Below are 45,622 nucleotides of genomic sequence, written 5' to 3'. Positions count from 1 at the left end.
TCTGTGCGGCCCGCCACCAAGGACCAAGATCCTCCGGAATGGCCCGCCATTTCGCCCCGTTCTGATGCCGCCAGAGAATGGCCGAGAGTGTGCGTTGCAGGTCCTGCGGTGGCGTCTTGGCCTTCGGACGGCACGCCTCGACCAGCGGCTCCAGCTCAGACCATTGCGCGTCGCTCAGCATCATCCCTCCTGCCTTGGAGAGAGGAAAACGCAAGCCCCGCCAGTCCGTTCAGGCGACGACAGGCCCTAATTGTCTGGAGACGAGACCATCGTTGGCGCCGAGCACCGCGGTGCGCAGCCAGCCGATGCGGTCGATCCCGTCCAAACGTTGCGCCAAGTCAGCGTAATTACCCACGCCCGTGACGGCGGCGTTTAGACGCCGACGGTTTTGAGGATTGCGCCGAAGGGACTGCTGCCTGTGAGGCGGGCGGTGTCGACGACGGTGCGGATGGCGGCCTCGCCTTCAGCGGCCCACATGGCGCGGTAGCCGTTGGTCACCTTCCGCTGCACGACGGCCGGACGCAGCAGCCGCTTGGAGCCGTTGTTGGTGGGCTCGACCTTTCCGGGATAGGCGAGGAACACCAGGAGCTGATCGCGCGCGACTGATCTTGCCCTGGAGATCGCGGGTCAGATCACAGCGGCTCGACGTGGCCAGGATGGCGCCGAGTTGCCGATCCAGGCTGCGGCGCTTGGCCGAGAGCGTCGAGGCGGCGAGATCTGTGACGCGCTCGGCCAGGGAAAACACGCTCTGCAGCCAGAGCTGCAGGCGCCAGGGAACTGGATCGTCGCTGGCCTCGACGACGTAGGCGACGTCGCGGGCTAGATGCGCCAGGCAGGTCTGGTGCTCGGCGGCATGGCCCTGTTGGGCGGTGTAGCGGTCCGAGATCCACACCTCGGGCCGGTGACCATCCATCATCTCCCGCACCACGACAGAGCCGCGCGTCGGCGAGGCCGCGTGCACCACGGCTTGCGCCGAGTGGAACAGCCAGTGGTAAGCGTTCGAGCCCTCAATGCGCACGCCGGTCTCGTCGCAGGCGACGACCTCAGCCCGGCGCAGGGTCGCGATGGCAGCGTCACGACCCGGGCGGAAGCAGCCCTGCGCGCGGCGGAGCAGGTTCATCAGCCCGCCCTGGCTGAGCGTCAGGCCAAACAACTCGGAGAGCGCCGCCTGCAGCCGTTCGTAGGAGAGCGCCTGAAAGGTCTTGAGGTACGTCGCCACCGCATGCAGCCGCGGACCGAACGGGGGTGCCGCGCGCCGCCTCGGGCACCGGTGCGACGACCCGCTCCCCACAGCTCGGGCAACGGACCGCGAGCCGCCGGTGCTGCGTCACGATTGGCGCCACCACGGGCAGCTCGATCTGCTCGCAGACGCTGACGACCTCCGCCGGAAGAGCGGCGTGCAGGCGGCCACCGCAGCACGCGCACGCCGCGGGAAGATGCTCGACGATCGTACCGGGATCATCGCTCAGCACCCGGCTGTGACCCTCGTGACCCGGCTTGGCGCCGCCGGGCTTGGAGTGCTCCCGCTGCTCTTTGCGATCCGTCGCGGGCGGCTTGGACGAGGTGCGCGAGGTCTTCTCTGGCCGCTGCAGCCGCAGCACCAGCTCGATCAGCTCCTCACGGCTCAGCCGCTCAAGATCGCTTCGGCCCATCCCGCGAGGGAATCAGCGAAGTTCGACCTGCGCAAGGGCCTGGGTAATTACCTGAACGCTGAGATCGGTCGGAATCGGCCCCTAGCCACGGGAGCGCGTCATTCGGCAGAGACGGAGTTCCGAGTGAACCAAAAGCTGCAATTCATGCGAGTCTGCTGCTCAGACGACTTCTATTACAATTAGACGAGCTAACGAATAAGTTTCCGAACTTAAGTTTTTTTGGAGGTTAAACATGACCGCCCTCGCAATTTTGGCTATCGTCTGTGGCGTCTTGGACCTGACCCTTGAGCGGTTTTTTCAGTGGGTAAGCAACCGACTCGAAGCGGGCAAATGGCCCGAGGGCATAGAGCCCCTCGCCGGATTGACCTATTTGAATGGTTACCTTCAAATACTGACGCCGGCGGCTGCAATCCTCGTAGGACTAGCGGTCCTCGTGAACGAGAGGTGTTGGTAAAGGGCAGCCACTTCAGGCTGCTGCGACTGGCGCAGGTTTGACCTTCTCTGTGGATCCTCGCAGAACTGCCGCTGGTCGAGCTGATCCTCCGCGACCCCATCCTGACGCACGATGTACGTTGTTGCCGATCGCCGGGCGGTGCCTACGAAGACTCGTTTGAGGCCGGCCACACGTAGACCGGAAAATTCAAAGGGCAGTCTCATGATAGTGCATAGGCGCTGAGACACCGGGTTTTTGAGGGCGCTCTTTGAACCTGCCCGAGCGGGTGTGCTAAAATCCTTGTTTATCCACGAAGGCAGTGCTGCCATGCTCAAGCGAGTGACAAGTGCGCAGCTACGGGCGGCGCGGGCGCTCCTGGCGTGGAACACGAGCGATCTCGCTCGGGCGTCTCATGTGCCCGAAGAGAGGTTGGCGACCATCGAACGCCAGGAAGACACGGGTGACCCGCACCTGCTCGACCGGGTCGTCTGCTCCTTGGAAGCCGCCGGCGTGATCTTCCTCGCCAACTGCGTGACGGTTGAGGGCGGCCCTGGGGTGCGGCTCAGGCGGCAAGATCCTTGTGACGAGGGCCTGCACCTCGGCGAACTCACCAGCGAGAACGACGGGTAGACGAGCGAGATCGCCGCCCGTTCGTTGGCCGCGATCAGCGGCGGAGGCGCTGCGGTAACGCAAAGCTGGACGTGGACACCGCCATTCGGAGACAGCGCTGTGGCCATCCTCTCGGTTCTCCGACCGCGCCGCGCGGTCACCTCGCCAAAGCGCTCGCTCGTGAAGACCCTGACGTGGCGCATCATTGCCGAGGTGGACACGTTTGTGGTCAGCTATCTGGTAACCGGGAGTATGACGTGGTCCTTCGCCATCGTTGGTATCGAGAGCACGACGAAAACCGTGCTGTACTACCTGCATGAGCGCGCCTGGGGCAGAGTGCTTTGGGGTACCAGCTTTCTGCCGCTCGCGCCTGAGAAAGGCTCGTCGGCGCCAGCAGGCATTCTCGGCTCTAATCAACGCCGCCCGCCGACCTCATCGAGATGCTCGAGCAAGTCTGCTGGGTCTTCGTAGACGCGCACTGCGCCGGATCGCTCCAGCTCTTCCGTGCCGTAACCACCCGAGAGCAGCCCGACCCCAAGCCCACGACAGCGGCGCGCCGCCAGCATGTCCCAGATCGAGTCGCCTACGATGATCGCCGTTTCGATCGGCTTGCCGAGCCGATCAGCTGCGGCCAGGAACAGGTCAGGGTCGGGCTTGGCGTACTTGACCATGTCGCGCGTCACCACCGGCACCTGCTCGGGGTCGACGCCGAGAGCGTCGAGGTTGACCCGGGCCGTTTCCATCCGGCCGCTCGTGGCGATCGCCCACGGGATCCCGGCCTCGGTGAGGGTGCCGAGCAGGGCTTGTGCCCCCGGAAGGGGACAGATCTGCGAGGAGAGACGCCCGTACGCCTCGGCATGAAGATGGCCCAAGCGTGCGATGCGCTCCTCGCTGATCTCCTGTCCCGTCTCCCGCAGGAGCTGGTTCGTGAACAGGCCGCCGCTCATGCCGATCTTCCGGTGGATGCGCCAGACAGACAGAGCGATCTCCTCCGCGTCGAGCGCCTGCTTCCAGGCGAGCACATGCTGGTAGACGCTGTCGACGAGCGTGCCGTCCAAGTCGAACAGGAAGCAGGTTTCGATGCGCATCTGACGACCTCTTATGCCGCCGCGCGAACCGGCTCCGACGCGCGTTCCACGGCGGCGATAACCTGCTCGGGCGCGAGGTGCTGGATCATATGGCCCATGGCGGGGACAACGATCAGTTCACTGTCCGGCAACTCGCTGTGCAGCCGCTTCGACTGCCGGTCGACGTCGGCGATCTGGTCGTCCCCGCCGACGATGATCACGACCGGCAGCTTCAAGTCGCGGTAGTGCTTCTCAAGCTCGACGGTCACCGGCGTCATCAGCACGGCGTCCTCCGCGGAGGCACGCAGCTGCAACGGGCGCAGCATCATGGCTTTCGGGAACTCGCGATCGAAGCGTTCTGTGACAGGGGCCGGAGCAAACATGGCCTTGATCATGGCGGGCTGCAGCGCCCGTCCGATCACGGGTGACACCGTGTGGCGCATCAGGTCGCCGAGGCCGGGGATCGCCGCCGGGGAGGATAGCATCACGTCGGCGCGCAGCGTCGGATAGTAGTACCCGGATGCCAGGACGAGGCTGCGGACGAGCTGCGGGGCCTGAAGCGCGAGAGCGACCGCGACGAGCGCGCCCCACGAATGCCCGAGCACGACGGTCTGCGTGACGCCGAGCTGCTGCAGCGCTTTCTGGAACAGCGTCGCGTGGGCGCGCGGTGTCCACAGGCCGCGCGGCCGATCGCTGTAGCCGTAGCCGGGTCGGTCGATGATGATGACGCGGTAGCGCTTAGCGAGGTCGTCGACGATGCCGCTGACCAGGAAGTCCTGGATCTTCATGCCGTTGCCATGGATCAGCACCAGGGCCGGGCCATGTCCGCGCTCGACGTAGTGCAGGCGCACCCCGTCTACGGTGATGAACTCACCGATGGGCGGCGTTTGCCGCTCGGCTTCCCGCGTCTTAGCGACCGCGTAGAGCGCCGATGCGCCGAGCGCTGCAGCTGACCCGAGTAGGGTCGGAACCAGCCAGCGGCCGGTACTGGAACGTTGTGTCATGGTATGATCCTGCGTGTGATGGGGCATGATCCTCGATCGGCGGGATCAATCTGAAAGCGATGCGATCTGTTCGGACTACGACCTCAACCCGGCGCTAGGCGGCGGTGAGGCGCTTGGTGTTGAAGGCCACGTGCTCGCAGTATCGCGACACGACGACTTCGAAGGAGCCACCATTCACCAGCGTTCCGGCAGCCTCGATGGCAGCACCGATCTTTTCGGAGACCATCGACTGCATCTCGGCCTGTGCCTCAGGCGATCCTGACAAGCCGAAGCTCAATAACGCGCTGCGCTTCGATGGCGAGCATCATGGTGCTGAAGAAAGGGGTGAACATGGTCTACTCCGCACCGCGGGATGCGGCATTCCTCGGGTCGTTCTTGGCTTGGTGATGTGTCGGGTCGTGCTTGCGGCAGTCGGCAGCCTCTATGGGAGCGCGCCGATCAGGCCCTTGGCTTCCGTCATCGTGTTCTCACACGCCCGCTGATGTCCGTGGCCATCCTCCTCGACCGCACGATGGAGCAGCCGGCGCGCGTCGGCGATGTGTGCGCTCGTCGAGACCATGCTGACATCGCTCGGCTCGCCCGAAGGAGCGCTGGGCAGCGCCTTGGGTGAATTGCTGCTGCGGATCGTATGTCCGTCCTGGAGGCCAGCCACGTGGACCGCGCCGGCGCTGTCGAGGCGACGCGCGATCGTACCGATCTGCTCGGCGCAGGAGCTCGCTCGGACCGGAAGCGGCGTGAGGCCGAGCAGGAGGGCGGAAGCCCCCAGAGAGAGCGCGAGGCGCATGTGAGATCCTTTGTGCTGAGAACGATCAGCCGGCTTGCCATGGCAGGGTCGGCTGATCGCACAAGCGGAGGGGGCAGCAGATAACCGCAGCAGACGGGTGGTCGCGGAGGATGTTGCACTGCAATATGGAAACACCGCGCAGAGCCGAACGATCCATCCTGGACGAAGAAAGATCTGGGGCAGGGTCCCGTATCGAGCGGTTGAAGCCAACGGGATCATTCGGATCCATGAGAACGACGGCGGGGCCGGGATCCGGTTCCGGGAGCGAAAGATTTCATCACAACGGCGAAGATTGGACGCTTCGCCTGGCACTCGATGCCGTGACCAGCTCATCATGGTTACGCTTCGACCGCTTGGACCCCGGCTGCCTTGAGTGGAGGCACGCCGGTTGCCTGCGACCTGGGTGCGGCCCAAAGATTTTCTACAACCGCATCGAATCTGCACGGCATCGGATGTTTGGTATATAATTAATTTTATTACCATCCAGGGGTGCTGCTATGAATTATGATATGGAAAGACTGTGCAGAGCAGTCGAAGATGTGGCTATGCGCGAGGACGTCAAACTAGCGGACGCGGGCAACTCTGAGGCCATCGTTCGCGCTGTGCTCACTGAGCTTAAGAAGCCGAGCGAAATGATGCTCGCCGCAGGCGATCCTGAGTATCATTTTCCGAGCATTGAAGGAGTTACCGAGCAATTTGCAGAGATGATAGAGTGCATCCTGACCGCAGATTGAACGACGGAAGCGCGGCGAAAGCACTATTGGAGCTACATCTTGGTCGGACTGGATCCGCCTCTGAGCCCTGCTGCTCGCTCTTGCCCTCTCACTGCGGTATGATAGTTGCTAAGCGAGGGACTGTCATGAAAACCAGCACCGACTTCATCGCATCACTCAAGCATGAGCATGCCCGTCTGGGCCGCCTGCTCGGCGTGATCGACAACGGCATTTGGTGGACGAAGGAAAAACCTGGCCTCGTAAAAGTCGAGGACCTGCAGGAGCAGTCCGAAACGATCAAGACCGCCATAGACAAAATCGAACGCGTCGTAGGCCAGATCGGGAGCTGATACCCTGAACCAGAATGGCCTGTTGTGTCAGCTGCCGGTCGGTCCAGGCGTCGTTGGACTCCTCGATAGCGCGGCTATCAGCGTCAACTTGAAGAAGGGGCGCCATCCAGATTTTGGCTCATCCCACCGTTCGCTTGGTTCTTAGGCTGAACCGAGAGATCGATGCTGTCCGCTATCTCCGGCAGCGCTTGGAGGAGGTTGGCGGACACCGCGTCTCTTGTAAGACCTCGGCCATAGACATTCGCGATGATGGTCCAAAATTGCGGCCTCTTGCTCTCCGGGATCTCAGCAAGGCGCTTGTCGATCATATCTCGTACAAGCTTCGAAAATTCCTCAACTTCTTCAGGTAAAATCCCGAGCGCGCCGGCCATTGCAGTGTCCTCGCTGTGACCGAATATGCGGAACGCAGTCCAGGGTTCGTCCCCGAGTCAATCAGGCCTAAGGTGGTCGTGGGAGCCACCGACAAGGGCTTCCTGGCCAGGGCGGTTTGGGTAGGCGGCGCTGTGCCATTTCCGTCCGGCATCTCCATCGGTCTTCAGGGATGCCTCACGCTCCAAAGGATCGATATCAAGCCGACGAAGCACGCGACAAGGCCGAGCATGCCGATGAGAACAACCATGTCCGGCACGCCTTCGAGCCCTTGGATCCCTACGGTGATCGGCATCGCGCCCTCCTATGATCTCCGTGATGCAGCGAGCATCTCCTCTACGCTGTGATGCCCATCTCAGTCCTGGGCACCATTCACCGTCGCCGTTGCGACGTAACGGGCGCGGAACCCGCCAAAGCCAGAGGCCGGCCAGCTGTCCCGTGCTAGTCTGCTCTATGACCGGACGGACTCTCGTCCATCGGCCAAAATGGCAGACCTGTTCGGGATCGCCCCGTTGAGCGGCATCGGCGCTTCTTCTTTGGGAGCTGCAAGACCAGCGAGAACCAGCGCGGAGGCCGGGTTCATAGCCTCGACCATGGTCGTTGGGATCAAGATCGTCGATCCTCGCTCCTTGGTCGTCTCGTAGATGATGTTCATGGCCCGCAACTGCAGGGCGATTGGGTACTGCGCGTAGGTCTTGGCCGCCGCGACAAACCGACTGGCGACCTCGTCTTCGGCGGATCCGAGGATGATGCGGGCCTGCTTCTCCCGTTCGGCCTGCGCTTGGCGGGACATGGCATCCTGAAGCGCAACGGGGATCGCTACGTCCCGAACTTCGACCGAGGTAATCGCGATGCCCCACGCCGCCGTTTTGAGGGCGATCTCCGAGCGCAATTCCTCATCGGCCGCCTTGCGATCCGAGAGTAGGTCCGCAAGCATCGATGAGCCGATCATCTCGCGCAGCGATGTCTGCGCGACCCGGTCGATCGCTTGGCGATAGTTTGTGATCTTCAAGGCCGCTGCTTCGGCATCGTGTACGTGCCAGAAGATGATCGCGTCCACGTTCACCGGCACGGTGTCGCGGGTGAGTGCCTGCTCCGCGTTGAAGGCCGTCGTCTGGATGCGTTCGTCGATCACGGCGGTCACCCGGTCGAAGACGGGAAGGATCAGGAACAAGCCGGGACCGCGGACACCCTGCAGCTTGCCTGCGCGCAGGATCACGAACTTCTCCCAGGCGTTGGCTACTTTGAGGGAGAGCGCGACGAGCATAGCCGCCCCGAGGAACAGGCCGGCGAAGAGTTCGGCCAACCAGCCGGGCCTCAATGTGTCGAATGCGCCTATCGCCAGCCCGCAGAACAAGAGGGCCGCGACCAGCATGGCGGTAATCGGGTTCATGGTCGCGACTCCCGGCAGCTCATAACGCAACGGGCGAGCTATCTGTTGGAAAACGCGTGGTCTTAAATAAAGATCTGGTACGATTCTGCGTTTTGTCTATCCGTTTTTGCACGTCAGAAATCATTTCCATTTAAATCAAGTCCTTCCGCTTATGTGCGCATTTAAACGGAAGGCGTCATTCTCGAAGCTTGAGCGGCCGCCTCTTCGACAAAGGACAACCAATTTATAGGCGCGACCAGGCGTCATGAGGTAGATCGCAGCGCCGAGGCGTTACGGCGTATTTGGAAAAAATCAGTCATCATCGCGACTGTCATGGAGGATTGGAAGCGATCGTCAGTTCGTTACTCGGAAATTCAGGCCTCGCAACCAGCGGGGTCACCTGCGGCTTGATAATGCGGGTGGCCGCTGAAGCGATGATCTCAAGCTTAGAAATTGAGAAGCAAATGACCGATCAGGGCAGAGCTACATCTAACAGTGTTGATCCTCAAGATGATTCTGCCTGAAATTTAAGCTGTTACTGCGGGCGATCCAGGCTCGAACGGGCGCTCGCGATGCACAATATCCTGACCACTTTCGCGGCGGAATGAGGACCGGATCGCTTGTAGGATATTCGGGCGCGTCGCCGATGCACTCGGCTTCCTTCCGAGTGACTTCTATGGTGATCCCACAGCTACCCGCGAACTCAAAGTCGCACTTGAAACGCTTCGCATCTGCGGTGCCCTTAAGGATGGCAGCGGCCGGGAGCGTGTGCTTGCTTTAGCTCAGGCCAATCTGGCCGGTCACACGGACATCCGGCCCGCGGATTTCTGACCCCATTTCCTCTGCAGTACAGATCTGGCCCTGTACTCAGACCCCGAGACCGAGAACGCGTATGAGTGGAGGCCCGTAGCCGTTGAGCAAGGTACCGATAGCAATCATCACGACGGATGTTTCCCGCTCGGCGATGACGCTGCTGCGGACCTGTGCCCGCTCGGCCTCGCGCCCTCGATGATAGGTCACACTGTGCTCGTGTGACATGGCCGTCTGCTGCAGCAGCGGCTTCATCGCTCTGATCGTCGCGGCCTCACGGCCCCCCAGAACGTAGGGGCGCGCTGCGACGAGAAGCCCGAGCACGATCATGCAAGAGCCAAAGCCACTTACGATCTCGCCACGGTGCTGCGACTCCCACAAGACGCCCCATGCCAAATGAAGGGCCGCGAGGAAGAGCCCAAGATAGAGCGGCGGACGATATGAGAGAGCGAAGCGGCGCATCAGGCCCACCTTTATCTCAAAAACCTTGTGCCGCCGATAGGGCCCAGAGCGCCTTTGATCCAGGACAAAACCGCCCCTTGCGATGAAGCGCATAGAAGTTCAGCGATGGAAACGTGCCGACTGCGCGTCATTGGACGAAGGAAAACTCTGATGCGCCTTTCCGTTCTGGTCCTCTCGGCCGTGTTCGCATTGGCGAAGACCGGTTCCGGTTTTGCTCAGGCCACACTGCCGGACGATGCCGTGAACAGCGCGAACAATCCCGGCACGGTGAGGAACGAGGCGCCGATTCGCGAGCAAGCTCTGGACTGCACTTGCCACATCACGGCGCCGGGTGCGGACGCCGCTGGCTCGGTCCTGTCTGGCAACTCGAACCGTCAGGCCGGTCCGGATCGCGTTGCCGGGGCGGGCGAGGAGAACTTCGATTGTACCTGCGGCAAGGCGATCCCGGACACGACCGGGGCTCTGACCGCCCCGAAATCCGACCGCGGACCCGACGCCGCAGTGTCTGGATCAGCCGGCATCAGTTTAGCTCCTTCGCACTGACGGCGGGCGCGGCGTTCATTCGCGGCCCCGCAAGGTCCAGGGAGGATCGGACATGAAATTCAAAATCGAGCGCGTGACGGCCATCGGGGGATTCCAACGCGCGACCTGGGAGGACGATGGTGGGGCTGGGTTGTCGGGACCTCGCACGGTGAGCCGGGTTCCGCATCCGTCTCCGGGCTCCCCGAAAGCCGCGACCGATGTTGGACGCGCCCCGCTGGATCGGAAGTCTCGACGGCCCCGCTCAAGCCTTCCTCCGGCAGTCCTTTGAACCTGATCATTCGAGACCCCCGACGCCTGTGCCGAAGCTAACCGACAGCCGCATCCCTCACCCAGCCGACATCCATGCGGTCGTCGCGTCGACCGGGTCGGGATCGGCGGGCATGTGCGACGAAGGCAGCCGGTCTGCTAGCGTCGCTAACGCTAACGAGGCGGACACGCGAGGTCCGTGATCGACCGCAAAGATCGAGTGGGATGATGGATCGCGCCTGTCAAACAACCGGCGCTCTTCGATATGCTCAACGACAAGCGTCGGCGCGCGCCTACTGCGTTCCCGAGCGGCCCGATCTGCCTCCGCGGGATGCTGAAAAGGGAGATCGATGCGATACCAAAGGCATTCGCTCCGCCTTTTGAGTAGAGACGAGGCCGCCTCCCGGAGGCCGCCCGCCTGTCCGCACAACCCACGCCCTGTATGGGCGACGATTACAGGACGAAAAAGCCGACACTTGCGACGACCATGATCGCAGTAGCCATCCAGCCGCCGACGCGCATCGGGATCGACAAGCAGAGGCGCCCCATGATGCGGCCGTTGCTGGCGACGAACATCAGCGCGGCCATGACCGGTGCCGCGAGGATGCCGTTGACGACGGCGGCCCAGTACAGCGCCTTGACCGGATCGAGCGCGGTGAAGTTGAGGCCCACACCGGCCAGGGTCGCCACCGAGAGCGTCGCGTAGAAGGCCTTGGCCTGCCTCAGGCGGCGGTCGAGGCCCTCGCTCCACTGGAAGGCTTCCGCCAGTGCATAGGCTGCCGATCCGGCCAGCACCGGCACCGCGAGCAGTCCCGTCCCGAGAATGCCGAGTGCGAACAGCGCGAAGGTGAAGATGCCGGCAATCGGCCGGAGCGCTTCGGCTGCCTGGGCCGAGGTCTGGATATCCGTGATCCCATTCGCATGCAGCGTGGCGGCGGTGGCGTAGATGATGAAGATGGCGATGACGTTTGAGACGCCCATCCCGACCACCGTATCGGTTCGGATCCGGGCGAATTGCGGGCTTGCTTCCCGAGGCGTGCGACAGAGCGGACGGGCGCCGCGCCTGTTCCGATCCTCAACCTCAAGCGCCGACTGCCAGAAGAATAGGTAAGGGCTGATCGTTGTGCCGAGGACCGCCACCAAAGCCGTCGCGTTGACGGCATCGAAGCGCAGGTGCGGGACGAGGGTCGCGAACAAGGCTTCATCCCATGGGACATGTACGGTGAACACTACGGCGACATAGGCGAATAGGGACAGCGTCAGCCATTTGAGAAGGCCCGCATAGGGTGCGTAGGGGATGAAGATCTCAGCGACGACGCATAGGATCCCGAACCCAACGGTGTAGAGCTTTGGATTGCCGCCCAGGAGAAGGGTGAGCGCCGCGCCCATGGCCCCGAGGTCCGCACCGAGATTGATAATGTTGGCCACCAGCAGCAGCGTCACGACGGAGCGCACGAGCCAGGACGGATAGTGCCGGCGCAGGTTCGCCGCGATCCCGCGACCCGTCACGCACCCGATGCGGCCGCTGATCTCCTGGATCACGATCATGAAGGGCAGGCTGAACAGCATGGTCCAGGCGAGAGCGTACCCGAACTGCGCGCCGACCTGGGAGTAGGTCGCGATACCGCTCGGGTCATCGTCGGCGGCCCCGGTGATCAGGCCTGGTCCAAGGCGGCGGACCATGCCGATGGCGGACGGTACGGCAGGAGGCGCTTCGATGCCGTCGCCGGGCCAGGCCGTCATTAGGCAGGTCCGTCGTGCAAGGTGCGACAGGTCCTGACCAGGACGCGGAGACCAAACTCATTCCAGTGGACGGCCGAAGCCCGGCGTTCGAGGCCGAGCGGTCCGTCGACGACCGCCTGGGCCGAGCGGTCGAATATGCCCCCAGTCTCATCCGAAAAGGTTCCATGCCGTAAGATGTCGGTCCCTGCACGAACGGCGGGCGGGCAGCGTGTGTGCATGCTGGGGAAGCGGGACATCGGTTCAGGAACCCCAATCGCCGTAGAGGTCGAGGATGCCTCCGGCTCGACCCGCGTCAGACCTTCGTACGCGGTTGCGAAACAAGGTCCAGTGGGATGAGACGCCTGATCCGGACGGCATTTGCAGTCTCCGTCCTGTTGAGCTTCATCCCCATTGAGGTCCTGGCACAAGGTGCGAACACCGGTGTCGGCGGCGATCCGCGCAACTCGGTCGCCCAGCCGGAAATGTCGGGCAATCCGTCTGCCATCGCCACCACCTCGATTCAGGCTTCTCTGGGAGCAGCCAGCGACCCGAACGGCTTACGCCGGTTCCTCTCGGATCACGGCATCGTCTACAGCTTCAATGCCCTCGCCTACATCCTGGGCGATACGAGCGGCGGCACGCGCCGGACCGCCACCGTCATCGGCCGCATCGACATGCAGCTCGACGCCGATCTCGGACGCCTCGCCGGCTGGAGCGGCGCCGCTTTCCGGGTGGAGGCCTACTAAAAATGGCGTGGGACTGACGCGGGCTGCCGTCAGCGATCTCGCCGTGGTAAGCGGCCTTGAGGTCATCCCTCAACGCGCCTGTACGAACTGTGAATCGAGCAACAGCTTCTCAACGGTCAGTTGACTTTCAAAGTCGGCGATGTCGCGGCCGAGACCGAATTCTTGGTCAGCCAGGCCGAGACGTTGTTCATCAACTCCACTTTCGGGTGGCCGAGGACTGCGGGCACGAGCCTGCCCAGCAGCGGCCCCGCCCATCCGTTCGGAGCGCCTGCGGTCCGGCTGAAATACCTGCCGAACCCAAACCTCTCGTTTCAGGTCGGGCTCTTCGACGGCGACACGTGCCGCCGGCCCGCGGCATCAACGTCCCCCTCGACGCCTCGGGCAACGGCTGACTGCACAAGGCCCTGGACGAACTCGCGCGCTAGATGCTCATCGAAACTTAGCATCCTCCGGACCAGCGCCGCTTGGTAACGGGTACTCCTCACAACGATCCCAGTGACTTGCTGTCAGTCACCAGTGAACATCACCTCCGGCCCGGCGCTCAGCCCCTCCAGATGCAGGCGCCAGTAGGCGTCTGCGATGAGATCAGGCGCGAACGGCGTACCCTCCTGGATCCTGCCGGCGATCGTCACGGTCGCCAATGCGACGCCGTCCGCCTTGAACGCGGCCGAGAGCGAGTAGGCGAGGTTGCGCAGGGCGGCTTTTCCGGCGGAGAGGGAGAACGCGCTGAGCCACGGACGCGGATCGAGGGCGAGGCCGCCCCCGGTCAGGATGATGCTGCCCCGGCCGCGCGGAGCCATCAGGCCGTGCATCGTTCGGGCGGCCGCGTAGGCGCCGACCACGTTCACCTGCAGGTCGGCCGCAAAGTCTTGTGGCTCGGGCGTGGCCGGCCCCCCCGGGCTCACCCGGTAGGCGTTGTAGACCAACACCTCGATGGGGCCGCGCTCGACCTCAATAGAGCGGAGCGCAGCATCCAACTCTGCAGGATCAGCCGCGTCGGCTTGGCGAACCTCGATCTCAGCCTCTGGCGCGACGCGGTCGGGCGTGCGCACAAGTCCAACGACGGAAAACCCTTCACGAGCGAAGCGGCGAGCTATAGCCAGACCAAGCCCGGGCCCAATCCCGACCACGACGGCTACCTTACCCAAGCGCATAACATTGTCTTTCGGTCATCTGGATCTGAGTCGCAGAGTTCTGAGCAGCGAACTTACCCTGTCCGCCGCTCTATGTACTGCATCTGTTCGACGAAAAAATGCCTCAGATCCAGAGCGGCGAATTTATCCGTCTCACACTAGGAATTTTGACTCAGTCTTTACATCCTCTCCGACTGCGGTTCTGATACTGAGCGGCGATTGGTAACCCAGCAAGGCCGCCGACGCCGTGGCGCCGAAAGGGGGGGACGATGCAGAATATCGGTTCGTCCGAACACCCATGGGGCGATGGTCTCCCTCACGATACCGAACGTGCGGCAGAAGCCCGTCGGCTCTATGCGCGCAAGCGTGCCGCGGGGGCCGCACGCGAGCGCTGTCTGGCCCTGGGGCAAGTCATCCAGACCGAGATCATCCCTCAGCTGGTGCTGCGGCATCGCAGTTTCGTGTCTGAGGAGACCAAACCCGCGTTCAAACCCGACGCGGGGCAGATCGCGGCCTTTACCAATCTCACGCTCGCGTCGGACGATGCGGCTATGGTCGCGGCTTTCTCGGTCTTGGTGGCGGACGGCTATCCGATCGATCGCTTGTTCCTCGACCTGCTGGCGCCCTCCGCCGCTCTCTTGGGCCGCATGTGGGATGAGGATCTGTGCGACTTCATAGAGGTGACGACGGGTGTTGCCCGCCTTCAGCATCTCGTGGCTCGCTTCCGAGTCGATGGCGAGGCGGTTCCGCTCGACGAGAAACGTCGCCTGCTCCTGACGAGCGCTCCCGGAGAGCAGCATACATTCGGTGTTCGGATCGTGGAGCAGTTCCTGCGCAAAGCGGGCTGGGCTGTGTCCGTCGGGCTCTCCTCCAGTCCAGAGGAGATCGCCGCTTTGGCGGCGTCCGAATGGTTCGGCGTCGTTGGACTGACGCTCAGCAGCGAGGCCCGTATCGATCAGCTCGCGATATCAATCCGCTCCGTGCGCGATGTGTCGTGCAACCGATCCATCGGCGTGATGGTCGGCGGTCCGGTCTTCTTGGAGCACCCGGAACTCGTCCACCAGGTCGGAGCGGACGCATCCGCGGTAGACGCGGCAACGGCGGTGCTTCTCGCGCAACGGTTGCTCGACCTTGCGGCCGACAGCGCCAAGAAGCCTTGATCGAACAAAGCTGGAAGCTACCGCAGGGTCTGTTCAAACGGCGCCAGACGCCGCAAGCTGAATTAGCCCTCCCCCGTCGCACGTGCCAGTCGGCGACGACCTCGTCGCATGGTCGCACAACTCCCAATTGGCATACTGCGGGAACGCCGGTGAGATCGATGACCTCCGCCGCCAGCCCGCGATCGAAGCGGGTGGCGGGGCCAAGTGCGAGCCGCGGGCCTATCGGTTATGATCGACACCGATTGAAATTAGAGGGCTCATCCCGGCCTCGGGACGTGCCGTCTGTGCCGATGTGCCGACTCCAGTCCCCGGCCAAGTACAATCCTTGATCCACCGCAAAGTCCCGGGCCGAAACTGCGCCCATGATGTCAGCATGCTGGTCTGGACGCCCCAGACCCACACCCCAGACCGGACGACCAAGCGATGGCCAGATCACTGGCGTCCACTTTCGTTCTGCTCGGGGCGCTCCTCGTCGCTGCCTCGGCGCAGGCTGCTTCCCGGGATGAGCCTCAGGCCGGCTCCAGCGGACCAAACATGCCGCCGTTGCGGGACGTCGTTCCGAGCGAGATCCGGCCCCAGGAACCGGCAGTGACGGGGAGCATGCGGGCGCCCAGCGAGCCCAGCCCACGGTCCCGATCGCATGACCTCAAGCGGCCACCGGTTCGCCCCCCGGTTCGGCCGCCGGGCTTATAACGGCATCGCCTTGCGGGCATCCCGGGACGAGACGCGGTTAGCCTCTCTTCCCGACTCCGTCCGTCTCCACCCTGCGGGAGAGGAGGCCAGGAAGAAGATCTGGCGCGATCCCGAAGGTCAGCGTGCCGACAGCCGGCCGAGCCTGGCGTGATCGATGAGGCGCACACCCCCTGGCACAATCCGGATGCAACCTTCCCGGTCGAGACGGGTCAGCGTCCGGCAAACGGTCTCGATGGTCAGGCCGAGATGATCGGCGATGTCGAGGCGGTTCATCGGGAGTTTCAGGGTGACTGCACTTTGTCCAGTCCGGGCGTAGCGTGCCCACATACCGGTCAGGAAGGTCGCGATCTTTTCTTCGGCTGTGCGCCGGCCGAGCAGAACCATCATGTCCTTGGCCCGGGTYAACTCATGCCCCATGATCTCATGAAAGTGCATCATCAGCCCCGGCTGTGAGTAGACCAAGTCCATGAAGGCTCGCCGGTCAAACCAGCAGGCGGTCACCGGTCCCAATGCGTCGGCGGAGACACTGAACCGGTCGAGCAACGAGAGCCCGAGGAAGTCGCCCGGGAAGGCGAAGCCGGTGACCTGACGGCGTCCGTCTGGAAGGATGCAATACAGGCATAAAGCGCCGGAGGTGACGTTGTAGACCGATCCCGCTGGTTCATCCTGACCGAAGAGGTTCTGCTTTAGGTTGAGCGCAATACGCCGGCTCAACGGCTCCAGCGCATCGCGCTCTGCCAACGGCAGGGCCGTATACGGACTGATGAGACGGAGCTTGCAGATGCGTCCGTCCGAATAGCTGGAAGGGACGGGAATGGGAAGCTTCGTAGTCAGTGCAGCCGACGACGAATGGATCGACATGAGCTTGTCCTTCCAGCTGAAACGGCTTCGCCCGCTGGTCGGCGACCGAATGACCCCGTCGAGTATGAGGACCGCCACCGTCACGCCGCTCGCGGGCCGGTCGTTAGGGGGAAACGCTACGCCTCGGACCCCGCCGCGCATCAGGCCGCGGCAGCTGCGGCTGGTGCGAGGGCCACGTCGAGGTGAACCGGATTGTGCAACGTGTTCGCGACAGGCGACCACAACACCGTGTGCTTGATCAGCGCCGCCAAGGCTTTTCGCGATGCGTCCGCCTCGATGCTGACCGAAACTCGAATGGTCTCGAAGCCGATGGTCTTAGGGGTGAGATCCCCGCTCCCCCAGACCGAGGTCATGTTGATGTCGGCCTCGACGCACAGCTCCAGCGATCGGATTGGGATGCCTCGACTCAAGGCGTTGGCGTGGATCCCGATGGATAGGCACGAGCCCAACGCGGCGAGCAGGGCTTCCGAGGCGTTCGGCGCGGTGCTGTCACCGAGCAAGCCCTCAGGCTCGTCCTCCATGACAGGCCGTGGCGGCAAGTTCCGGATGTAATTCAGTTGGCTCAGTCGTCCCTGTGCAACCGTCCGGCACCGAAGGGTCCGGACAGCGGTCGGGTCCGCCTTACCTTCGGCGATCACCGCCTGGAGTTCGCGTTTGTCGATGGGCACGGGAACCACGGCGGCAGGGTTTCTCGGTGATCGTGACATGAAGTTACCTTCCCGCGGATAGCCGGTTCTAAAATTCGCAGCCCTCGAAGAAATCTATGCCGTAAATCTATGCCGTGGTTATATCCGAGATTGAGTATAAGCTTCCCGGCGGAGAAGTCGGTCACCAAAGTCGACGACGAGGGATGCGAAAACGGATGGCAGGCAGCGCATGCTTGACTGGGACGACCTGAGATTTTTCCTGGCGCTCTCCCGGCACGGCTCGCTCTCGGCCGCCGCCAAGGTGCTGCATGTCTCGCAATCGACCGTCGGGCGGCGCCTGAACTCGTTGGAGGCGACCCTCGGGGTGCGCCTGCTCAACCGCACGCCGGACGGCTACGTGCCAACCTTGGCTGGTGTCGACGTTCGCGAAAAAGCCGAACGCCTGGAGGCGGAGGCGATCGCCCTCGAACGCGACGTCACCGGCCGCGACACCCGCCTGCGCGGCCTGGTTCGGGTGACCTGTGCCGAGACGCTGGCCGCCCACATCCTCGCGCCGAGCTTCGCCAAGCTTCACGAGCAGCATCCCGATATCATGATCGAGCTCATTCCTAATCCGCGGGAGCTGAGCTTGGCGATGCGGGAGGCCGACATCTCCCTGCGCATGCGCCAGCCCGAGCAGCACGATCTCGTCGTGCGGCGTGTCGGGGGCATCGCCTTCGGCATCTACGCGACACCGGATTACGTCCGGAATCATGGCGGTCTGGATGTCGAGGACGGTTGCACCGGGCATCGTCTGATCACGCAGCTCGAAGACACGCAGGAGATGACCCAGTCCGCGTGGCTGACCGACCTGGCATCACGTGCCATCGTGGTTCTTCAGACCAGCAGCCACGAAGCCGCCGTGCTCGCGGCCGCCAGCGGAGGAGGCTTGGCATGCTTGGCACGCTTCCGCGGCGACGGGGAGGCTCGGTTGACGCGCCTTCCGGTACCGACCGAGCCACCCAGCGCCGACATCCTGCTGCTGGTTCACAAGGACAACCGCGACACGCCGCGGATCCGGGTGGTACTGACCCACATCACGGAATGCATCCACGCGCTCACCGCGGTCCTCCAACCCGTTGAGGCGAGCGGGCAACCAGGCCGGGCCGTGACCGGGTGACAGGGCGGGCACGGCCGCCCTCGCCGATCAGTTTTCGCACCGAAAGACCTCTTTCCCACTTCGCGTCGTCTAAGCCTCGCTCAAGGTCGATTTCCCGTCCGGCCGCGACGTATCCATCTCTGCATAGCCAAATGTCGAAAATGCTTGGCCCGTGTATTGAGCCGAGACGCTAGTATGCCGTCCAGAAGATCCGGCGACCGGGTTCCCAATAGGATCTTAGCGACGAAAGCATGCCGTGCGGACGACGTCCTTCCGCTCGGACGACTTGCTCGGGAGCGAGGTGCGCACACCGGACAACGTGCCGCTCGGCAGCGGCGACGCCATCGTCATGGGACCTGAGGGCAGCAATAGCGCCTACCTCCTCGTCGCTCGCGGCGGCGTCTTCGGCCGCGGACAACGCCACGTCGCGGTTCCTTGGGGCCAGTTCAAGGTCACGCCGAACCTGAACCCCTCGTCCTCGACACGAGCAAGGACGGCATGAAACAGGCCCCGCGGATCATCGAGGGCCGCTTCACGAAGGCGGAGCCGTCTGCCCAGCCGACCGCGAAGCCGGACGCTTATTCGAACGCCGACGCAAAGACCCGGCGGACGGACTGAGCCTCGCGTCGACCGACCGAAGGCCGCTGCCTTCCACGCTTAGTAACACGATTGGAATTTGCCATGCGAACGATGCCAGTACTGACGACGAGTTTCCTCGCCCTATTGACGATGACCGCGGCCCAGGCGCAGCAGCCGGTCACTGCCCCCGTGAATGCCGCGTCAACGATGCGAGAGGCAGGGCGCGAGGCGAGCCAAGCTGCCGATGCGGCACGGGAGGCGGCCCGGCTCGCGATGCAGGCATCGAAGGCGGCGGTGAAGGATGCCCCGAAGCAATCCGCCGACATGATTGGCAAGCTCGCCACCGACGCCGCGGAGGCGGCGACACGCGCCGAGACCAAGATTGCCGAAGCCAACAGGGCGGCGGGCATGGCGGCGAACGCCTCGATGCGGAAGGCTGCGGATGCCGCGCGGAAATCCGTGGAAGCGACCCAGCTGGCGGTGGAGACCTCCAGGGATGCCGCCGAGGTCTCGGTCCGTTCGAACGTGACCGCGATACGTCGGGCGGCATCGGCCGCGCGGGCATCCATCGTCAAGGCCGCCACAGCCACCGCGAACGCCGCCCGCGCCGCCCGCGAGGCGGCCAGGACGACCTGGGATCGCGAAATGGCGCCGACGCAGGCCGGCAGCTGAGCGCCGTCGGACGGCGCTCGTCCAAATCAAGACCGCGAGGAAGACCGGTGATTTCGAAGATTGAGATGGCACGGACCTGCGAGGAGGCCGCGCATCAGCATGACCGTGCGGCCGCCCACTACCGGCATTCCGCCAGGCATCCCGCAAACGGTGAGCACGCAGCCGCCGCGAGGGAGCGTGATCTGGCCCTGAGCCATTCCGAAATGGCCCGGATCGAGGAAGCTGCCCTACGACCGGATGGCATCGTTCACGACCGGCGATCCGCCGCCGAGGCAGCTTGGCACTTCTTGGATTGAGGTCCGTGCTTCCGGTCCTCCCTTAACGAGGAACCCCTGATGGCAAACCCGATGTCTCCCGAGCGGCCCGACCCGACCTTTCCCGATCCGTCGCCGGCGCACCCCCCGAACCCTGACCGGACACCGCTACCGGAACCTTCGAGCAGGCCCGATCATGAGCCAGACGAGGTCCCGCCTTTCAACGAACCTCTCGGCATCCCCTCCGGTGCACCGCCGGAGATCGGATGACCTCGGGCGTGCCGATCCAGCTGCCGATCGGATCTTCGTCTGGGAAAGGGGCAATCACCTCTTCCTCAGAGGAAGAGCCCGGCGTCCTGGTATCGAGACGTCGCGCGGTACCGCACTCGTCGGCGCGTGTCGCGAGATCATAAAAAATAGATATGTCGTTCATTGTTACTTCGCGCGCTTCAAATGATTGTTGTATAAATGAGGCATGTTTCGGGAATACCTCGAGGATTGTGGAGGTCTGTCATGCCGATCGTCGGATACCCGGGTTGGCCACCGGTCATCGATGCGAACACGCGAGAACACGTTCGCTTTGCCATGTCGGATGGACGCAGAATTATCCCATGCCGAATCTCGATCAATACACTGCGTGACTGCTTCGGGGATAAAGATTCCGAGCCGGTCGCACTCTTCGAAACTTTTCAATCCGAAATTGAGAATTTCGCCAGCGATAAGTTCGAGAACGGCGGTATCACAATTGGTATCATCGAGATCAAAGAGTCCGATTTAACGTGAGTTTTATAACTCGTTAAGAAAGCTTCCATGACAAGCCCCAGACTTACAGGAATTGAGTTCAGCTGGTTCACCAAGTGCCAGATGCTGGCCTCGACCTACGAGCAGCATTGGGGCATGCAGCTGGAGCCCGAGGCTGGAACGCTGGTGGATATTCTGGCCGCCGATGCGCAAACGATCTTCACGGGGCCGCAATCTCTGCAACGTGTGGCAGCACGGCTCGTTCTCGCCGCAGACGCGATCTCATCGACAAAGGATGGTGCAGATCTCGTTGCCAACAGGAGGCACGAGATAGATCGCTGTGCCGAAGCTCTACGGTATATTTCAGAAAAGCTGGTCAATATCGCGTCGGCATCAGCTTTGGAACGCGAGACGTTGCACCTCGCACCTTGACCACGCGAGGCGACGGTCTTCCGCTGCATGATTGTACCACTCACGGTGATTTAAGTTGGCTTATGGCCACCTCAACGGTTGGCGACGTGTTCAACGTTATTACTCACCCCCACCCTGGAGCGGGATTTGCCTTTTAGGAACAACAAGTTAGGTCGGATTTTCGCGCCTCCTACGGTTATAGTAATTGCAGCGACGTTATCAGTACTTACTGTGGCCGGACCGAGTTTGCCGTAGAAAACTTCGCGTCGTTACTGTTTTGTTCCGAAATTCCGCTTTCAAAGGCCCCGGACCCTCACGAGCGGGAAATTTGAGTCGCACGCCAACCCGTTGATGCAATTGGCCTTTCGAAATTTATGAGGGGGTGGGTAATTACTGTTCAACTGCAATCCACATCAGCGCCGCAATAGTCATCCGCTTCAAAATGAGATCTGCGATGCGCGATATTCTGACCCCATTCGCTTAAGTGAACGACGAGCGGATCGCTCTCAGGACTTGCGAGCGCGTTGCCGATGCCCTCGGCTTCCTCCCGAGTGACTTCTGTGACGATCCGAAGGCCATCCGCGAACTCGACGATGCGCTGGAAATGCTCCGCCTCTGGGCTGCTCTCGGAGACGGTAGCGGCCGAGAACGTGTGCTCGCCTGTGCTCAGGCAATCCTGACGTCCCAGGCCGGCATCCCGCCAATGGGAATCTGAGCTCCGTTCGCGCTGCAGGACCGATCTTAACCCCACCCCTCGACTTCGAGGTGGGGTACGAGGGTGAGGTGGTGTCGCCTATCGGAAAGCGACGATCATCCTCTTGGCATCGGTCACCGTGTTTGCGCAGTTACGCTTGGCGCCGTGACGGTCCTCGTTGACCGCGCGACGAATGAGGCTGCGTGCTTCGACGATATGATCCGACGTCGGAATTACTCCGGCATCGCTGGATATTTCGGCCGGAGCCGTCGCCAGCCCCCCGCGGTGAGCCAAGCCGTACAATATGGCCAGGCTGGAGAAAGGCGATCTGGAACGCATCGGCGCAGGCGATGCGTCGTTCGATCGTGACGATCTGCTCGGCGTCGTCTCCTCGCGCCCTACATGCTCACGATGATTGATTTTCAAACGATCGGGACGTTGTGCGAACGGGGCCTTATCTCGGAAGGCGAGGTGGACACGGCAGTCGAAGCCTTCCTGTCAGGTTCGGCGGCGAGCGTCTTCCTCTTCCGGGCAGGCTATCGACTGAACCTCGTCAAAGCGGTGCGCAGCCACCCGGGCGCCCAGGAATTTGTCGGTCGTCCCAACGTCGGAACCGGACTGAAGCGGCCCTTCGTGCGAGCCGCCATTCTTCAGGCGAGGCCGATGCCAGGATGAGCGGGCTGATCCGGATGGATCGGTTGTCCACGACGGCTGGCGCAGACGCCAGATCTGCCGCGTGCTCGTCCTCAGGAAGTGGCTATCTCCCCCTCAGATATTCCGAGCGCTACCCCGGCAAGCAACGTTGTCGAGGCGAAGGGCGGATGGCGGATGGCGGGGGATGCCGCAACGGACCTCGTCCAAGAAATGCCGGTAGCATCATTTTTGCGGATCCGATCGTCAAAATTAACGCACGCAGCGAAAACGCCCCGCTGCTAACTGTGGCCGTCGGATCGCCGGTTGGCATCCCGGCCAGTGCGCGGGCAACTCGCCCGACCTGCACGCGCACCGGCACTTCGTACCGTCGCCCCAGACGTCACATCCATGAAGCCGGCAATCTGGAGGCGGTAAACCCTTACCGATGTCCGGAGATGCATATGCCCGCGCACTACTGCCTCGATCCGACCGATCAATACGGCGAGGCTCAGGTCCTAGTGACATTCAAGAGGGAAGGTGGCGATGTGAAGCTGATCTCGGTGATCGATGCCGCGCACCACAACATCCTCTCCGACCTTGAAGAGATACAGCGACAGGATCTTCAGCATGAGATTTCCGAGGCGGCGCATCAGCCCGGCTGCTTGCTTCAACCGAGCCGACAGAGCGTGCGAAGTGCTCAAGGATAGGAGTGCCACGAACGCATGTATGGGAGTCGTCGGGGTCAAGACCCGGAGCTACGTCGAACTCGTCACAGACATCGTCTCGGCGTACGTCTCGAACAACCTGGTCCCCCCTGCCGAGGTGCCAAGCATGCTTACTGCCGTCCACGCAGCTCTCGCTGGCCTGGACCGGAGCGGCACTGCCAGGAAGCTTACCCCTGCCTCGATTCGCAAGTCCGTCACCCGCGAGGCGCTGATCAGTTTTGAGAACGGCAAGCCGTACAAGACTCTGAAGCGTCATCTCACGGCCTTTGGGCTCACCCCGCAATCCTACCGCCAGAAGTGGGGTCTACCGTGGGATTACCCGATGGCCGCTGCCAGCCACACAGCTCGGTGCTCGGCCTCCGCCAGGGGCCCGGTCCTGGGCCCAAAGCGGGGAACGGCACCGCCGAAGCTCTTTCTCGTAACCCCTACCATTCCGGACACGCCAAGACGCTACGGCACGACGAGGATCTTCGCAGTGAGAACCTAGCCCGCACACGGGCTCGTCGGCGCGATGGGTTGGCGCGGCAATCCCTACGATAACGCCAAGGCTGAGAGCTTCATGAAAACGCTGAAGGTCGAAGGCGTGTACCCAATGCCTTTCGAGACCTTCGCAGATGTTGCGGCCGAGCTGCCACGCTTCATCAAAGAGGTCTACAATGCCCGCCGCCTACACTCCGCGCTCGGGTACCTGAGCCCCATGCAGTTCGAGGAGCAACACGCCCAGCGGACGGTCAAAACCGCGGCCTGAGCGTGCCCATCCATAAGGGCCAACTCAACCTGAGCCGCGCTGAACGTCCGTGTGTGGACGCCCCATCGGATTCAAGGGGTGTTGGAGAGATTTGTGCGCGCAGGTTCAGGTGCTGCCGTGTGTCCGGCCTTTCGATGCAGCCATCCTCACGGCTGCGGGCCTGTATGGAGATCGCGGATCGGGTCCAAATCGCTTTGGCGCGCTCGAGGCGCTTGGACGTTCACTGGTTTTCCCGACCCCGTCTTCTGACCGTTGCGCCATACCTCTCGACTGACCTTCCCTGCCTCCCTGACGCCTCAGGCCGTGGCGGTCACGCCGTGGCCGGAGCTCTGTAGGAGCCGCCGTGGGCCATCAACGCCCAGACGATCCGCGCCATTTTGTTCGCCAGGGCGACGGTGATCAGCATGCGCGGCTTGCGCGACAGCATGCCGGCCAACCACGCCCCGGCTTTGTCGGGAGCACGCGCCGCGACCTTGGTCGCAGAGCTCGCGCCTAGGATCAGCAATCGTCGCAAGCTGCGCTCGCCCATCTTGGTTGTTCGCCCCAGCCGCTCCTTGCCGCCGCTGGAGTGCTGCCGCGGGACGAGGCCGAGCCAAGCCGCGAAGTCGCGCCCGCGGCGGAAGGTGCTGGCGGCCGGTGCCAGCGCCACGAGTGCGGTCGCGATCACCGGGCCGACACCCGGTCCCGTCATCAGCCGCTTAGCCACGGCATCGTCCTTCGCACGCTGGGCGATCTCGCGGTCCAGAAGCGCGATCTGCGCCTGGAGCGCCTGCAGGCTGTCCGCGATGATGGTCAGGACCGGCCGTGCCTCGGCTGGCACGTCGGATGTYGGGTCGCGGACGATCGCCACGAGCTTGCCGACGTGCCCGACACCTTGGCGAACGACGTACCCGAACTCCGTGAGGTGCCCGCGCAGTGCATTGATCAATTGGGTCCGCTGACGCACGAGCAGGTCGCGCGTACGGAACACCACTGCGGAGGCCTGGGCCTGCGCGCTCTTTCCCTGAACGAACCGCATCGTCGGCCGCTGCGCCGCCTCGCGAGACGCGCCTCAGCGTCGGCCATGTCGTTCTTCTGCCGCTTCACGAACGGCTTCACGTAGGCTGGTGGGATGAGCCGCGTTTCGTGGCCTGCCAAGGCTATCTCACGGGCCCAGTAATGAGCGCTGGCGCATGCTTCCATAGCGACCACGCAACGCGGAAGTGTCGAGAAGAACGTCAGCACCTGATCACGCCGCAGCTTCTTGCGGAACACGACTGCGCCGCTTGGATCCGAGCCGTGACCCTGGAAAACCGATTTGGCCAGATCGATCCCGACTGTGCTAACCTCACCCATAGACGCCTCCTGCAGTGGTGTCGCAACACCTCCACTCTGGCACATCGATGCCGTCAGGGGGCGTCCACCCCAACGCTTACCCGCTGCCCGAGCCTCGAAGCGGCCGGGCCGCAATCGGCCAAACCCAGTCATTTCTTATTGCCGCTGAGATGCTGATCGCTATGCGGACATTTTGTCCGGATCACCCTCGCGAGCGCGATTTTGTTGACGTGTCAGGCGCGCGCTGAAGGAACTGCTGCGGGGGTATACCGGGAGGGGCATGCCCGCGGATAGAGCCACCCTCAAAGGTGCAACGCTTACCTAAGCACCATTGAAAGGCATTTTTCCTGTATCACTCTCTGCAACGTCCGATGCACAGAATGATACGGATCTATCGTGGTGTCTGGCCGCTTCATCTCCTACCTACGTGTCAGCACCGATCGGCAAGGTCGATCTGGGCTCGGTCTCGAAGCGCAACGTGCGGCCGTCACTGACTACCTCAATGGTGGCGCCTGGAAGCTGGCTGCTGAGGTGGTCGAGATCGAGAGCGGCGCGAATACCGAGCGGCCGGAATTGAACCGTGCCCTGGCGCTTTGTCGCGCTCACCGCGCCACTCTAGTGGTCGCCAAGCTCGATCGGCTTGCCCGGGATGCACACTTCCTTCTCGGTCTGCACAAAGCCGGTGTCGACTTCATCGCATGCGACATGCCTTCGGCGAACCGGATGACCGTCGGCATCATGGCCGTGGTTGCTGAGGAAGAGCGCAGGATGATCTCCGCCCGCACCAAAGCCGCGCTGGCGGCCGCTAAGGCGCGTGGGCAGAGGCTCGGTGGATTTAGGGGCCGCACGGGCACGGCTGAGGACACGGCCAAGGCTCGCCTCGCCCGCGCTTGCAAAGCTAGAGAGCAGGCCCAGGCACTTGCACCGATTCTGGCACGCCTCGATCCAGAAGGTGTCGCGTCACTACGTGCTGTAGCCGCCGCATTCGAGTTAGAAGGTGTTCCGACGCCGAGCGGCACCGGCAGCTGGACGCCTACGGCCGTGAGGAGACTGCGGAGCCGTCTTGTATCCGCAAGCGGCACATCGCAGAAGATTGGCTGAGTTAGCCGGCGCTTCTCCGATCTACTCAGAAGGCAATGAGCATCGAGCTTTAGGCCCAGGTTTGGAAGGCCGACCATCTGCTAACTCCAATAGGTGGCGCGCGTTACGAGATCAGGATACCGCGTGTCCGAAATGTCTGATCTGTCTGATGGTGCCTTGCGACTTAAGACAATTTGTCTTAAGTGTATATTTTCTGTGATGGTCTATTGATTTGACTGAATGCCCGCCACATATTGCTTTTTGCTAGAGCGAGGCAGCGATGATCCCCACCGTGAAGCAGCATTCCAACGGTTATTATTATGTCCATTGGATGGAAGGCCGGCGCACTAAGCGCTTGACGACAAAACACAAAGATGAGTTGCGTGCGGCGGTATTTCTGGGAAATTTTATTCTGGATGAATGGGCGGTTCAGGTCTTCGGGTGTACAATGTACTCATCGGAACCAGTCAAGCATTCTGTTCTTGTACCAAATATTGATCGATGTACCCCGGAGGCTGCATACAATGTTGTTTCGCTATCAGGGACGGCGCGTCGTGCTGCGCGCGATTAGAAGAAATTCTGCACCAATTGCCCGTCTATCTGGCTATGGAACATCAGCGTGATCAATCGAACAGGCCGCCCGTAGGCGGATTGGCTATCACCTCGCCCTCGATTTCAGGCGCCTCGAGTTCAGCGAGGTAAGCGACCGCGCGCTCGCGCGCCTCAGCCAGCTCGGCGCGCGTCATCTCGGAAAATGACCTCTCCTCAGCGTCGCGCTCGCCTGCTGCAGTGCCCGACATTTTGACCAGATGGGCGGCCGCCATAACGCGTGCGTTCTTCGGCGCCTTCTCGTCACATGCGATCTCGATCAGCACGCCGACACCAACACTGGCGCCTTCTGTGCGCAACCGCTGCGAGACAGCCGCCTGTACCTCCGCGACAATGGCCTGCCGTCGCATCAGCGTGCCGCCGTGCGAGGAAGGCTGTGCGTAACCAGCATAAGTGGCCGCTGCGGTCGCGTCATTGACGCGGACCATGTGGCCCACGAACGTCCGTTCCTGCGGAGTGAGTGCTCCGGACTTCAATGGCATAGCATAACCCGGATTTAGCTTGTCTCTGCACACTTTATCCGATGTTATAACATAACGCTATCCTGCTTCCGAGCGGCAGTTAGGCGGCGCGATGCTGCGGCGAGCACTGCTTCTCGGCCAAAACGTCCGATCAGCCTCATCACCAGCGCCTGCTCCCTACCATGATCCCGCTGGAGCTTCGCAAAGGAAGGTCCAACCATCAGGGCGCGCGGCTTCGCCCCCAGCTCGACGGCAAGCTCGATTGCTGACACCCGAGGCTCGGCGGCCTCGGGCTTGGCGGCTTTCAGCGGAGGCGCGATTATCGGTGCACGCCGTGGCGGCCAGGATGCACCATCCCGGACGCGATGGTGCAGCGGCTGGTTGGAATGCCGCTCGTGAACGCGCACCGAGAGGAGCAGGCTCTCGATCCGATAGACGTTGTCTGCGGCGGGCGGGACCGGGCTGTGACGGTCAGCGGTCCGGTCGCTCACGCAGAGTAGCTCTTGGAAGGGGTTGCGGCCAGCCTGCAGCATTAGGACGATAGGTGGGGCTTCGGAGGCTGGCGCGTGGGGGCCATTACCGGCGAGGACCGCCCGAACGCCCGCCAGCCCGGCGGGGTCTTGTTCCGAGACGAAGTGCTCAAGCGGTCCGAACCTGTCCATCAGCGTCAGCTTTGGATCGGGGTAGCGATCGACGTCGATCAGGACGCGCCTGCTGCGCCGCTCGCCCTCCGGTCGGTAGCGGTAGCAGCGGAACGATGCCTGGGTGGCGAGTGGTGCATCGAACCACCGGCCCTCCACAGGCAGCGCATGAAAGTGTGACGCAGCCCTATGAGGATCTCTTATGGACCTGTCACACTTTCGATGCGGACCCTCGTCCCACCACGACGCCCTGCTGAATAGTCCGGTCAAGGCATCGATCTCCCCCTCGCGGTGAAGCCGTTGCCGGAGCGCGGCTGCGGGACTAGCGCCTCCGAACACGTCCTGCAGCACACGCGCCGCGTCGGGCGCCGTCTCGGGCACGATGCCCCTGGCGAACAATGCGTCGATCACGCCGCCGGCGCCCAATAAGTCGCCAGCGGTGACCACTCCGTCGTGGGCAAGCGTGGTCGGCGCGCTCGTCAGCATCAGCGATACAAGCCGCGCTCCCGGCCCGCGTCGCACCGGGCGCGCGCGTCCTTCGGTCTGCTCGATCTCCGTTGCGACCTGCCGCCTGAACGCCTCAGCGCGTGGGTCGGGATGCGCGTGGGCTAGCACCTGTCGGCCGGTCCCGTCGCGCATCAGCAGCGCCCCATCGCAACGCGGGTAGTAGCCTGTATGGGGTGGTACGAGCACACCCGTGGCGAGAGACGCCATGATTTCCACATCGCGCGGCGACGCTTCCGGTCGGCCGATGACGATAATGCCGGCCACGCCGCGCCAGCCGTCGAAACCGCGCAGCGCATTGAAGTGGCCGAGTGCGACGTTTGCCGGAAGCTGCCCCCGTAACCGCGGCTCCAAGTCCTTGTACGTCACGACCGCTACATCAGGGCCAGACCGCGCGCCTCGGCCGCGGAACCGAAGGGCGAGGCGCTCGACGAGGCGGACAACTTGTCCGATCGTGTTGGCTTGGCGGTTTATCTCGGCTGCGTCTCCGGTGCACTCGGCCTTGACCAAGCTCGACTTTCCGAATGCCCTGTCGATCACGGCGACCCGGTGAACGTGGGTCTCTCGCGCGCTCACCGTGGCCTCAATGCGCAGTGTCGGTAGCCACGCGCGGGCAACCTCGGGGATCACCGTCGCGTCGAGATAGAGGACGGGCCCCGCAATCCAGTCGCTGTGCAACTCCTCTTTCCAGCGTAGGCAAACCCTGCGCTTACCGTCGGCATCCTCGTCTACGAACAGCGTCCAGGGTGCGGTCGCCTCGCCCGAGCGCAGGAACGCCGCCAGCAGGCCCCAGAACCGCACGGCCAGGATGATCACCCGGTTCCGCTCGTAAGTCTCGTGCACCGTGAGCGCCGCGGTCTCGGGCGCGAGGTCATGGCGGACCGCGATGCGCTGCCGCAGGCCCTGGCTCAGGTTCGCAGCTTGGTCTGCCTCGGCCGCGGTCAAAGCGGCAGCCTCAAAGGATTCTCGCTTGAGCAAACCGGTCTGCCCGGCGAGCGCGGCAGACATCTTGTCCGCGATCCCGCGGTAAGCCGCACGTTTCTCGGGGGCTGCGAACCTCGCCGCAAGGGCATTGAGGTCGTCGACATTCATCGAGATGGGCTGCCGCTCAAGGCCTCCGAACAGACCGAGCCAGGGCGCCTCGTCCAGCACCAGCATGTCGACCGGCGCGCCCTGACGCTTCCGCTCGGCTGTGTGAAAGACTGCGGGTGCTCGGTGCGCCAGCATGGCATGAGTCAGTATCCAGACCTGAACGTCGGGCGCAAATTGCTGCCGGTAGCTGCAGGCATCCTCAGCCGCGACGCCGGGACGGCGCGGATTGTGCCGGCACCAACCTCGGTTCGGGCCTCCACACACATCGGCGGTGCGTCCGCCAACTTGCTGGACCTGCTCGACCAAGACGTGCATCGGGCAGTTTAATCGCCCCCGCCGCTTTGGGTCTGGTCGGCCGGTCCCGCGCCACACGCGTGCGATCGGAGCGCCGGCCATGTGGTTGATCCTCGCGGCCACGTCGTTGGCCGTCTCATGGGTCGGCACGGCGTAGGCGATCCGCAGGGACGAGTTGGCGCGCACGGCGGCCAGGACCGTGCGTAGGACCGTTTCCGTCTTGCCCAGGCCAATGCCCGCGCCGATCCCGATGCGCGGGATCTCCGGGTCGCCGAAGAACCTTCCAGCCTCGCGCCTAGCCTCCAACGTTTCCGGCGAGCACGACGCGCGGACAGCCTGGAGGCCCGCGATCGCCTCAAGCGCCTCCGCGAACCCACTCGCCACCGCCCGCCCGATTTCGGCGCTGGCCTCGCGGGCGCTCCGGGTCGGGAGGGCGCACGGAGCTTCGCAGGGCTGGCCGACGCAGGTAAGCTTGGCCCTCTTGGCGCGCTCCTGGTCCCGCACCCACTCGACCTGAGCCGGCAGGTTCGCGATCTTCTCCTCCACGTAGGCGTGCGTGTGCTTTGCCGGATCGCGCAGCGCGCTACGCGCGGCTTGGCGGAGGCACGCCAGCAGGTCGCTAGGATCTGCGTCGGGACCGTGCCGCGAGACCCAAGCCGCCGCGGCATTCAGCATCGGGCCATAGAACCCATGCTGGTCCGGACCATCGCCGATGACCGAGACATAGTAGCCGAAACCAGCGCCGTCCCGCTTATAAGGCTGTGTCACACCTTCGATGGCGATCGGGAGAGCGTCAGCGATACGGCGCTGCGGGCGCGCTGGAGCCGCGTACCGTGGCTCGATCGGCACGGGCACCGAGACCATCTCGCGCGGGCCGGCGAGAAACCCCGAGCGGCGCGGGACAGGATTGACCGCCCCGCCTTCGAAGATCGGGCTGGCCGTGTAGATGGGTTGCACTGAATTGTAGAGCGCCGGATCGGCACGCGTCGCTCGCACCCACGACTTCCTCGGCACGCCGAGAACAGGCGCTTGTTCGCAGAGCCAGATTTTGATTTCGTCTCGCCTTGTCGGTCGGTCGAGCCAGAACCACAGTCGCAGGCGTAGGCCTGGCTTGATCCCGTGACTGGCGGTGAACTGCCAGACGCAGGCGACACCTTGGAATGGCGGCAGCAACGTGCTGATGGCATACAGCACGGCGGCCTCGGGCTCGACGCGCCAGTCCAGGTCCGGCGGCAGCTCAATCCCGTCGAGATCGATCGGCAGGTACCGGTGCGGCACGTCCTCAAAGAATTCCTTTTTCCGGCGGGTTCGTCTGGCCGTGGAACGATCCCGCAGTCTATCCATCACGATGCACGAATGCCGGGCTGCCTGCAGCGTTTGCAAGACCGCGTATAGCTCGACCAGACAGGTCACCGAGTGCTCTACGACGCTGAATTCACCCGCTTTATCATAGGCCTGGACATCCAGAGTGCCGGGTTGAATTCCGGGACGAATACGCTTGACGAGCAGATGGCCATGCAGGGCGCGCAGCTCCGTCAGAGTGTCCACGGTCATGTCCGGCGTCTGGGGCTGCGGCCGCGCCTGATCTTTACCGGAATCATCCGCGACGAGCTTGTTACTGGCGTCCACGTCGCGCATCACCGAAGCGCAGCGCGGGCTGCCTCAGATCGCTTCGCCCGCGCTGCGGCGCCACGGTTACCTGGCGTCCACGACTCGGCGTTCGCGACGAGGGTCAGCACCCCAGGGGTCTCGACGACGACCCGGCCGGCCAGACGTCTGAGCTTCAGCCGGCCTTCCGAGGCCAGGCGATAGATCGTCGTGCGGGAGAGCCCCGTGACGTCGGCGGCCACGTCCATGCGCAGGTGCGGGCGCTTCTGCCACGGGATGGTATCTCGGCGCTCGGTAGGCTTTGGTGTGTCGGCCATGATGATTTGTCTCGTCTGATCTGTCGGACGACATGACCATACGCGGCAGACACGAACGTGAAAGCAGACAAAAACTAAGTCATTGGCCTGTCAGCAAAAATTCAAGGAGGCTGCGACTACGGGTTTTCCTCCGCGCGACGTCTCATGGCTCTCCGTGCACGCCTGTATTCCTGCTTGACCGCGTCTATTTCGCGATTTCGGTCGCGCTCGGCGATGGCAGCCGCAAACCCTCTCTGTCCGGTGTGTTGGATGGCCCTTATGATACGCAAGAGAGCGACAGAGTCCGACACAGGTGGCCGGCCGGGCTTAACCTCGCGCCATTCGTAGACCGGCTTCGGCGGCCCGAAGGGCCTCACGATTTCGCCGGTTATCGGGTTTGTCACGAGGTTCGGATCCCTGAGGCGTTTGAAGCGAAGTTCCATCCGAGCTGGCTTCGTTTCAGTTATTGGCTCTTCGATTCCCGGCGCAGAAGTTCTCAATTTCCGGATTGGTCGACCCAAATACTTACCAATTGCAGTGAGCTTAGTCTTTGCAAGCTTTCGGAGCTTCTTCATGCCGCGGCTCCGTCGGCAGACCGCAACGCGACAAGATTGACCGGCGCTAGCGGCGTCACAGCTCGGCGTGCGATCTCCTCGGTCGCCTCGACAATGTAGGCGGAGTAGTGGTCCTCGATCATCTGCACGCTGGTGTCGTGCAGCGCCGCGACGAGCCTCACCGGCACGCCGGCGCTCAGCGCCCGTACGATCGAGCTATGGCGCAGGCACAGCATGACTGTCCCAGGAGGCGCCCCTGCGCGGGTCCGGGCCCTGTCCCATAGGCGTAGAGCTGCCGAGGCCGTGGCCCACGGCCCTCGATCGACCCGCTCCCAGGTGACGGGCCCGACTTGTCGATGCCGCCAGTGCAACAAGAGCGGCTCGTGCCCTCGACGGCCGGCGATGGCGACTTGGAGCCGCTCGATTACGTCGGCCCCGACCGGCACGGCGATCGGCGTCGGGCGCTTGCCGGCGCGTCCCTTGTTCGAGGGTGGCACCATGATCCGACCACGCGCGGTCTGCACGTCGCCGACAGTGATTCTCGCGACCTGCGAGTGGCGAGCGCCCGTGGCCGCCATGACCAGTACGAGCCGCCCGAAATCACCGGTCTCGTCGACGACGAAGGCCGCGTCGACAAGGCGGCGGATCTCAGCATCGGGGAGGACCTGCTTGCGCGCACTCGACCCAGCCGAGTTCGCCTTCGTACCGGCACGGATCTCCGCAGCGAGCGTCGCCGGCAGCACATGACGGTGGTGTTCCACAGCTGCGTTAAGCGCGGCGCGTAGATCGTTCAGCAGCCGATTGACGGTCGTGGGTTGCAACTCGCTTGATAGGCGCTGTCGCCAAGTCCGGATGGTGCTCGCGCTGAGCTTCGCCAACTGCGTCTCGGCGAAGACTTGATCGGAGAGGACGTGCTTTCCGAGGCGCTTCTCGGCGTCCTTACCCGCTGTGGGGGCACGCTCTGAGCGAGTGGCGACATAGGACTCGACGGCCGTGCGCACGCTCGGGACCTCGGCATCGTCCCTCTCCCCTTCGCCATCGAGACGACGTACCTGAGCGCGCGCCCAGTCAATGGCTGCCGTCACGGCAGCCGGGTAGGGCAGGGCATCCGGATCCGATCCGGCGTCGTCAGCTTGGGCGAGGCGTTGCTCGACACGGTTCCCATCGATCACCAGCTTGACGATCCAGGTACCAGGTCCTCGCGCTGGCTTGCGGTAACCCAGGCTGACGCCACCTCGGCCTCCCGAGACACCTTGCCAGCGTGGGTTCTTGGCCGGCGCAAGCCGGGCACGCTTAGCTACGCTGTCGAAGCTGCTAGGCTTTGCCATCGATCGGTCTCACACAGCATCTCACACAGGCGGTCAGACCAACTATGATAGTAGGAGGCGGAAAAGACCAGCGGCCTCAGCGAACTGAGATGTGCGCTTTTGTCCGGGTTGTCTGATATCGGCCCTCTCACGGCGAAAACAGGGGTTCGATTCCCCTTGGGAGCGCCAGCGCGCTGACGAACATCCGATCTTGCAGAGGTTCACGGCGGTCCGCCTGAACCGTCTCGGATGAACCTTCTCCCTCACTCGATTTCTGCTGACCGGAGCGCCGTCGATCAGTCGGCGGTCTTCACCGGCGCGTCGTCACTATCGTGGTTCAGGTTCCGAGACCGGTCGACGGAACCGCGTGAGGGTCATCCCGCTGCCCGCCATGATCGGCGTGGCGACATAGCCGCGCTGCTGCAGACAAGCCGCTGCCATGTCCGGGATGGCGGTATCGGTGAACAGCAAAAACTCCGGGTTGTCGGCCAGGAACGAATCGATCGGCCTGATCGGCAGCGCGGGATCGATATGCGTCCAGCGATCCACCTGATGCTCGTTCGTGGGATCCGGGTTCCGGCCCTGGTCGGTCACCTGCACAAACGTCAGACGGCGCGACGGCGCCCGGCCGAGCGCCTGGGTCATTTCGAAAAACCGCTGGGCATTGCCCGTGGCGATCGGGAGAGCGCCGGGAGCGTGGGACACCAGGGCGATCGCGTCTTCCCGGCGCAAGGTCCGCGTCGGCTCTCCGCCGGACAGGAATGCCATGGTTGCGACCGGGATCAGGACGCATGACAGCACGGCGCTGTGCCGATGAGCCGCGACGCTGCGGGCGACGGCGAGGCTGATCCCGAGCGCCGTCACGATCACGTAGCGCGGATTGAACGTCCCGGTCACCGCCAGGGCGAAGGCGTAGACGATGAGCGGAACCGCGCAGACCGCGCCGGTCACGAGATCGAGATCGTCACCGCTCGGTAGGGCGCGACGACCCGCACGCCACCGGAGGGCGAGGCCGGTCAGGACGATCGCCAGCGGAAAGGGTGGCAGCGGGTCGCCGCCTGCCGTCATCAGCAGGTACGTCGCGAGCAGCCGCGCGATTGTCGGCCGCGCATAGTAGCCGGGGGCGGCAGCATCGCCCTGATTGAAGGCGCTGACCGCCTGCATGATCGGGAGCCAGCACAGGAGCGAGGCCGCGGACGCGAACAGCGCCAGCACGATCGGCCATCGGATGCGGCGGTGACGGATCATCCAGCCGGCCTCCATCATGCCGAGGGCGACCGCGAGGAGGATGGCATAGAAGTGCATCCCGACGGCGAGGCTGAGAAGGATCGCGATCCCGGCGGCGCGAAGGGCCGAGACCGGCCGTTCCGCCGGCCCGTCCCACAGCGCGCAGGCCAGTGCGAAGCAGGCGGCCACGAGCGCATATTGCCGGACCTGCACCGCGTAGGAGAACAACGGTCCCGCCAGGCAGAAGACCAGGGCGAGGCAGGCCACCGGAATGGCGTAGCGTCGGCGCACGAGCACGAAGGCAGCCAGCGCGACGCCATAGATGGCCGCGATCGACGGCAGGCGCAGCATGACGGGGTCGTCGAGACCGAGAACCAAAAGCGCCCGCAGCAGGAGGTGATAGAGCGGAGGCGAGAACTCGGCGCCCTGACTCAACGCCTCCCATACCGCAGCGGCGCTGCCGCGGCGCGCGGTCCAGACGGCCAAGACCTCGTCCATCCAGTACGAGTGGCGCGCCGCCGCGAACGCCGCCCACAGGTAGGCCGCGGTGGCGATCGCCGTCAGGCCCAGAGCGATCCCGTCGCTCCGGCGCCGGGCGTGGGGTCTGGTCACGGTCGCGTGCGCTGTGCCTCGCAACCGGAGCCCGGGTCGCTCCGATTCGAGGCGCTTCGGGAAGATCGCATCCGTCATCGCGGTCGGTTCCCGGAACGCAGACGGCGGGCCAGGGCACGGCCGATCCGATCGGCGTTCGCCATGATCGTCAGGGTCGGATGCGAGGCCGGCAAACTCGGCAGGGCCGCACCATCGACCACGTACAGCCCGGGTGCGCGGATCAGTTCGCCCAACACCGTGGTCGCGGTCGCGCCACCGCCGCCCATGGGGAGTGTGCCCGCGTAATGCGCATCCGCTCCGGGTTCAAGGATCGCGGTCGAGCCCGGYAGCGGCAGCGCGCCGAGGCGCCGCAGGCCCCGTCGGAGACGGGACAGATCCGACCTCAGACGATCGCTGATTTCCCGGGTGGTCTCACCCTGGATCGCCAGCCGCGTCATCCCGCTCGACGTGGTCGCGGTCAGGGTGTTCCGGCTCGACGCGCCGGGCCGATAGCAGGTCGCCAGCAACAGCGCGGGTGCGAGTGCACGGGCGATCCGGAGGGCAAACGGTCGCCCGACCGGCAGTCGTGCGGCCAGCATGTCGAGGGGTAGCGTATCGGCGCCGTAGAGGACCCCGGCTGCATCGTCGAGGCGGTAAAAGACCTGGCCGAGTCCGAAGGCCTGTTCGGGGGCGTCGATCCCGACAAGTCGCGGCACGACGAAAGCCGTCGCCGCCGCCGGGTTGCTGAGGAGCCGCACCGGTTGGCCGAAGTATTCCAGACGCGACAGGGCAAGGCCGGTGGTTGCGATCGTGCCGGCGGCGAGCACCACGCACGCCGCCGGCATCGAAACCGGGCCGTTCCGGGTCTCAATGCGGAGGCGATGGCCGTCGCCCGTCGCCTCGACCGCGCGGACCAGATGTCCGGACCGGTACGAGAAGTTCGCGTGCCGGGCCAGCGCCGGCAATTCCAGGGTGCTGGTATAAATGCTGCCGCGATCGCAGCCATAGAGACAGAGCCCGCATCGATTGCACGCCTGCCGATCCGCCAGAGGTTCATCGAGCACGGCGTTCGGCGCCGGTTCCAGGCTTAGACCCTCGGTCTCCCGTTGGCGTGCCCGCTGCGCCAGGATGAAAAGGGCCGCTGGATTGGAGGGCTGCTGGGCCTGTTTGAGCCCGATCCTCCGGGCAACGCGCGCGTAGGCCTGGTCGAGGTCGGTAGCGGGAAACGGGAGATCCGCCCGCTCGGCGCCGGTATAGGGCACCGCGAGCGCCCCCCAGATCGTCGAGAGGCCGCCTTGTCCGAGGGTGCCGGCGGCGAAGAAGCCATCGGTCGTGAGCTGGAGCCGGTGGAGGTACGGGCTCAACGCGGCACGGGCACGCGGCGTGGCGAATTTCGGCGACCGGTCCGGCTGCGGTTCGACGGCGGCGAGATCGGAACCGAACCGGGTCTTCCAATGATCCGGATGCGCGCGGTGGACCGCCGGGGCGAGACCTTTGTCAGAACCCGGTTCCGAGGCATCCAGCATGAGGACGCGCAGGCCGGCCTCAACCAGCGGCCAGGCGGCGCTGACGCCCGCCGGCCCGCTGCCGATAACGACGACGTCGGCCTCGGGCGGGCTCATCGCACCAGGGCGCGTACCGCCCGCAACGGCAAGGCGACCGCTTCGATCATCCCGTCGGCGGCGAGCCCGGAGAGCCGTCGGACCCGGCCATGACCGCCCAAGGCAGCCTGTCCGGTGGGACTGGCCTCGACGAGGCTCACGGCCAGCGCCAGCCGTCTGGCGAGCGGCTTTCGTCCGTTGAAGGGTTCCACGAACCGCAGCAGGCCCGGCCTGTGCCGCACGAGCCACGGCAGCGGGAGCGGGGTGACGGGGCCTTCCCGGGTGAGCGCCCGGACGTAGCGTCGAGCGAGGGCGCCGTCCGGCTTCGCGCGCAGGACGTAGCCTTCGAGGGTTCGGCCTTCGGCGATCAGCGCCCGGCGGGCGGCCGGCTCGCCGCGAATCCCGTCCGCAAGGGGGCGCACGTCGAGGCCGAGACGAGCGAGATCGGCCCGGGTCGCCATCGGGTGCGTTCCGGCGAGGCCCAGGATGCGCTCGCGGTCGATACGGGGACCGAACGGCAGCGCGTTGACGAGGGCGCAACCGAACAGGGCGAGGCGCAGCGGGATCGGCACGATCCGGGGCAGGTGGCCGTCCAGCCCGATTCCCAGGATGGTCAGCACCTCTCCGAAGGCGATCGCCACCGGACCGGCGAGGCCAATGGTGCCGGATAACGGCCCATCGACACCGGCCAGGATGCCGCGCGCGACCTCCGAGCGGTGGATCGGCTGGACGGGGGTGTGGGGCGCGACCATCGGAATGACCGGCATCCGCGCCAATCGGCGCAGGAGGCCGTACATGGCCATCGGCGGACCGCCATAGACCAGGCCGATCCGCAGGGACAGCTCGGTGCGTGCATCGAACAGCTCCTCGATCGCCCACTTCGCGCGCCCGTAGGCGTTGGGCGCGTCCGCCCGCGCCGATTGCGACGAGGCGAACACGGTTCGAGCGAGGCCGAAGCCCCGCGCACCGTCCCGGAGCAGAAGGCTGCCGACGCGGTTCCGGTCGTCGCCGGGCGTCGGCTCACGCCAGTCATGCGCTAGGTGAACGAGCGCCTGCTCGTCGCCCGCCAAGGCTGGATCGAGACAGGCTCGGGGCAGCGGCTCACCGAGCCTCCAGTCCACGCGCCGGACGCCGGCCGGCAGCCCGCGCGAGCCGCGGCCCAGCGCGGTGACGCTACGTCCTTCGGCCAGCGCCGCCGCGACGAGACCGCGACCGAGGTAGCCGCCGGCGCCTGTGACGATGAGATGCCGGATCGCGGCCATCTCAGGTCTCGACCGCACCGATCGCCTCGCGCAGGCCGGTCAGGCGGGATCGGGCATCGCCGCCGGGCAGTTCGAGGATTCCGAGGAGGAAGGCCGAGAACGCCAGCTGCACGCTGGCCGCTACCGAGCAGGCGGACAGGATCATCGGCCGCAGGAGGGCGCCGTCCGCGAGGGGGCCGAAACCGGTTCGCCCCCACGCCAGCACCGACCAGCCGATCCCGGATCCGCCCGCCGCCAGCAGCAGCAGGGCGACGGCGAGGAGGGTCTCCAGGCTGAGTGCGCCGAGGACGCGGTCGTGCCGGCTGCCCGGGAGCAAACCCTGCCGCGCAGCGTAACGGCGGCCGATCATGCCGAAGGTCACGATCTGGATCCCGACGAGCATCGCGAAACATGCGACGACGAAGGTATGGACGTCGAAGGAGAGGTTCGGGGTGAGGTGGCGCGGGCCGCCGAGCAGCGCCAGGGCGGGCAGGGCGCCCCCGAGGAACAACGCCAAACCGGGGTACAGGAACATCCAGCGCGGGCTGTGCAGGAGCAGGAAGCGCAGGTGCCGCCAGCCGTCGCGCCACGTGCGCAGATGCGGCGGACGGCTGCGGCCGTCCTTGCGGAGGATCGTGGGGACCTCGCGGATGGCCAATCCGGTCAGACTTGCGCGCACGATCATCTCGCTGGCGAACTCCATGCCCGTGGTCCGCAGTCCGAGCCCGAGGATCAGGTCCCGGTCGAAGCCGCGCAACCCGCAATGGAAATCACGCACCGGGCTGCGGAACAGGAGGCGGCCGACCGCGGTCAGGGCCGGATTGCCCAGGTAGCGGTGCAGGAACGGCATGGCCCCGGCGCCGATTCCCCCGCGGAACCGGTTGCCCATGACGAGGTCGGCGCCGCCTCTCAGCTCGGCCAGGAAGGCATCGAGGTTGCGCAGATCGTAGCTGTCATCGGCATCGCCCATGATCACGTAGCGTCCGCGCGCCGCCGCGATACCGCCCGCCAGCGCACCGCCGTAGCCGCGTACGGAGATGGGAATGACCCGGGCGCCGAGGGCGGTCGCGATCGCCTGGGATCCATCGGTGCTGCCATTGTCGGCCACGAGGACCTCGCCCGCGACGCCTGCATCCGCGAGGAAGGCCAGGGCGTGATGGATGCAGCGCGCCAGCGTCTCCGCCTCGTTGAGGCAGGGAATCAGGATCGTTAGCAGGCAGTCGTCGGCCGCCGTCGGCGTCTGGCCGGCCAGCGGCTCGCCGAGGCGGCGTCTCAGGGCCGGCGAAGGGGCGCGTGCATGGGACAAGCGCGTCGTCTCGATGGTCTCGCTCGCCCGGACGAGGCGAGCCTTCTCGGACTCAGCAAGGACGACGAGCCTTAACAGGCAGTTCACCGCGTGGCGGGTCGGCGCTCTTACCTTGGCGGCCGTTCCGCCCGCGACCTGCGGCTGTCCAGCCCGCCAGCCGATGCGTGCACGCCGCCGGTCATCGTGCGTAGAGGGGCCTCATGAGGGCGTCGTCTCCGTCGAAAGACGTGTGGCGGAGACCGGCGGGCGGGTGGCCAACGACCATGCCTCCTTCCTTCCGTGACGCGATGACCCGTCACGACGTGGGCGGCGTGCCGCGTGCGGAGTCTCGAATGCCGGCGCTGTGGCGCGACCTACCAGAACCAGACGATCCGTCCGGCGACCGCACAGACCGCGACCCAGTTGCCGATGGCGAGGACGATCGATCCGACGACGACCGTGAGAGGGGGCCGCTTTCGGATGCGTTGGCGGCACACAGGAATGGTCTGGTCCATGGGCAACGGGCGTCCGAAACTCCTGCCGATCACGAGCCGGCATGTTCCTCGCCCTGCGGCCGGAATGCCCGCCGGATGCGGTCAGCAACATCGGATGCCTACCAGCAACATCCRCCGTCGCTGTCCTCATCAAAAGATGTACTGGCATCCGGAACGCCGTCGCCGAACGCCCCTGCGGCGAAGCGGCAACCCCACTTCGAGCCTGTGGTCTGCGGGGATATCGGGGATCGCCCCAGACTTTGCCGACACATGATGTTGCGCCGCTCAAGCCATTAACACGTCAGGCCTTTTCGCCGGGCATGATCGCGCGATGCTTCTACACGTGAGCCCGACATGCACTTCAAGATCCACGCGACCGGACAGCACCTCTGGACCTGGGTGCTGCTAGACGAGAGCGAGACCACCGTTGCGGAGTCCGACCGCTCGTTCCCATCCCAGACGCAGGCCTCCGCGGCGGCCCTCGCCTTCGCCAAGTTGGTGGTCCGCGCAAGCCGATCGATCAACGGCGGGACGCCCAGCGGCCTGTTGTAGGATCGCGCTTCTCGACCGGACGTGCAATCCGAGAGCCCGGAGCGGTCGCCGCGCCGTGCGCCGCCGAGCAGCGTCAGTGCTCCTTCATGCATGCGCGCAAGGAAGCGGCTTCCCTGCAGGTCTCTCGCCCCGATTGCGCGCGCGAATGTCCGCTATCGGCAATTCAGCCTCGGTCACTGACCGTCCACTGTACCCACCCAACGCACCGGCGGTATCGTCCAGGGTGTTGCGGCACACCGTCTCGAAACGATGCCGGATTGCCGCTTTCGGTCACATCGAAGCAATCTAGAGTAGCAGGTTCTCGCGCCACGCTTGATACGAGCGGGGTCGAACGTCCTCCGATCCATCGGAGGCCTGATACGTTTGCGTCTTTCCGCAACGAGAGACCAGGGCGGGTTTCGATCCAGCCGGACGCAAGGCGCGCTCGCATGCGGTCCCGGTGCGTCATCCTTGACGGATCCGCCGCGGTACGAGGTGACCTGATCGAGATCGTGGATCGGGCCAATCAGGCGCCCACCGTGCGGTGGGGGTCGCGGGTCGGAACCTGTCTTTCGCAACCGAGCAGAACAAGTCGCGCTGCGGCTGCTGGTCAAAAATCCGCCGGTATTTATTTTTCCGATTCGATGAAAGAAAACTTCTCAAGAAATCGCCCGGCGTCCATTGGATGCCAATTCTATAGATCACAGATTATTTTAGGACAGTATGCCATGATGCTCCCTGGCCGCCTCTGACGAGTTCGAAGTCCCGAACCTCGGGCCGACACTGATCGATGCCCCTCGGAATGAAAACCTCACGTTGCCGTCGGTTTTCGATCTCCGACTGATGACGGCCGAAGCGGGAGTCTATCCGCTACCCACTTGCGGGTTTTGATGTTGCACTATACCCCGGATTATGGAGCGGAAACGCAGTCGAGGGCCGGGGGGATGCCGCTCGTTATCATCTTGGCCGCGCTGTGCGGCGGCCTGCCTGTGCTTGTGTTCGGCTGGCAAACCTTCGGGTTGTACACACCGTTACTGGCAGCAGCCCTCGCCAGTACGGTTGGCCTTTTGGCCGGTATCGCACTGGCTGTTCTCAGGGTCGGCCGATTCCGGGCGCCGTCGGATCCGACGCGCATCTTTGACGTCGTCGGCCTGACCGCCCCCCGTGACCGAGATCTTCGGCTGGTCCCCATGCGCCTCTATTTCGATATCGAGCGCGGACCGGAGATCATCAAGGATGAGATCGGCATCGAGGCGCACAGTCTCGATGAGGCACTGGACGATGCCCGGAGCGTCATCCGCGAAATGGTCGTGGATCTCATCGACGACGGTTATGACGGGGACTGGGTTCTGGTCGTGCGCGACGCTCAGGGCGCCTCGGTCGCGCGCCTACCCATCGAGCGGACGCCACCGCAGATTCACTCGGATCGTCGATCTGCCTGATCGCGCAGTCGCGCGGCGGCAGATCGTGCGGGCTCCGGCGGTGGCCGGAGGGACATCGGCTCGCCCTGCCGCGCCGACAATCGCCGATCGAGACCGTGGGGCTTCGCGGTGGTCCGCATGCCGCGGGCGTACAGCCCCGGTCAGGCCTCGCCCAGGTCTCGCAGAAGCCGGTCGCGCGCCCGGCTGACCCGGCTCTTAACCGCGCCCGTCGGGCAGCCGATCACGGCGGCCACGGCTTCGTAGGATAGGCCGTCGACGGCCACCAGCATCAGCGTACCGCGATGGGTCGTCTTGAGACGGTCGCCGCCTGACCGTCCTTCAAGCCGAGGCGGTCGTCCTGCTCTGCCTGTTCCGCAAGGGCGACCGCGTGAATGCCGTCGGGATCCGGTACTTCGAGCCGGCGCTTGCGCCGCCCGTTGATGAAGCCGTTGCACAGGATCGTGCACAGCCACGCGATCAAGCTGGCGCCGGGCTGAAACTGCCCGCGATTTTTTAGGCTTTGAGCAGGGTGAACTGCACGAGATCGTCGGCCTCGACACCGTCGCAGGTCAGCGACAGGGCGTAGCGCCGCAGGGGCGGCCCCAGGGCGATCAATTCGTCCTTGAAGACGTCCGGGACTTCCTGACCTGTATCGGCCGCTTCTAGAGCGGCGGGCAATCGGCTCAGGACCGCGACCAGACGGGGGCTGATCTTAATCTCCGCAACTTCTGAATTGTATCGTCGCAGCTTCCGAACGAGCCGCGCATGGATATGGGAGAGGACGGGATCGGACATGGCGGCCGGAGCCCGCTGTTCGTCGGCAGGCCGCGCGGGAGAGCACTCGGGTCGATGTGGCGAGGATGCGCCCGGTTGATCTCGGATGCCTCGGCAGGGCAGGCGACAACTTATCTCTGGTTGGTAAAGATCGCGTCAATGATGCGTGTATACCAGGAAAAGAATGTAGATGAGGGAACCGCCTTGTGCGCAACCCGTTTGTGCCCCGCTGCCGATCGGGCAGTGACCGCACGAGGGGTAGAGCGAGCTGTGACGGTGGGGGTCGACAGACATGAGCTCCGGCAGATCATCGCCGGCCTGAGCGAGGGCGTGATCCTGGTCGAGCCCGACCAGACCATCGCGTATGCCAACGCGGCCGCCCTGGCGATGCACGGCGCCGAGAGCCTCGACGAGCTCGGGCCGACGGTCGACGCCTACCGCGACCGGTTCTCGCTCCGCTACCGCAACAACCGGACGCCGGAGCATTACCCGATCGCGCGCGTGATCGCCGGGGAAACCTTCCACGATGTCGTGGTCGAGGTCACCCGCACCGATCGCCCCGGTGCCGAATTCGTCCACTCGCTGCGTAGCCTCGTGGCCACCGACCACGACGGCAACCCGAGTTGCCTGGCGCTGATCCTCAAGGACGTCTCCGACCAGTTCGAGGCCGAGGAGCGGTTCGAGCGGACCTTCAACGCCAATCCGGCCCCCGCGGTGATCACGCGGCTGTCCGACCTGCGCCACGTCAAGGTCAATCACGGCTTCCTGGAGATGACCGGCCACACCCGCGACGGGGTGATCGGACGCAGCGTCTACGAGGTCGATGTCCTGGCGGGCGCGCGCAACCGCGACCTCGCCGTGTCCCGGCTCAAGGACGGCGGGACGATCCCGCAGATGGACGCCTGCCTCGACCTGCCCGATGGCGGCGGCCGCTGCGTGATCGTGGCCGGCCAGCCGATCGAGATGGGCGACGAGCCGTGCATGCTGTTCACCTTCGCGGATCTGGAGCTGCGCCGGAAGGCCGAGGCCGCCCTGCGCCAGAGTGAGGAGCGCTTCGCCAAGGCCTTCCGCCTGACGCCGATCCCGACCGTGCTGCTGAGGAGCGACGATTGTCAGGTGACCGGCATCAACGCGGCGTTCAGCCGGGTCTTCGGCCTGGGTGAGGACCGCATCGTCGGGCGGTCGCTGGCCGAGGCCGGGCTGTGGGTCGCGGATTCCCAGCGCGCGGCGTTCGAAACCACGCTCAGGCGCACCGGCTGCGTCCTCGCGGCCGAGGTCTGCCTGCGGCACGAGAACGGCGCCAGCCTGGACTGCCTGATCTCGGCCGAGCGCGTGACGCTCGACGATGCGGAGTTCGCGCTGCTGGTCCTCCAGGACATCACCGAGCGCAAGCACACCGAGCGGGAGCTGTTCGACGCCATCGAGACCGTGATGACCGACACATCGTGGTTCAGCCGCGGCCTGATCGAGAAGCTGGCCGCCCTGCGCCGCCCGGGCCGGGAGAGCCTGGACGGGTCGAGTCCGAACCTGACGGTGCGGGAACGCCAGATCCTCAACCTGATCTGCGCGGGGCTCGACGACGACGCGATCGCGCGCAAGCTCGGCCTGTCGCGCAACACCGTGCGCAACCACGGCGCCGCCCTCTACCGCAAGATCGGCATCCACAAGCGCAGCGAAGCCGTCATCTGGGGGCGCGAAAACGGGTTCCCCATGCATGGTCGAGGTCCGTGAATCTCATAATACTAGTATACTAGTACTATTGAAGCTCGGGGTTTGATCCTCATCTCGGATTTCATCGCATGTGTCCCGGAGCGGACGGCATATCCCCCAGCGAACGTGCGGAAACGGTTTGAGCCGGGGATCACATCGACCCGGCAAATGCGTCCGCCCCCACGCCGGCCTGGCCGGTTTCGGCCTCGGGCTGCTGGTCAGCGCCCGCCGCGACTGAGCCACCCTCGACGTTCGACGAACCACCACCCGGAGTGACAGCGTGACCATCCAGACCACCGCATCCCCTCTTTCCACCCCCGCCTCCCACCTCGCCGCCGCCGACACGCGCGCCGTCCTGCTCAACGAGGTCTCCTGGGGGGCGATCTTCGCCGGCGCCGTCACCGCCCTGGTGACCCAGGTCATCGTCAACCTCGTCGGCGTCGGCGTCGGCCTGGCCTCGGTGGGCACCACCGCCGCCGACAACCCAGCCGCCTCGACCGTGTCGATGGGGGCGGGCCTGTGGTTCGTCGCCTCGAGCATCGTCGCCTCGCTGGCCGGCGGCCTGATCGCCGGCCGGCTCTCGGGCAAGCCSCTGCCGGGCGCGGCCGCCCTGCACGGCCTGGTGTCCTGGGCGGTGACGACGCTCGTTGTCCTGTACCTKYTGACCTCGGCSGCSASSGGCYTCGTSGGMGGMACGCTSRGCACGGTCTCCGGYGCGCTCGGSGGCGCSGGYAAYCTCGTCGGCGGCACCRTKCAGACGGCCGCCCAGGCCGCGGCGCCGTCGCTGTCGAAGATCACCAACCCGCTGGACGGCATCGAGCAGACGGTCCGCCAGCAGGCCGCCGGCCAGGACCCGCAGGCCGCCCGCGACGCCGCCGTGGCGGCCATCAAGGCGCTGTTCACCGGGGATGCCGGGCAGAAGCAGCAGGCCGAGGCGCGCGCCGCCGACGCGCTGGCCAAGGCCCAGAACATCGCGCCCGACCAGGCCCGCCAGCAGGTCCAGGATTACGAGAAGC

At 64.7% G+C, this 45,622-nt stretch carries 48 protein-coding genes, 1 tRNA gene and 3 pseudogenes; 25 read left to right on the top strand and 27 right to left on the bottom strand.

The features are described 5' to 3' along the window. Together AC1DXK_RS15330 and tnpC are read right to left on the bottom strand one after the other, a co-directional pair. Positions 1-181 (bottom strand): transposase (locus tag AC1DXK_RS15330; protein ID WP_456684703.1); only part of this gene is annotated, 181 nt, incomplete at its 3' end. A gap of 191 nt (positions 182-372) precedes the next feature. Next, positions 373-1,652: pseudogene (gene tnpC / locus AC1DXK_RS15325) on the bottom strand (IS66 family transposase). A 232-nt stretch (positions 1,653-1,884) separates the two neighbouring features. Here tnpC and AC1DXK_RS15320 point away from each other — a divergent pair. The 3 genes from AC1DXK_RS15320 to AC1DXK_RS15310 all read left to right on the top strand — a co-directional run bounded on the left by AC1DXK_RS15320 (position 1,885) and on the right by AC1DXK_RS15310 (position 3,165). After that, the gene (locus AC1DXK_RS15320) at positions 1,885-2,106 is read left to right on the top strand and encodes a hypothetical protein (RefSeq protein ID WP_477298250.1); all 222 of its coding nucleotides are present in this window, start codon (positions 1,885-1,887) and stop codon (positions 2,104-2,106) included. A 408-nt stretch (positions 2,107-2,514) separates the two neighbouring features. Continuing rightward, positions 2,515-2,715 carry a hypothetical protein gene (locus AC1DXK_RS15315; protein ID WP_477298248.1) on the top strand — a complete coding sequence of 67 codons (201 nt, stop codon included), beginning with the start codon at positions 2,515-2,517 and terminating at the stop codon, positions 2,713-2,715. A 99-nt stretch (positions 2,716-2,814) separates the two neighbouring features. Beyond that, positions 2,815-3,165 (top strand): DUF2061 domain-containing protein, encoded by a 351-nt coding sequence (locus tag AC1DXK_RS15310; RefSeq protein WP_477298246.1) that lies wholly within the window; start codon positions 2,815-2,817, stop codon positions 3,163-3,165. On the opposite strand, the gene AC1DXK_RS15305 is transcribed toward AC1DXK_RS15310, so the two are convergent. The 4 genes and pseudogenes from AC1DXK_RS15305 to AC1DXK_RS15290 form a co-directional block, all read right to left on the bottom strand. Then, positions 3,108-3,782 (bottom strand): HAD family hydrolase, encoded by a 675-nt coding sequence (locus AC1DXK_RS15305; RefSeq protein ID WP_477298244.1) that lies wholly within the window; start codon positions 3,780-3,782, stop codon positions 3,108-3,110. The two genes, AC1DXK_RS15310 and AC1DXK_RS15305, sit on opposite strands and share 58 nt — an antisense overlap. A gap of 11 nt (positions 3,783-3,793) precedes the next feature. Beyond that, positions 3,794-4,765: an alpha/beta fold hydrolase gene (locus AC1DXK_RS15300; protein WP_477298242.1), complete on the bottom strand. Its 972-nt coding sequence runs from the start codon at positions 4,763-4,765 to the stop codon at positions 3,794-3,796. Between the two features lie 94 nt (positions 4,766-4,859). Next, positions 4,860-5,097, bottom strand: a pseudogene (locus tag AC1DXK_RS15295) (hypothetical protein). Between the two features lie 89 nt (positions 5,098-5,186). After that, the gene (locus AC1DXK_RS15290) at positions 5,187-5,549 is read right to left on the bottom strand and encodes a hypothetical protein (RefSeq protein WP_477298240.1); all 363 of its coding nucleotides are present in this window, start codon (positions 5,547-5,549) and stop codon (positions 5,187-5,189) included. 545 nt (positions 5,550-6,094) lie between these two features. Here AC1DXK_RS15290 and AC1DXK_RS15285 point away from each other — a divergent pair. After that, positions 6,095-6,283, top strand: a complete 189-nt coding sequence (locus AC1DXK_RS15285) for a hypothetical protein (RefSeq protein WP_477298238.1) — start codon at positions 6,095-6,097, stop codon at positions 6,281-6,283. 125 nt (positions 6,284-6,408) lie between these two features. Next, positions 6,409-6,612, top strand: a complete 204-nt coding sequence (locus tag AC1DXK_RS15280) for a hypothetical protein (protein WP_477298236.1) — start codon at positions 6,409-6,411, stop codon at positions 6,610-6,612. Between the two features lie 83 nt (positions 6,613-6,695). Here AC1DXK_RS15280 and AC1DXK_RS15275 read toward each other — a convergent pair whose 3' ends face one another. The 4 genes from AC1DXK_RS15275 to AC1DXK_RS15260 form a co-directional block, all read right to left on the bottom strand. Then, on the bottom strand, positions 6,696-6,983 hold the full coding sequence (locus AC1DXK_RS15275; protein ID WP_477298234.1) for a hypothetical protein: 288 nt from the start codon (positions 6,981-6,983) through the stop codon (positions 6,696-6,698). 164 nt (positions 6,984-7,147) lie between these two features. Continuing rightward, entirely contained in the window at positions 7,148-7,276 is a 129-nt protein-coding gene (locus tag AC1DXK_RS15270) for a hypothetical protein (protein WP_477298232.1), read from the bottom strand. Between the two features lie 156 nt (positions 7,277-7,432). Then, entirely contained in the window at positions 7,433-8,374 is a 942-nt protein-coding gene (locus AC1DXK_RS15265) for a slipin family protein (RefSeq protein WP_477298230.1), read from the bottom strand. Between the two features lie 846 nt (positions 8,375-9,220). After that, entirely contained in the window at positions 9,221-9,625 is a 405-nt protein-coding gene (locus tag AC1DXK_RS15260; RefSeq protein ID WP_477298228.1) for a hypothetical protein, read from the bottom strand. Positions 9,626-9,775: 150 nt separating this feature from the next. On the opposite strand from AC1DXK_RS15260, the gene AC1DXK_RS15255 reads away from it, so the two are divergent. Then, on the top strand, positions 9,776-10,168 hold the full coding sequence (locus tag AC1DXK_RS15255; protein WP_477298226.1) for a hypothetical protein: 393 nt from the start codon (positions 9,776-9,778) through the stop codon (positions 10,166-10,168). 699 nt (positions 10,169-10,867) lie between these two features. Here the strand turns inward: AC1DXK_RS15255 and AC1DXK_RS15250 are convergent. Then, positions 10,868-12,157 carry an NRAMP family divalent metal transporter gene (locus tag AC1DXK_RS15250; protein WP_477298224.1) on the bottom strand — a complete coding sequence of 430 codons (1,290 nt, stop codon included), beginning with the start codon at positions 12,155-12,157 and terminating at the stop codon, positions 10,868-10,870. Positions 12,158-12,489: 332 nt separating this feature from the next. On the opposite strand from AC1DXK_RS15250, the gene AC1DXK_RS15245 reads away from it, so the two are divergent. Continuing rightward, positions 12,490-12,882: a hypothetical protein gene (locus tag AC1DXK_RS15245; protein WP_477298223.1), complete on the top strand. Its 393-nt coding sequence runs from the start codon at positions 12,490-12,492 to the stop codon at positions 12,880-12,882. A 93-nt stretch (positions 12,883-12,975) separates the two neighbouring features. Continuing rightward, positions 12,976-13,353, top strand: a complete 378-nt coding sequence (locus tag AC1DXK_RS15240) for a carbohydrate porin (protein ID WP_477298252.1) — start codon at positions 12,976-12,978, stop codon at positions 13,351-13,353. A gap of 35 nt (positions 13,354-13,388) precedes the next feature. Here the strand turns inward: AC1DXK_RS15240 and AC1DXK_RS15235 are convergent, their stop codons facing one another. Then, the gene (locus AC1DXK_RS15235; RefSeq protein ID WP_477298221.1) at positions 13,389-14,036 is read right to left on the bottom strand and encodes an SDR family NAD(P)-dependent oxidoreductase; all 648 of its coding nucleotides are present in this window, start codon (positions 14,034-14,036) and stop codon (positions 13,389-13,391) included. Positions 14,037-14,284: 248 nt separating this feature from the next. Between AC1DXK_RS15235 and AC1DXK_RS15230 the strand changes: the two genes are divergently transcribed. Further along, entirely contained in the window at positions 14,285-15,175 is an 891-nt protein-coding gene (locus tag AC1DXK_RS15230) for a cobalamin B12-binding domain-containing protein (protein ID WP_477298219.1), read from the top strand. Between the two features lie 810 nt (positions 15,176-15,985). Here AC1DXK_RS15230 and AC1DXK_RS15225 read toward each other — a convergent pair. Both AC1DXK_RS15225 and AC1DXK_RS15220 read right to left on the bottom strand, forming a co-directional pair. Continuing rightward, a complete protein-coding gene (locus AC1DXK_RS15225) occupies positions 15,986-16,729 on the bottom strand; it encodes a Crp/Fnr family transcriptional regulator (protein ID WP_477298217.1) in 744 nt (247 codons plus the stop codon). A 140-nt stretch (positions 16,730-16,869) separates the two neighbouring features. Next, complete coding sequence (locus AC1DXK_RS15220) at positions 16,870-17,436, bottom strand: OsmC family protein (RefSeq protein ID WP_477298215.1); 567 nt, start codon at positions 17,434-17,436, stop codon at positions 16,870-16,872. 169 nt (positions 17,437-17,605) lie between these two features. On the opposite strand from AC1DXK_RS15220, the gene AC1DXK_RS15215 reads away from it, so the two are divergent. The 9 genes from AC1DXK_RS15215 (at position 17,606) to AC1DXK_RS15175 (ending at position 23,971) form a co-directional block, all read left to right on the top strand. Beyond that, complete coding sequence (locus AC1DXK_RS15215; RefSeq protein ID WP_477298213.1) at positions 17,606-18,535, top strand: LysR family transcriptional regulator; 930 nt, start codon at positions 17,606-17,608, stop codon at positions 18,533-18,535. A 235-nt stretch (positions 18,536-18,770) separates the two neighbouring features. Further along, the gene (locus AC1DXK_RS15210; protein WP_477298211.1) at positions 18,771-19,016 is read left to right on the top strand and encodes a PRC-barrel domain-containing protein; all 246 of its coding nucleotides are present in this window, start codon (positions 18,771-18,773) and stop codon (positions 19,014-19,016) included. A gap of 179 nt (positions 19,017-19,195) precedes the next feature. Further along, entirely contained in the window at positions 19,196-19,765 is a 570-nt protein-coding gene (locus tag AC1DXK_RS15205) for a hypothetical protein (RefSeq protein ID WP_477298209.1), read from the top strand. 767 nt (positions 19,766-20,532) lie between these two features. Further along, positions 20,533-20,802, top strand: coding sequence for a DUF1488 family protein (locus tag AC1DXK_RS15200; protein WP_477298208.1), 270 nt, complete (start codon positions 20,533-20,535; stop codon positions 20,800-20,802). Positions 20,803-20,883: 81 nt separating this feature from the next. Beyond that, positions 20,884-21,192, top strand: coding sequence for a hypothetical protein (locus AC1DXK_RS15195; RefSeq protein ID WP_477298206.1), 309 nt, complete (start codon positions 20,884-20,886; stop codon positions 21,190-21,192). Between the two features lie 1,075 nt (positions 21,193-22,267). After that, the gene (locus tag AC1DXK_RS15190; RefSeq protein ID WP_477298204.1) at positions 22,268-22,540 is read left to right on the top strand and encodes a hypothetical protein; all 273 of its coding nucleotides are present in this window, start codon (positions 22,268-22,270) and stop codon (positions 22,538-22,540) included. Beyond that, positions 22,537-23,205 (top strand): hypothetical protein, encoded by a 669-nt coding sequence (locus tag AC1DXK_RS15185; RefSeq protein ID WP_477298254.1) that lies wholly within the window; start codon positions 22,537-22,539, stop codon positions 23,203-23,205. Before AC1DXK_RS15190 ends, AC1DXK_RS15185 begins: the two co-directional genes overlap by 4 nt. After that, positions 23,126-23,710 carry a Ros/MucR family transcriptional regulator gene (locus AC1DXK_RS15180; protein WP_477298202.1) on the top strand — a complete coding sequence of 195 codons (585 nt, stop codon included), beginning with the start codon at positions 23,126-23,128 and terminating at the stop codon, positions 23,708-23,710. The genes AC1DXK_RS15185 and AC1DXK_RS15180 overlap by 80 nt, the downstream gene beginning before the upstream one ends. Positions 23,711-23,734: 24 nt before the next feature. Then, on the top strand, positions 23,735-23,971 hold the full coding sequence (locus AC1DXK_RS15175; protein WP_477298201.1) for an integrase core domain-containing protein: 237 nt from the start codon (positions 23,735-23,737) through the stop codon (positions 23,969-23,971). Between the two features lie 310 nt (positions 23,972-24,281). Here AC1DXK_RS15175 and AC1DXK_RS15170 read toward each other — a convergent pair. Next, a pseudogene (locus AC1DXK_RS15170) lies at positions 24,282-25,306 on the bottom strand (IS110 family RNA-guided transposase). A gap of 375 nt (positions 25,307-25,681) precedes the next feature. On the opposite strand from AC1DXK_RS15170, the gene AC1DXK_RS15165 reads away from it, so the two are divergent. Continuing rightward, a complete protein-coding gene (locus AC1DXK_RS15165) occupies positions 25,682-26,386 on the top strand; it encodes a recombinase family protein (RefSeq protein WP_477298199.1) in 705 nt (234 codons plus the stop codon). 259 nt (positions 26,387-26,645) lie between these two features. Continuing rightward, entirely contained in the window at positions 26,646-26,936 is a 291-nt protein-coding gene (locus AC1DXK_RS15160; protein WP_477298197.1) for a hypothetical protein, read from the top strand. A gap of 52 nt (positions 26,937-26,988) precedes the next feature. Here the strand turns inward: AC1DXK_RS15160 and AC1DXK_RS15155 are convergent, their stop codons facing one another. The 5 genes from AC1DXK_RS15155 to AC1DXK_RS15135 form a co-directional block, all read right to left on the bottom strand. Continuing rightward, the gene (locus tag AC1DXK_RS15155; RefSeq protein WP_477298195.1) at positions 26,989-27,411 is read right to left on the bottom strand and encodes a hypothetical protein; all 423 of its coding nucleotides are present in this window, start codon (positions 27,409-27,411) and stop codon (positions 26,989-26,991) included. 89 nt (positions 27,412-27,500) lie between these two features. Then, positions 27,501-31,595 carry a hypothetical protein gene (locus AC1DXK_RS15150; protein ID WP_477298193.1) on the bottom strand — a complete coding sequence of 1,365 codons (4,095 nt, stop codon included), beginning with the start codon at positions 31,593-31,595 and terminating at the stop codon, positions 27,501-27,503. An 8-nt stretch (positions 31,596-31,603) separates the two neighbouring features. Further along, positions 31,604-31,891 (bottom strand): hypothetical protein, encoded by a 288-nt coding sequence (locus AC1DXK_RS15145; protein WP_477298191.1) that lies wholly within the window; start codon positions 31,889-31,891, stop codon positions 31,604-31,606. A 116-nt stretch (positions 31,892-32,007) separates the two neighbouring features. Then, positions 32,008-32,445 (bottom strand): hypothetical protein, encoded by a 438-nt coding sequence (locus AC1DXK_RS15140; RefSeq protein ID WP_477298189.1) that lies wholly within the window; start codon positions 32,443-32,445, stop codon positions 32,008-32,010. Beyond that, the gene (locus AC1DXK_RS15135) at positions 32,442-33,596 is read right to left on the bottom strand and encodes a tyrosine-type recombinase/integrase (RefSeq protein WP_477298187.1); all 1,155 of its coding nucleotides are present in this window, start codon (positions 33,594-33,596) and stop codon (positions 32,442-32,444) included. The genes AC1DXK_RS15140 and AC1DXK_RS15135 overlap by 4 nt, the downstream gene beginning before the upstream one ends. A gap of 251 nt (positions 33,597-33,847) precedes the next feature. Between AC1DXK_RS15135 and AC1DXK_RS15130 the strand changes: the two genes are divergently transcribed. Continuing rightward, positions 33,848-33,920 (top strand) — tRNA-OTHER (locus AC1DXK_RS15130). Between the two features lie 138 nt (positions 33,921-34,058). Here the strand turns inward: AC1DXK_RS15130 and AC1DXK_RS15125 are convergent. From AC1DXK_RS15125 to AC1DXK_RS15110, 4 genes are all read right to left on the bottom strand, one after another. Then, on the bottom strand, positions 34,059-35,570 hold the full coding sequence (locus AC1DXK_RS15125) for a hypothetical protein (RefSeq protein WP_457107581.1): 1,512 nt from the start codon (positions 35,568-35,570) through the stop codon (positions 34,059-34,061). Between the two features lie 74 nt (positions 35,571-35,644). Next, a complete protein-coding gene (locus tag AC1DXK_RS15120; protein ID WP_477298185.1) occupies positions 35,645-37,171 on the bottom strand; it encodes a GMC oxidoreductase in 1,527 nt (508 codons plus the stop codon). Next, positions 37,168-38,412: an SDR family oxidoreductase gene (locus tag AC1DXK_RS15115; protein ID WP_457107580.1), complete on the bottom strand. Its 1,245-nt coding sequence runs from the start codon at positions 38,410-38,412 to the stop codon at positions 37,168-37,170. Before AC1DXK_RS15115 ends, AC1DXK_RS15120 begins: the two co-directional genes overlap by 4 nt. 1 nt (position 38,413) lies before the next feature. Next, positions 38,414-39,784 (bottom strand): glycosyltransferase family 2 protein, encoded by a 1,371-nt coding sequence (locus AC1DXK_RS15110; protein ID WP_457107579.1) that lies wholly within the window; start codon positions 39,782-39,784, stop codon positions 38,414-38,416. 740 nt (positions 39,785-40,524) lie between these two features. Between AC1DXK_RS15110 and AC1DXK_RS15105 the strand changes: the two genes are divergently transcribed. Together AC1DXK_RS15105 and AC1DXK_RS15100 are read left to right on the top strand one after the other, a co-directional pair. Beyond that, positions 40,525-40,722: a hypothetical protein gene (locus tag AC1DXK_RS15105; protein ID WP_457107578.1), complete on the top strand. Its 198-nt coding sequence runs from the start codon at positions 40,525-40,527 to the stop codon at positions 40,720-40,722. 923 nt (positions 40,723-41,645) lie between these two features. Beyond that, positions 41,646-42,143, top strand: coding sequence for a DUF6894 family protein (locus AC1DXK_RS15100; protein ID WP_457107577.1), 498 nt, complete (start codon positions 41,646-41,648; stop codon positions 42,141-42,143). Positions 42,144-42,283: 140 nt separating this feature from the next. Here AC1DXK_RS15100 and AC1DXK_RS15095 read toward each other — a convergent pair whose 3' ends face one another. Genes AC1DXK_RS15095 through AC1DXK_RS15085 form a run of 3 tightly spaced genes read right to left on the bottom strand, consistent with a single transcriptional unit; the run spans position 42,284 to position 42,917 of the window. Then, the gene (locus tag AC1DXK_RS15095) at positions 42,284-42,412 is read right to left on the bottom strand and encodes a sigma factor-like helix-turn-helix DNA-binding protein (RefSeq protein ID WP_457107576.1); all 129 of its coding nucleotides are present in this window, start codon (positions 42,410-42,412) and stop codon (positions 42,284-42,286) included. Next, entirely contained in the window at positions 42,412-42,603 is a 192-nt protein-coding gene (locus tag AC1DXK_RS15090) for a hypothetical protein (RefSeq protein ID WP_457107575.1), read from the bottom strand. The genes AC1DXK_RS15095 and AC1DXK_RS15090 overlap by 1 nt, the downstream gene beginning before the upstream one ends. Before the next feature lie 32 nt (positions 42,604-42,635). After that, complete coding sequence (locus AC1DXK_RS15085) at positions 42,636-42,917, bottom strand: hypothetical protein (RefSeq protein WP_457107574.1); 282 nt, start codon at positions 42,915-42,917, stop codon at positions 42,636-42,638. Between the two features lie 249 nt (positions 42,918-43,166). Here AC1DXK_RS15085 and AC1DXK_RS15080 point away from each other — a divergent pair, with 249 nt between their 5' ends. Next, complete coding sequence (locus AC1DXK_RS15080) at positions 43,167-44,627, top strand: helix-turn-helix transcriptional regulator (protein WP_457107573.1); 1,461 nt, start codon at positions 43,167-43,169, stop codon at positions 44,625-44,627. Between the two features lie 259 nt (positions 44,628-44,886). Next, on the top strand, positions 44,887-45,622 hold a 736-nt coding region (locus tag AC1DXK_RS15075; protein ID WP_477298181.1), incomplete at its 3' end, for a PhnA-like protein.

The organism is Methylobacterium sp. P3_A11, from assembly GCF_056403155.1.
The sequence above is the reverse complement of the archived record's forward strand: the minus strand, read 5'-3'. Positions and strand labels throughout refer to the sequence as shown.

Excerpts from the sequence above, each read along its gene's own strand:
- AC1DXK_RS15320 (WP_477298250.1), top strand. The coding sequence starts at position 1,885 with ATGACCGCCCTCGCAATTTTGGCTATCGTCTGTGGCGTCTTGGACCTG.
- AC1DXK_RS15305 (WP_477298244.1), bottom strand. The coding sequence starts at position 3,782 with ATGCGCATCGAAACCTGCTTCCTGTTCGACTTGGACGGCACGCTCGTC.
- AC1DXK_RS15300 (WP_477298242.1), bottom strand. The coding sequence starts at position 4,765 with ATGACACAACGTTCCAGTACCGGCCGCTGGCTGGTTCCGACCCTACTC.
- AC1DXK_RS15290 (WP_477298240.1), bottom strand. The coding sequence starts at position 5,549 with ATGCGCCTCGCGCTCTCTCTGGGGGCTTCCGCCCTCCTGCTCGGCCTC.
- AC1DXK_RS15285 (WP_477298238.1), top strand. The coding sequence starts at position 6,095 with ATGCGCGAGGACGTCAAACTAGCGGACGCGGGCAACTCTGAGGCCATC.
- AC1DXK_RS15280 (WP_477298236.1), top strand. The coding sequence starts at position 6,409 with ATGAAAACCAGCACCGACTTCATCGCATCACTCAAGCATGAGCATGCC.
- AC1DXK_RS15275 (WP_477298234.1), bottom strand. The coding sequence starts at position 6,983 with ATGGCCGGCGCGCTCGGGATTTTACCTGAAGAAGTTGAGGAATTTTCG.
- AC1DXK_RS15270 (WP_477298232.1), bottom strand. The coding sequence starts at position 7,276 with ATGCCGATCACCGTAGGGATCCAAGGGCTCGAAGGCGTGCCGGACATG.
- AC1DXK_RS15265 (WP_477298230.1), bottom strand. The coding sequence starts at position 8,374 with ATGAACCCGATTACCGCCATGCTGGTCGCGGCCCTCTTGTTCTGCGGG.
- AC1DXK_RS15260 (WP_477298228.1), bottom strand. The coding sequence starts at position 9,625 with ATGCGCCGCTTCGCTCTCTCATATCGTCCGCCGCTCTATCTTGGGCTC.
- AC1DXK_RS15255 (WP_477298226.1), top strand. The coding sequence starts at position 9,776 with ATGCGCCTTTCCGTTCTGGTCCTCTCGGCCGTGTTCGCATTGGCGAAG.
- AC1DXK_RS15250 (WP_477298224.1), bottom strand. The coding sequence starts at position 12,157 with ATGACGGCCTGGCCCGGCGACGGCATCGAAGCGCCTCCTGCCGTACCG.
- AC1DXK_RS15245 (WP_477298223.1), top strand. The coding sequence starts at position 12,490 with ATGAGACGCCTGATCCGGACGGCATTTGCAGTCTCCGTCCTGTTGAGC.
- AC1DXK_RS15235 (WP_477298221.1), bottom strand. The coding sequence starts at position 14,036 with ATGCGCTTGGGTAAGGTAGCCGTCGTGGTCGGGATTGGGCCCGGGCTT.
- AC1DXK_RS15230 (WP_477298219.1), top strand. The coding sequence starts at position 14,285 with ATGCAGAATATCGGTTCGTCCGAACACCCATGGGGCGATGGTCTCCCT.
- AC1DXK_RS15220 (WP_477298215.1), bottom strand. The coding sequence starts at position 17,436 with ATGTCACGATCACCGAGAAACCCTGCCGCCGTGGTTCCCGTGCCCATC.
- AC1DXK_RS15215 (WP_477298213.1), top strand. The coding sequence starts at position 17,606 with ATGCTTGACTGGGACGACCTGAGATTTTTCCTGGCGCTCTCCCGGCAC.
- AC1DXK_RS15205 (WP_477298209.1), top strand. The coding sequence starts at position 19,196 with ATGCGAACGATGCCAGTACTGACGACGAGTTTCCTCGCCCTATTGACG.
- AC1DXK_RS15200 (WP_477298208.1), top strand. The coding sequence starts at position 20,533 with ATGCCGATCGTCGGATACCCGGGTTGGCCACCGGTCATCGATGCGAAC.
- AC1DXK_RS15195 (WP_477298206.1), top strand. The coding sequence starts at position 20,884 with ATGCTGGCCTCGACCTACGAGCAGCATTGGGGCATGCAGCTGGAGCCC.
- AC1DXK_RS15190 (WP_477298204.1), top strand. The coding sequence starts at position 22,268 with ATGCTCACGATGATTGATTTTCAAACGATCGGGACGTTGTGCGAACGG.
- AC1DXK_RS15185 (WP_477298254.1), top strand. The coding sequence starts at position 22,537 with ATGAGCGGGCTGATCCGGATGGATCGGTTGTCCACGACGGCTGGCGCA.
- AC1DXK_RS15180 (WP_477298202.1), top strand. The coding sequence starts at position 23,126 with ATGAGATTTCCGAGGCGGCGCATCAGCCCGGCTGCTTGCTTCAACCGA.
- AC1DXK_RS15175 (WP_477298201.1), top strand. The coding sequence starts at position 23,735 with ATGGGTTGGCGCGGCAATCCCTACGATAACGCCAAGGCTGAGAGCTTC.
- AC1DXK_RS15160 (WP_477298197.1), top strand. The coding sequence starts at position 26,646 with ATGATCCCCACCGTGAAGCAGCATTCCAACGGTTATTATTATGTCCAT.
- AC1DXK_RS15145 (WP_477298191.1), bottom strand. The coding sequence starts at position 31,891 with ATGGCCGACACACCAAAGCCTACCGAGCGCCGAGATACCATCCCGTGG.
- AC1DXK_RS15140 (WP_477298189.1), bottom strand. The coding sequence starts at position 32,445 with ATGAAGAAGCTCCGAAAGCTTGCAAAGACTAAGCTCACTGCAATTGGT.
- AC1DXK_RS15115 (WP_457107580.1), bottom strand. The coding sequence starts at position 38,412 with ATGGCCGCGATCCGGCATCTCATCGTCACAGGCGCCGGCGGCTACCTC.
- AC1DXK_RS15105 (WP_457107578.1), top strand. The coding sequence starts at position 40,525 with ATGCACTTCAAGATCCACGCGACCGGACAGCACCTCTGGACCTGGGTG.
- AC1DXK_RS15100 (WP_457107577.1), top strand. The coding sequence starts at position 41,646 with ATGCCGCTCGTTATCATCTTGGCCGCGCTGTGCGGCGGCCTGCCTGTG.
- AC1DXK_RS15095 (WP_457107576.1), bottom strand. The coding sequence starts at position 42,412 with ATGCTGGTGGCCGTCGACGGCCTATCCTACGAAGCCGTGGCCGCCGTG.
- AC1DXK_RS15085 (WP_457107574.1), bottom strand. The coding sequence starts at position 42,917 with ATGTCCGATCCCGTCCTCTCCCATATCCATGCGCGGCTCGTTCGGAAG.